General features: G+C 73.1%; 50 protein-coding genes, 1 pseudogene and 1 riboswitch (2 of these 52 cut by a window edge). Of the genes and pseudogenes, 28 read left to right on the forward strand and 23 right to left on the reverse strand.

What is annotated here, in order from left to right:
- From IQ210_RS07430 to mug, 8 genes are all read left to right on the forward strand, one after another.
- On the forward strand, positions 1-2282 hold the 3' portion of the coding sequence (locus IQ210_RS07430) for an ABC transporter permease (RefSeq protein ID WP_194078028.1). It extends 286 nt beyond the left edge of the window; only the last 2282 of its 2568 coding nucleotides appear in the window; its start codon lies off the left edge, out of view; the stop codon is at positions 2280-2282.
- 44 nt (positions 2283-2326) lie between these two features.
- Positions 2327-3184 carry a TIGR03621 family F420-dependent LLM class oxidoreductase gene (locus IQ210_RS07435; protein ID WP_194078029.1) on the forward strand — a complete coding sequence of 286 codons (858 nt, stop codon included), beginning with the start codon at positions 2327-2329 and terminating at the stop codon, positions 3182-3184.
- 74 nt (positions 3185-3258) lie between these two features.
- On the forward strand, positions 3259-3684 hold the full coding sequence (locus IQ210_RS07440) for a GNAT family N-acetyltransferase (protein ID WP_194078030.1): 426 nt from the start codon (positions 3259-3261) through the stop codon (positions 3682-3684).
- Positions 3685-3831: 147 nt separating this feature from the next.
- Positions 3832-5166: a hemolysin family protein gene (locus IQ210_RS07445; protein WP_194078031.1), complete on the forward strand. Its 1335-nt coding sequence runs from the start codon at positions 3832-3834 to the stop codon at positions 5164-5166.
- Positions 5163-6176, forward strand: a complete 1014-nt coding sequence (locus IQ210_RS07450) for a hemolysin family protein (protein ID WP_194078032.1) — start codon at positions 5163-5165, stop codon at positions 6174-6176. Before IQ210_RS07445 ends, IQ210_RS07450 begins: the two co-directional genes overlap by 4 nt.
- A gap of 101 nt (positions 6177-6277) precedes the next feature.
- Entirely contained in the window at positions 6278-7060 is a 783-nt protein-coding gene (locus IQ210_RS07455; RefSeq protein WP_194078033.1) for an SGNH/GDSL hydrolase family protein, read from the forward strand.
- 83 nt (positions 7061-7143) lie between these two features.
- The gene (purB, locus tag IQ210_RS07460; protein WP_194078034.1) at positions 7144-8586 is read left to right on the forward strand and encodes an adenylosuccinate lyase; all 1443 of its coding nucleotides are present in this window, start codon (positions 7144-7146) and stop codon (positions 8584-8586) included.
- The gene (gene mug / locus IQ210_RS07465) at positions 8583-9128 is read left to right on the forward strand and encodes a G/U mismatch-specific DNA glycosylase (RefSeq protein ID WP_194078221.1); all 546 of its coding nucleotides are present in this window, start codon (positions 8583-8585) and stop codon (positions 9126-9128) included. The genes purB and mug overlap by 4 nt, the downstream gene beginning before the upstream one ends.
- Positions 9129-9132: 4 nt before the next feature.
- Here the strand turns inward: mug and IQ210_RS07470 are convergent, their stop codons facing one another.
- Genes IQ210_RS07470 through IQ210_RS07480 form a run of 3 tightly spaced genes read right to left on the reverse strand, consistent with a single transcriptional unit; the run spans position 9133 to position 11208 of the window.
- Positions 9133-9519: a hypothetical protein gene (locus tag IQ210_RS07470; protein ID WP_194078035.1), complete on the reverse strand. Its 387-nt coding sequence runs from the start codon at positions 9517-9519 to the stop codon at positions 9133-9135.
- A 41-nt stretch (positions 9520-9560) separates the two neighbouring features.
- Positions 9561-10286, reverse strand: a complete 726-nt coding sequence (locus tag IQ210_RS07475) for an ABC transporter permease (protein ID WP_194078036.1) — start codon at positions 10284-10286, stop codon at positions 9561-9563.
- A 1-nt stretch (position 10287) separates the two neighbouring features.
- On the reverse strand, positions 10288-11208 hold the full coding sequence (locus IQ210_RS07480) for an ABC transporter ATP-binding protein (protein WP_194078037.1): 921 nt from the start codon (positions 11206-11208) through the stop codon (positions 10288-10290).
- 108 nt (positions 11209-11316) lie between these two features.
- Here IQ210_RS07480 and IQ210_RS07485 point away from each other — a divergent pair, with 108 nt between their 5' ends.
- From IQ210_RS07485 to IQ210_RS07495, 3 genes are all read left to right on the forward strand, one after another.
- Entirely contained in the window at positions 11317-12486 is a 1170-nt protein-coding gene (locus IQ210_RS07485; RefSeq protein WP_194078038.1) for a sensor histidine kinase, read from the forward strand.
- A 14-nt stretch (positions 12487-12500) separates the two neighbouring features.
- Positions 12501-13163, forward strand: coding sequence for a response regulator (locus IQ210_RS07490; RefSeq protein ID WP_194078039.1), 663 nt, complete (start codon positions 12501-12503; stop codon positions 13161-13163).
- A 118-nt stretch (positions 13164-13281) separates the two neighbouring features.
- Positions 13282-14439, forward strand: coding sequence for an ROK family protein (locus tag IQ210_RS07495; RefSeq protein WP_194078040.1), 1158 nt, complete (start codon positions 13282-13284; stop codon positions 14437-14439).
- A 351-nt stretch (positions 14440-14790) separates the two neighbouring features.
- On the opposite strand, the gene IQ210_RS07500 is transcribed toward IQ210_RS07495, so the two are convergent.
- Both IQ210_RS07500 and IQ210_RS07505 read right to left on the reverse strand, forming a co-directional pair.
- Positions 14791-15552, reverse strand: coding sequence for a GntR family transcriptional regulator (locus IQ210_RS07500; protein ID WP_194078041.1), 762 nt, complete (start codon positions 15550-15552; stop codon positions 14791-14793).
- A 242-nt stretch (positions 15553-15794) separates the two neighbouring features.
- Positions 15795-16676, reverse strand: a complete 882-nt coding sequence (locus IQ210_RS07505) for an RNA polymerase sigma-70 factor (protein ID WP_194078042.1) — start codon at positions 16674-16676, stop codon at positions 15795-15797.
- Positions 16677-16817: 141 nt separating this feature from the next.
- Here IQ210_RS07505 and IQ210_RS07510 point away from each other — a divergent pair, with 141 nt between their 5' ends.
- Entirely contained in the window at positions 16818-17648 is an 831-nt protein-coding gene (locus IQ210_RS07510; RefSeq protein ID WP_194078043.1) for an alpha/beta fold hydrolase, read from the forward strand.
- A gap of 477 nt (positions 17649-18125) precedes the next feature.
- Here the strand turns inward: IQ210_RS07510 and IQ210_RS48625 are convergent.
- Positions 18126-18530: pseudogene (locus IQ210_RS48625) on the reverse strand (EamA family transporter); the annotation flags it as partial.
- A 92-nt stretch (positions 18531-18622) separates the two neighbouring features.
- On the opposite strand from IQ210_RS48625, the gene pdxR reads away from it, so the two are divergent.
- The 5 genes from pdxR (at position 18623) to IQ210_RS07540 (ending at position 27508) form a co-directional block, all read left to right on the forward strand.
- Positions 18623-20062, forward strand: coding sequence for a MocR-like pyridoxine biosynthesis transcription factor PdxR (gene pdxR, locus IQ210_RS07520; RefSeq protein ID WP_322656323.1), 1440 nt, complete (start codon positions 18623-18625; stop codon positions 20060-20062).
- 161 nt (positions 20063-20223) lie between these two features.
- Positions 20224-21810 (forward strand): alkaline phosphatase D family protein, encoded by a 1587-nt coding sequence (locus tag IQ210_RS07525; protein ID WP_194078044.1) that lies wholly within the window; start codon positions 20224-20226, stop codon positions 21808-21810.
- 140 nt (positions 21811-21950) lie between these two features.
- Entirely contained in the window at positions 21951-23348 is a 1398-nt protein-coding gene (locus IQ210_RS07530) for an SWIM zinc finger family protein (protein WP_194078045.1), read from the forward strand.
- On the forward strand, positions 23345-25987 hold the full coding sequence (locus IQ210_RS07535) for a DUF7824 domain-containing protein (RefSeq protein ID WP_194078046.1): 2643 nt from the start codon (positions 23345-23347) through the stop codon (positions 25985-25987). Before IQ210_RS07530 ends, IQ210_RS07535 begins: the two co-directional genes overlap by 4 nt.
- Positions 25988-26149: 162 nt before the next feature.
- A complete protein-coding gene (locus IQ210_RS07540) occupies positions 26150-27508 on the forward strand; it encodes a GNAT family N-acetyltransferase (RefSeq protein ID WP_194078223.1) in 1359 nt (452 codons plus the stop codon).
- On the opposite strand, the gene IQ210_RS07545 is transcribed toward IQ210_RS07540, so the two are convergent.
- Positions 27505-28725: a trans-sulfuration enzyme family protein gene (locus IQ210_RS07545; RefSeq protein WP_194078047.1), complete on the reverse strand. Its 1221-nt coding sequence runs from the start codon at positions 28723-28725 to the stop codon at positions 27505-27507. The genes IQ210_RS07540 and IQ210_RS07545 overlap by 4 nt on opposite strands.
- A gap of 42 nt (positions 28726-28767) precedes the next feature.
- On the opposite strand from IQ210_RS07545, the gene IQ210_RS07550 reads away from it, so the two are divergent.
- Together IQ210_RS07550 and IQ210_RS07555 are read left to right on the forward strand one after the other, a co-directional pair.
- Positions 28768-29259, forward strand: coding sequence for an Lrp/AsnC family transcriptional regulator (locus IQ210_RS07550; RefSeq protein ID WP_194078048.1), 492 nt, complete (start codon positions 28768-28770; stop codon positions 29257-29259).
- Between the two features lie 33 nt (positions 29260-29292).
- Entirely contained in the window at positions 29293-30978 is a 1686-nt protein-coding gene (locus IQ210_RS07555) for a DUF885 domain-containing protein (protein ID WP_194078049.1), read from the forward strand.
- A gap of 55 nt (positions 30979-31033) precedes the next feature.
- On the opposite strand, the gene IQ210_RS07560 is transcribed toward IQ210_RS07555, so the two are convergent.
- From IQ210_RS07560 to IQ210_RS07570, 3 genes are all read right to left on the reverse strand, one after another.
- The gene (locus IQ210_RS07560) at positions 31034-31867 is read right to left on the reverse strand and encodes an SDR family oxidoreductase (RefSeq protein ID WP_194078050.1); all 834 of its coding nucleotides are present in this window, start codon (positions 31865-31867) and stop codon (positions 31034-31036) included.
- Between the two features lie 97 nt (positions 31868-31964).
- Positions 31965-32483: an immunity 21 family protein gene (locus tag IQ210_RS07565; RefSeq protein ID WP_194078051.1), complete on the reverse strand. Its 519-nt coding sequence runs from the start codon at positions 32481-32483 to the stop codon at positions 31965-31967.
- Between the two features lie 89 nt (positions 32484-32572).
- A complete protein-coding gene (locus IQ210_RS07570) occupies positions 32573-33058 on the reverse strand; it encodes a rhodanese-like domain-containing protein (RefSeq protein ID WP_194078052.1) in 486 nt (161 codons plus the stop codon).
- A gap of 156 nt (positions 33059-33214) precedes the next feature.
- Here IQ210_RS07570 and IQ210_RS07575 point away from each other — a divergent pair, with 156 nt between their 5' ends.
- On the forward strand, positions 33215-33661 hold the full coding sequence (locus tag IQ210_RS07575; RefSeq protein WP_194078053.1) for an Lrp/AsnC family transcriptional regulator: 447 nt from the start codon (positions 33215-33217) through the stop codon (positions 33659-33661).
- Here the strand turns inward: IQ210_RS07575 and IQ210_RS07580 are convergent.
- From IQ210_RS07580 to IQ210_RS07620, 9 genes are all read right to left on the reverse strand, one after another.
- Positions 33629-36643 carry an AAA family ATPase gene (locus tag IQ210_RS07580; protein WP_194078054.1) on the reverse strand — a complete coding sequence of 1005 codons (3015 nt, stop codon included), beginning with the start codon at positions 36641-36643 and terminating at the stop codon, positions 33629-33631. The genes IQ210_RS07575 and IQ210_RS07580 overlap by 33 nt on opposite strands.
- 115 nt (positions 36644-36758) lie before the next feature.
- A complete protein-coding gene (locus IQ210_RS07585) occupies positions 36759-37922 on the reverse strand; it encodes an exonuclease SbcCD subunit D (protein ID WP_194078055.1) in 1164 nt (387 codons plus the stop codon).
- A gap of 51 nt (positions 37923-37973) precedes the next feature.
- Positions 37974-38600 carry a YigZ family protein gene (locus IQ210_RS07590; RefSeq protein WP_194078056.1) on the reverse strand — a complete coding sequence of 209 codons (627 nt, stop codon included), beginning with the start codon at positions 38598-38600 and terminating at the stop codon, positions 37974-37976.
- 42 nt (positions 38601-38642) lie between these two features.
- Positions 38643-39074: a DUF6210 family protein gene (locus IQ210_RS07595; RefSeq protein ID WP_194078057.1), complete on the reverse strand. Its 432-nt coding sequence runs from the start codon at positions 39072-39074 to the stop codon at positions 38643-38645.
- Positions 39071-39616: a SixA phosphatase family protein gene (locus IQ210_RS07600; RefSeq protein ID WP_194078058.1), complete on the reverse strand. Its 546-nt coding sequence runs from the start codon at positions 39614-39616 to the stop codon at positions 39071-39073. Before IQ210_RS07600 ends, IQ210_RS07595 begins: the two co-directional genes overlap by 4 nt.
- Positions 39613-40317: a hypothetical protein gene (locus IQ210_RS07605; protein WP_194078059.1), complete on the reverse strand. Its 705-nt coding sequence runs from the start codon at positions 40315-40317 to the stop codon at positions 39613-39615. Before IQ210_RS07605 ends, IQ210_RS07600 begins: the two co-directional genes overlap by 4 nt.
- A 195-nt stretch (positions 40318-40512) precedes the next feature.
- Positions 40513-41283: an ABC transporter ATP-binding protein gene (locus IQ210_RS07610; RefSeq protein ID WP_194078060.1), complete on the reverse strand. Its 771-nt coding sequence runs from the start codon at positions 41281-41283 to the stop codon at positions 40513-40515.
- 40 nt (positions 41284-41323) lie between these two features.
- Entirely contained in the window at positions 41324-42337 is a 1014-nt protein-coding gene (locus tag IQ210_RS07615) for a FecCD family ABC transporter permease (protein ID WP_194078061.1), read from the reverse strand.
- Positions 42334-43350 carry an ABC transporter substrate-binding protein gene (locus IQ210_RS07620; protein WP_194078062.1) on the reverse strand — a complete coding sequence of 339 codons (1017 nt, stop codon included), beginning with the start codon at positions 43348-43350 and terminating at the stop codon, positions 42334-42336. Before IQ210_RS07620 ends, IQ210_RS07615 begins: the two co-directional genes overlap by 4 nt.
- 71 nt (positions 43351-43421) lie before the next feature.
- Positions 43422-43620: riboswitch (cobalamin riboswitch) on the reverse strand.
- A 75-nt stretch (positions 43621-43695) separates the two neighbouring features.
- Here IQ210_RS07620 and IQ210_RS07625 point away from each other — a divergent pair.
- On the forward strand, positions 43696-44103 hold the full coding sequence (locus IQ210_RS07625; RefSeq protein WP_194078063.1) for a CoA-binding protein: 408 nt from the start codon (positions 43696-43698) through the stop codon (positions 44101-44103).
- A gap of 13 nt (positions 44104-44116) precedes the next feature.
- On the opposite strand, the gene IQ210_RS07630 is transcribed toward IQ210_RS07625, so the two are convergent.
- From IQ210_RS07630 to IQ210_RS07645, 4 genes are read right to left on the reverse strand one after another with little or no spacing between them, the layout of a single operon-like run.
- Complete coding sequence (locus IQ210_RS07630) at positions 44117-44695, reverse strand: hypothetical protein (protein ID WP_194078064.1); 579 nt, start codon at positions 44693-44695, stop codon at positions 44117-44119.
- Positions 44692-45966: a hypothetical protein gene (locus tag IQ210_RS07635; RefSeq protein ID WP_194078065.1), complete on the reverse strand. Its 1275-nt coding sequence runs from the start codon at positions 45964-45966 to the stop codon at positions 44692-44694. The genes IQ210_RS07630 and IQ210_RS07635 overlap by 4 nt, the downstream gene beginning before the upstream one ends.
- A 10-nt stretch (positions 45967-45976) precedes the next feature.
- Positions 45977-47812, reverse strand: coding sequence for a hypothetical protein (locus IQ210_RS07640; RefSeq protein WP_194078066.1), 1836 nt, complete (start codon positions 47810-47812; stop codon positions 45977-45979).
- Positions 47809-49935 carry a serine/threonine-protein kinase gene (locus tag IQ210_RS07645; RefSeq protein WP_194078067.1) on the reverse strand — a complete coding sequence of 709 codons (2127 nt, stop codon included), beginning with the start codon at positions 49933-49935 and terminating at the stop codon, positions 47809-47811. The genes IQ210_RS07640 and IQ210_RS07645 overlap by 4 nt, the downstream gene beginning before the upstream one ends.
- A gap of 208 nt (positions 49936-50143) precedes the next feature.
- Here IQ210_RS07645 and IQ210_RS07650 point away from each other — a divergent pair, with 208 nt between their 5' ends.
- The 7 genes from IQ210_RS07650 to IQ210_RS07680 form a co-directional block, all read left to right on the forward strand.
- Positions 50144-51019 carry an effector-associated domain EAD1-containing protein gene (locus IQ210_RS07650; protein WP_194078068.1) on the forward strand — a complete coding sequence of 292 codons (876 nt, stop codon included), beginning with the start codon at positions 50144-50146 and terminating at the stop codon, positions 51017-51019.
- A 266-nt stretch (positions 51020-51285) separates the two neighbouring features.
- Positions 51286-52035, forward strand: coding sequence for a hypothetical protein (locus tag IQ210_RS07655; protein WP_194078069.1), 750 nt, complete (start codon positions 51286-51288; stop codon positions 52033-52035).
- Complete coding sequence (locus tag IQ210_RS07660) at positions 52032-53123, forward strand: HesA/MoeB/ThiF family protein (protein ID WP_194078070.1); 1092 nt, start codon at positions 52032-52034, stop codon at positions 53121-53123. The genes IQ210_RS07655 and IQ210_RS07660 overlap by 4 nt, the downstream gene beginning before the upstream one ends.
- Complete coding sequence (locus IQ210_RS07665; RefSeq protein WP_194078071.1) at positions 53120-54595, forward strand: ubiquitin-conjugating enzyme E2; 1476 nt, start codon at positions 53120-53122, stop codon at positions 54593-54595. The genes IQ210_RS07660 and IQ210_RS07665 overlap by 4 nt, the downstream gene beginning before the upstream one ends.
- Complete coding sequence (locus tag IQ210_RS07670; protein ID WP_194078072.1) at positions 54585-55652, forward strand: JAB N-terminal domain-containing protein; 1068 nt, start codon at positions 54585-54587, stop codon at positions 55650-55652. The genes IQ210_RS07665 and IQ210_RS07670 overlap by 11 nt, the downstream gene beginning before the upstream one ends.
- A complete protein-coding gene (locus tag IQ210_RS07675) occupies positions 55600-56502 on the forward strand; it encodes a hypothetical protein (protein ID WP_194078073.1) in 903 nt (300 codons plus the stop codon). The genes IQ210_RS07670 and IQ210_RS07675 overlap by 53 nt, the downstream gene beginning before the upstream one ends.
- Positions 56499-56650: the 5' portion of an ATP-binding protein gene (locus IQ210_RS07680; protein ID WP_194078074.1), read on the forward strand. Its footprint extends 1714 nt past the window's final position; only the first 152 of its 1866 coding nucleotides appear in the window; the start codon lies at positions 56499-56501; its stop codon lies off the right edge, out of view. The genes IQ210_RS07675 and IQ210_RS07680 overlap by 4 nt, the downstream gene beginning before the upstream one ends.

Below are 56650 nucleotides of genomic sequence, written 5' to 3' on the forward strand. Positions count from 1 at the left end.
TGGGCGTCGAGAACATCACGGTCGTCGACAGCGACAACGAGTCGGTCGGTCCGACGACCGGCGCCCCCACCATCGCCGCCGACTGGTACGTCACCGACCGCAGCCCCGTGAAGCTCACCTCCGGCCATGCCCCACGCGGCGCCGCCGAGGCACTGCTGGACGCGGACACCGCCGACAAGAAGCACGTGAAGATCGGCGACACGCTGACGGTGCTGGCCCAGCCGGGCACGTTCAAGGTCCGGATCGTCGGCATCGCCACCTTCACCACGACCAACCCGGGCGCGGCCCTCGTCTTCCTCGACCCGGCCACCGCCCCGGACCAGCTGCTCGGCTCGCCGGACAAGGCGACGAGCATCTCGGTGGACGCGGCCCCCGGCGTGAGCGACGCGCAGCTCAAGAGGCGGATCGCGGCCACGCTCGACACCGGCGCCTACGACGTGAAGACCGCCGACGAGCAGGCCGACTCCGCCGCGGAGGATCTCGGCGGGTTCCTGGACGTCATCAAGTACGTGATGCTCGGCTTCGCCGGGATCGCGGTGCTGGTCGGCGTGTTCCTGATCGTCAACACGTTCTCCATGCTGATCGCCCAGCGCACCCGGGAGTTGGGGCTGCTCAGGGCGCTCGGCGCGGACCGCCGGCAGGTGCGGCGCTCGGTACTGACGGAGGCGATCCTGCTCGGTCTGGTCGGCTCGACGCTGGGCCTGGCGGCGGGCATCGGGCTCGCGGCGGGCCTGATCAAGCTGATGGGTGTCTTCGGGATGAACCTCAAGACCACGGAGATGGTGGTCGGTTGGGGAACTCCCGTGGCGGCGTACGTCGTCGGTGTCGGCGTCACCTTCGTGGCGGCTTATCTGCCGGCGCGGCGGGCGGCGGGCGTCTCGCCGATGGCCGCGCTCGCGGACGCCGAGATCGCGGGCATCGGAAAGCCGCTCAGGACGCGGGCGATCGTGGGCTCGATCGTCGGGGCGCTCGGCGCGGCGGCGCTGGTGGGCTGTGCGACGGCGACCAAGACGTCCTCGTCCGCGTCCCTGCTGGGGCTCGGCGTCGTCCTCACCCTCATCGCGACCGTGATCGCGGGACCGCTGCTGGTCCGCCCGGTGATCCGGGTCCTCGGCGCGGCCTTCCCGGCCCTGTTCGGCTCGATCGGCCGCATGAGCCAGCGCAACGCCCTGCGCAATCCCCGTCGTACGGGCGCCACGGCGGCGGCCCTGATGGTGGGCCTCGCGCTGGTCGGTGGCATGTCGGTGGCGAGCGCGTCGATGTCGAAGTCCTTCGACCAGCAGATCGACAAGACGCTGGGCGCGGACTTCGTCGTCCAGAACAGCAACTTCGTGCCGTTCTCGCAGACCGTCACCGACGCGGTGCGTGACACCGAGGGCGTCGGGCTCGTCGTACGGCAGCGGTTCGCGCCGCTCGCGGTGCGGTTGCCGGACGGCAAGCGCGTCGAGACGACCGCCGCGGGTTACGACGACAAGGTGGACGACGTCGCCCATGTGACGTACGCGGACGGGGACTCGGCGGCGGCGCTGGCGCCCGGCAGCATGGGCATGGACGTCGACTTCGCCAAGGACCACGACGTACGGATCGGGGACACGCTCCCCGTGGAGTTCCCCGGCGGGCAGCGCACCGAGATGAAGGTCGCCGCCTTCACCGACCAGGACGGCTCCGACGGGTTCGGCATGCAGGGCGGGCTGTTCTTCGGCATCGCCACGGTCGAGAAGTACGTGCCGGGCGGCCAGGACTCCGCGCTGTACGTCAACGCGGCCTCCGGCACGAGCGCCGACCAGCTGCGGGCCCGGCTGGACAAGTCCCTCGACCCGTATCCGCAGGTCCAGGTCCGTGACCTGGCCGACTACAAGAAGCTGGTGCACGACCAGATCGCCGTCCTGCTCTACCTCGTGTACGCGCTGCTCGGCCTCGCGATCGTCATCGCGGTGCTCGGCGTGGTCAACACCCTTGCCCTGTCGGTGGTGGAGCGCACCCGGGAGATCGGGCTGCTGCGCGCCATCGGGCTCGCCCGGCGCCAGCTGCGCCGGATGATCCGCCTCGAGTCGGTGGTGATCGCCGTGTTCGGCGCGGTCCTGGGGCTGGCGCTCGGGCTGGTGTGGGGGGTGTGCGTGCAGCAGGTGCTGGCGTTGCAGGGCATGAACGCGCTCGCGATCCCGTGGACGACGATCGTCGCGGTGGTGGTCGGCTCGGCGGTCGTCGGCATCGTGGCGGCCCTGCTCCCGGCGTTGCGTGCATCGCGCATGAATGTGCTGGCGGCCATCGCGCACGAGTGATGGAATCGGCGTGACCTCAAGTCGTAGGCGATCGAGGAGAGTTCATGCCGCGTCCGTTCCGCTTCGGCGTCAGCCTGATCGACCCCGCGCCCGCCGGGGAGTGGCGCGCCAAGTGTCGCCGGGCCGAGGAGATCGGGTACGACGTGATCCTCGTCCCGGACCATCTGGGCATGCCCGCGCCCTTCCCGGCGCTGGTCGCGGCGGCCGCGGCCACCGAACGGCCCCGGCTCGGCACGTTCGTGCTCAACGCGGGTTTCTGGAACCCGGCGTTGCTCGCCCGCGAGGTGGCGACGACGGAGGCGCTGACGGACGGGCGTCTCGAACTGGGCCTGGGCACCGGGTACGTACAGGCGGAGCACGACCGGGCCGGGCTGCCCTTCGGGACGCCCCGCGCGCGTGTGGACCATCTCCGGCACACGGTCGAGGAGTTGGGGCGGCTCCTCGATGCGAAGGTGCCGCTGCTGCTCGGCGGAAACGGCGAGCGGATGCTGCGGCTCACCGCCGAGCACGCGGACATCGCCGCGTTCACGGGCGCGTATCTGGTGCCGGGGAACACCGAGGGCAAGCTGGTGCCGACGACCCTCGCGGAGTTCGACGCGCGGTTCGCCCGGTACCGGGAGCTGGCGGCCGGGCGCGCGGAACCGGCCGAACTCAACCTGCTCATCCAGATGGTGGTCGTCACAGACGACCCGGAGGCCGCCGTACGACCGCTCGTCGACCGGGTCCCGGGCTTCACCGTCGAACAGGCGCTGGAGCTGCCCATCCTGCTGGTCGGCAGCCAGGCGGAGGTCACCGCGAAGGTGCGCGCGCTGCGCGAGACGTACGGGTTCAGCTATCTGACCGTGCTGGAGCCGCACATGGAGGCGTTCGCGCCGGTCGTCGCGGAGCTGGGCGGCAAGTGACCGGCCGGCGTCCGGATGCCGTCCGGATGCTGGAATTCCGGGTCTCGCCGCCGAGTGCGTGATGGGATCGTCGTATGACTGAACTGCACATCAGGGCCGCCGCCCCCGAGGACCTCGACGCCGTGCTGGCCTTCTGGAAGACGGCCGCCGAGGGCACGAGCATCAGCGACGACCGGGACGGCGTCGAGCGGCTCGTCGCCCGGGACCCCGAGGCGCTGATCCTGGCCGAACGGGACGGCGAACTGGTCGGCACGGTGATCGCGGGCTTCGACGGCTGGCGCTGCCATCTGTACCGGCTCGCGGTGCATCCGGAGCGTCGCCGCCAGGGCATCGGCTCGGCGCTGCTCGCCGCCGCGGAGGAACGGTTCGTGGCGCTCGGCGGGCGCCGCGGGGACGCGATGGTGCTGGTGCGCAACGAGACGGGACAGGCGGCATGGCGGGCGGCCGGGTACGCGCCGGAGGAGAAGTGGCGGCGCTGGGTGAAGCACCTCACGGTCTGAGCGGCTCACGGGTATGGGTCTGAAGGTTTAAGTGGTCTGAAGGTTTAAGTGGTTTTACTTTTCCTTTGCCATGGGTAGGTCACCCGACCTCCCGGCGAAAGGTGTGGGCTGCCACGCCCTGTCCGATCATGGGACGGAGGTGACCCGATGACCGAAGTGCTCCTGCTGCTCGTGGCGATCCTGCTCTCCGTGGCCTGTGGCGCCTTCGTGGCCGCGGAGTTCTCGCTGACCACGGTCGAGCGCGGCGCCCTGGAGCGGGCCGTGGAGCGCGGCGAGCGGGGCGCGTCGGGCGCCCTGAAGGCCGTACGGAATCTGACCTTCCAGCTCTCCGGGGCGCAGCTCGGCATCACCGTCACCAACCTGGTCGTCGGCATGCTGGCCGAGCCGTCGATCGCCAAGCTGATCGCCGGCCCGCTGGAGTCGCTCGGCATCTCCGCGTCGACGGCCTCCTCACTCGCGCTGGTGCTGGGTACGGCGCTGTCGACGGTGTTCCTGATGGTCGTCGGCGAGCTGGTCCCGAAGAACTGGGCGATCTCCTCGCCGCTGGCCGTGGCCAAACGGGTCGGCAACGCGCAGCGCTGGTTCAGCGCCGCGTTCCGGCCCTTCATCACGCATCTCAACAACACCGCCAACCGTGTCGTACGGCGTCTCGGCGTGGAGCCCACCGAGGAGCTGGCCGCCGCGCGCGGACCGCAGGAGCTGGCGGCGCTGGCCCGCTACTCCGCCAAGGAGGGCGCGCTGGAGGCCGACACCGCCGAACTCTTCGTACGCACCCTGAACCTCGCGGACCTCACCGCGGAGAACGTGATGACGCCGCGCGTGCAGGTCATCGCGCTGGACGCGCAGGCGACCTGCGAGGACGTCGCCAACGCCACGCGCGCGACCGGGCTGTCCCGCTTCCCGGTCTACCGCGGCAACCTCGACTCGGTCGTGGGCACCGCGCACATCAAGGACGTCCTGACCGTCCCCGCCGAGCGTCGGCCCAGGGTGCCCGTCTCCGAACTGATGCGCGAGCCGCTGCTCGTACCGGAGTCCCTCACCGTGGACCGGCTCCTGGACCGGCTGTCCGGGAAGCGCACGATGGCCGTGGTCATCGACGAGTACGGCGGCACGGCCGGGGTGGCGACGCTGGAGGACATCGTCGAGGAGGTCGTCGGCGAGGTCCGCGACGAGCACGACCCGCACGAGACGCCCGACCTCGCCGCCGCCGGGAACGACGACGAGGGCCGCGCGCTGTACTCGGCCGACGGCTCGGCCCGCGTCGACCAGCTCGCGCGCGTGGGGCTGCGGGCGCCCGAGGGGCCGTACGAGACGCTGGCGGGGCTCGTGGCGACCGAGCTGGGCCGTATCCCTGTCGTCGGCGACACGGTCGAGGTCACCGGGTGGCGGCTGGACGTCGTGGACGCCTCGGGGCGCCGGGCCGCGCGGGTGCTGCTGCACGCGCCGCTCGACGATCCTCAGGACGGGGAGGTCGGGCCGTGACCGCCGTCCAGCTGCTGATCGGTTTCGCGACCCTCGTGGTCAACGCGTTCTTCGTGGGAGCCGAGTTCGCGCTGATCTCCGTGCGCCGCAGCCAGATCGAGCCGTATGCCGAGGACGGCGACCGGCGCGCCGACAGTGTGCTGTGGGGGCTGCGGCACGTGTCGGCGCTGATGGCGGCCGCGCAGCTCGGCATCACGCTGTGCACCCTGGTCCTGGGTGTCGTCGCCGAACCGGCGATCGCGCATCTGCTGGAGCCGGTGTTCCACGCGCTGGGCGTGCCGAAGGGCGCGGGGCACGCGGTGTCGTTCGTGATCGCGCTGACCTTGGCGACCTATCTGCACATGCTGCTCGGCGAGATGGTGCCGAAGAACATCGCGCTGGCGGAGCCGGTGCGCAGCGCGCTGATGCTCGGCCCGCCCCTGGTCACCCTGGCCCGGGGGCTGCGCCCGGTGATCTTCGCGATCAACGCCTTCGCGAACGCCCTGCTGCGGCTGCTGAGGATCGAGACCAAGGACGAGGTCACGGCGACCTTCTCGGACGCCGAGCTGGCCCGCCTGGTGAAAGACTCCGACGAGGCGGGGCTGATCGACGACCGCACCCGGGAGCGGCTGCACGACGCGCTGGAGCTGGGCCGCCGCCCGGTGGGCGACGTGGTGCTCCCGCTGGAACGCGTCGTCTACGCGCGCGTGGGCGTCACTCCCGAGGAGCTGGAGCGGCTGTCGGCCGAGTCCGGGTTCTCCCGGTTCCCGGTCGTGGACGAGACCCGCAGGATCGTCGGTTATCTGCATGTGAAGGACGCGTTGGACGCCTCGCCGCGGGACGTGCCGTTCCGGGTGCGCGAGATGCGGCCCATCGCGCGCGTGCGGGAGAGCACACCGCTGGACGACGTGCTGACCGCGATGCGGGGCAGCCGGACGCATCTGGCGGCGGCGGTCGGGGACGACGGGCGGCTGGCGGGGCTGGTGACGATGGAGGACGTGCTGCGCAGGCTGTTCGGGCAGCGGGCCTGAGCGCTGCGAGGCCCCCGGGGGCCGGCCGCCGCGCCTGAGTCCGGGGTCACGCGGAGGGGACCGACCACCGGGTATGTGCACGGGATACCATTTCTGTCGCCATGCAGAAGAACCCCACACACACCAGCCTCGTCGCGGTCGGCGACTCCTTCACCGAGGGCATGTCGGACCTGCTGCCGGACGGCACCTACCGCGGTTGGGCCGATGTCCTGGCCGGCCGGATGGCCGCCCGCACGCCCGGTTTCCGCTACGCGAACCTCGCGGTGCGCGGCAAGCTGATCCAGCAGATCGTCGACGAGCAGGTCGACGTCGCGGCGGCCATGCAGCCGGACGTGATCACGCTGGTCGGCGGGCTGAACGACACCCTGCGCCCCAAGTGCGACATGGTCCGCGTACGGGATCTGCTGACCGAGGCCGTGGAGCGGCTCGCCCCCTCCTGCAAGCAACTGGTCCTCATGCGCAGCCCCGGCCGCGAGGGCCCCGTCCAGCAGCGCTTCCGGCCGCGCATGGAGGAGTTGTTCGCCTGCGTCGACGAGCTGGCCGAGCGGCACGGCGCCCTGGTCGTCGACCTGTACGGGGCGCCGTCGCTGAGCGACCCGCGCATGTGGGACGTGGACCGGCTGCACCTCACCCCCGAGGGGCACCGCCGGGTCGCGGAGGCCGTGTGGCAGACGCTCGGCTACGACCCCGAGGACACCGAGTGGCGTACGCCGATGCCGGCGACGGTGCCGCCGCACTGGCTCGCGCGGCGCATCGCCGACGCCCGCTTCGCCAAGCAGCACCTGCTGCCCTGGATCGGTCGGCGCCTGACGGGCCGGTCGTCCGGGGACGGACTGCCGCCGAAGCGGCCGGAACTGCTGCCGTACCAGGACCCGACGGCCTGACCTGGCGTGACGCAGGTCTCGTAGGTTCCGCCGAAGCCACCCATGGCGCTGGCCTGCACGATTCGCCAGTAGAATCCGTACACGTGACTTCTGCGCCCGCCAAGCCCCGCATCCCGAACGTCCTCGCCGGACGCTACGCCTCCGCCGAGCTCGCCACGCTCTGGTCGCCCGAGCAGAAGGTGAAGCTCGAGCGGCAGCTCTGGCTCGCCGTGCTGAAGGCCCAGAAGGACCTCGGCATCGAGGTCCCGGACGCGGCGATCGCCGACTACGAGCGTGTCCTCGACACCGTCGACCTGGCCTCCATCGCCGAGCGCGAGAAGGTCACCCGGCACGACGTGAAGGCACGGATCGAGGAGTTCAACGACCTCGCCGGGCACGAGCACGTTCACAAGGGCATGACCTCGCGCGACCTCACCGAGAACGTCGAGCAGCTCCAGATCCGGCTGTCCCTGGAGCTGATGCGCGACCGTACGGTGGCCGTGCTGGCCCGTCTCGGCAAGCTGGCCGGCGAGTACGCCGAGCTGGTCATGGCCGGCCGCTCCCACAACGTGGCCGCGCAGGCCACGACGCTGGGCAAGCGGTTCGCGACCGCCGCCGACGAGCTGCTCGTCGCGTACGGCCGCGTCGAGGAGCTGCTCGGCCGCTACCCGCTGCGCGGCATCAAGGGCCCGGTCGGCACCGCGCAGGACATGCTGGACCTGCTGGGCGGGGACGCCGGCAAGCTGGCCGACCTGGAGGACCGGATCGCGCAGCACCTGGGCTTCTCGCAGGCGTTCACGTCGGTCGGCCAGGTCTACCCGCGCTCGCTGGACTACGAGGTCGTCACCGCGCTGGTGCAGCTGGCGGCGGCGCCTTCGTCCCTCGCCAAGACGATCCGTCTGATGGCCGGGCACGAGCTGGTGACCGAGGGCTTCAAGCCGGGCCAGGTGGGCTCCTCGGCGATGCCGCACAAGATGAACACGCGGTCCTGCGAGCGCGTCAACGGCCTGATGGTCATCCTGCGCGGCTACGCGTCGATGACCGGCGAGCTGGCGGGCGACCAGTGGAACGAGGGCGACGTGTCCTGCTCGGTGGTGCGCCGGGTCGCGCTGCCGGACGCGTTCTTCGCGCTGGACGGTCTGCTGGAGACGTTCCTGACCGTGCTCGACGAGTTCGGCGCCTTCCCGGCGGTCGTGGCCCGGGAGCTGGACCGCTACCTGCCGTTCCTCGCCACCACCAAGGTGCTGATGGGCGCGGTCCGCGCGGGCGTCGGCCGTGAGGTCGCGCACGAGGCGATCAAGGAGAACGCCGTGGCGTCGGCGCTGGCGATGCGCGAGCAGGGTGCCGAGCGCAACGAGCTCCTCGACAAGCTGGCCGCCGACGAGCGCATCCCGCTCGACCGGGCCCAGCTGGACGCGCTGATGGCCGACAAGCTGTCCTTCACGGGCGCCGCGGCCGACCAGGTCGGCGTGGTCGTCGGCCGGATCGAGGAGATCGCGAAGCAGCACCCGGAGGCCGCCGGTTACACCCCCGGAGCCATCCTCTGACGCGCTTCACCGCCGCCGAGCTGGAGGCCGCCCGCGACCGTCTGGTACCGGACGTCGTCGCGGACGGTCTCCGCGTGCTGTTCTGCGGGATCAACCCCGGTCTGATGACGGCGGCGACGGGCCATCACTTCGCCCGTCCGGGCAACCGCTTCTGGCCGGTGCTGCATCTGTCGGGCTTCACGCCTCGGCTGCTGAAGCCGGCGGAGCAGCAGGAGTTGCTGTCGTACGGGCTCGGTATCACGAACGTCGTGGCGCGGGCGACCGCGCGGGCGGACGAGCTGAGCGCGGAGGAGTATCGCGAGGGCGGGCGGCGACTGGCGCTGAAGGTGGCGCGGTTGCGGCCGCGCTGGCTGGCGGTCGTCGGGGTGACCGCGTACCGGGCGGCGTTCGACGACAAGAAGGCCCAGGTGGGTCCGCAGGGGCGGACGATCGGGGACACGCGCGTGTGGGTGCTGCCGAATCCGAGCGGGCTGAACGCGCACTGGACGGCGGCGACGATGGCCGAGGAGTTCGCGCGGCTGCGGCTGGCGGCGGAGGCCTGACCGGTCACGGTGGGGCCGTCTCCGTGACGGCGGCCCATATCCGTGGCCGGTTCTCGTCCTCCCGGTCGGCCACCGCCAGGGTGACCCGGCGGATGCTGTCGGACACCTCCCACGTCCGCACGTCGATGGCCAAGTCGGTGAGCAACGCCCAGGGTTCGGGTATCTCCTCACCTCGCGCGATGCGCTCCTCCAGGGTCACGGTCCCCCAGCGTGCCGCCTCCCCCCATCTCTGTGTGAACCGTTCGACGAGCGCCGCCTCGTACGCGTAGCAGTCGCTCACGTCCGGCCAGTCCCCCGGCCCTAACCACGCGATGTGGTAGCGCTCGTGCTCCGAGGGAAAGTCCCGGGCGCACAGTTGGTCGATCAGGGCGAGGTCCTTCGCGATGTCCATGTGATCCAGTAAACCGGGCCCCACTGACAACTGGTGTGCCGTCAGGCATCCCTGCGCCGCACGCTCCACGCAGCCGCGGTGATCGCCGCCGCGGTCCACAGCGCGGTCACCGCCAGCCCGGACCACGGCCCCAACCGCCCGTCGTACGTCTCGTACAGCACGATCTGGCCCGCCCGGTCGGGCATGAAGTCGGTGACGCCGCCGGGTACGTCCCCGACGACGAACGAGACGACGAGGATGAACGGGATCAGCAGCGACAGGGCTCCCACGCCGCTGCGCAGCAACGCCGCCAGGCCCGCCGCGAACAGCGCCATCAGCATGATGTAGACGCCGCAGCCCACGACGCCGCGCGCCTGTTCGCCGACGCTGAGGCCGCTCGCCGCGTCGCCGAGGCCCGCGCGGGCGACGGCAAGAGCGGCGAAGGCGGTGACGAGGCCCACCAGCAGGGCCGGTACGACGATGGCGGTGAGCTTGGCCGTGAACCACCGCCCGCGCTGCGGCACCGCGGCGAGCGAGAGCCGGAGTCCACCCCCGTGGAACTCCGAGGAGACCGCCATGGCACCGAAGGAGATCGCGGCGATCTGGCCGGGCATGACGCCGGACAGTGCCATGAACAGCGGGTCGAACTCCGGGTCGGAGGTCTCGGAGACGCCGGCGATCGCGGAGAACGCCGTGGTCGCCGCGAACAGCGCCAGCAGCGCCCCGAGCAGGGAGCGGAGCGTGCGGATCTTCAGCCACTCCGCTTGAAGGACGGGAACGAACAGCATCTCAGGCCTCCTGCGGCTGTGCGGTGAACTCGGTCTCGGTGGCGGTGAGGTCCAGATACGCCTGCTCCAACGTGGCCTCCTCAGCGGCCAGTTCGAGAAGGGGGACGCCGGCGGCGGAGGCGAGGCGTCCGATGTCGTCCACGCGTGCGTGCCGCACGCTCCAGTGCCCGTCCTCGTGTTCGGCGGCGTCGTGACCGTGCTCGGCGAGGACCGCCTTGAGGGCGGTGGGGTCCGTGGTGCGGACGCGTACGCTCGGCTGCACGCGCGCGTGGATGAACTCCCGCATCGGGGTGTCCGCGAGGAGCCGGCCGCGGCCCAGCACCACGAGGTGGTCGGCGAAAGACGCGGTCTCGTTCATCAGGTGGCTGGAGACCAGGACCGTGCGCCCCTCCCCCGCGAGCCGGCGCAGCAACTCCCGGATCCAGATGATGCCTTCGGGGTCGAGCCCGTTGGAGGGCTCGTCGAGCATCACCACCTCGGGGTCGCCGAGCAGGGCGGCCGCGATGCCGAGGCGCTGGCGCATGCCCAGGGAGTACGTCTTCACCCGGCGCCGGGCCGCCGGAGCGAGGCCGGTCTCCTCCAGCAGTTCGTCCACGCGGCGGCCCGGGATGCGGTTGCTCGCGGCCAGCGTGCGCAGATGGTCGCGGCCGGTGCGCGAGCCGTGCGCGGCCTGCGCGTCGAGCAGGGCGCCCACGTGGCGCAGCGGCTCCTGGAGCGTGGGGTAGGCGCGGCCGCCGACCGTGGCGGTGCCGGACGTCGGCCGGTCGAGGCCGAGGACGAGCCGCAGGGTGGTGGACTTTCCGGCGCCGTTGGGGCCGAGGAATCCGGTGACACGGCCGGGGAGGACGGTGAAGGTGAGCTCGTCCACGGCTCGCCGGGTGCCGAACTCCTTGGTGAGGGCCTGGACTTCGATGCTGGTCATGGCAGCAGCCTCGCCGCCGGGGGCGGGTCGGGGCCTCCCCCGCGGGTGGAGATCGTCTCCCCCGTGCGGGGGAGGCTCGCTGTCAGTGGCGGCTGGCACGATGACGCAATGGCCCGCTTGCTGCGCCCGTTCGGTCGGGCGGTGACGTACACACGATTGCTGCATCTGTACATCGCGATCGTGTGGCCGTCCATGTGGCTGTTCATCGAGGAGGCCTGGTGGACCTGGGTGGTGGCGGGTGTGGTGCTCGCCCCGGCCGGGCTGGTGCCGGCGATGCGGACCGTGGAGGGGTTGCAGGCAAGGCTGCTGCTGACCGGTCACCGGCACGACAGCGAGAGCACCGAGATCGTCGTCGCACCCTCCGCGTCCTGGAGCGACCGGGGGCGGGTGGTCCTCTGGCTGGAGGCGCGGCTCCTGCTGGGCTGCGCGACCTCGATGTTCACCTTCCAACTCCTTCTGGCGACCGTGGACCTGACGCTGTCCCCGTTCGGCGCCGACGCCGACGAGGGCGTGCTGTTCCTGCTCGACGGCCACCATTGGTGGCACTTGCTGCTGGCGCCTGTGACGCTCGCGGTCCTGGCGGCGTCCGTGGTGGGCTCGGGGCACTTCATCACCGCACTCGCCCGCCGTCTCCTCGGCCCTTCCCCGGCCGACCGGCTCGCCGCCATGGAGGAGCGCACCGAGCAACTCCTGGAGCGCACCCGCATCGCCCGTGAGCTGCACGACTCCATCGGCCACGCCCTCACCGTGGCCGTCGTCCAGGCAGGAGCGGCCCGGGCGGCCGACGATCCGGCGTTCACCGACCGGGCCCTGGACGCCATCGAGGAGACCGGCCGGGCCGCCCTGGAGGACCTGGAACGCGTCCTCGGCATCCTGCGCGAGTCCGAGCGGCCGGTCAGCAGCCGCCCGACGCTGGCGGACGCCGACCGGTTGCTGGAGTCCGCGCGGGCGTCGGGCGCGAAGGTCGAGGTCGACATGACCGGCCCCCTCGACACCGTCCCCGGGCCGGTCTCCCGCGAGGGGTACCGCATCCTCCAGGAGTCGCTGACCAATGTGCTGCGGCACGCGGGCGCCGTCCCCGTCCGGGTCCGGGTCACGGTGGCCGGCGGCGCGCTCGTGCTGGAGGTCCGCAATCCGCTCACCGCCGACATAGCCGGGCCCGGCAGAGGCAGCGGGCTGCGCGGGATACGCGAGCGCGCGGCACTGCTGGGCGGGCGGGCCCACACCGGGCCGGACCAGGGTGACTGGCAGGTGCATGTAGAGCTGCCGGCGCGCTGATCTACGCTGGCCGGATGCCGGTCACCGTTCTCCTCGTCGACGACGAACCCCTCGTACGCGCGGGTCTGCGGGCCGTGTTGGAGGCGCAGCCCGACATCGAGGTGGTCGGGGAGGCGGCGGACGGGGCGGCGGTCATTCCGCTGGTACGGCAGCTGCGGCCGGACGTGGTGGCCATGGACGTACGGATGCCGCTGCTGGACGGGATCGAGGCCACGCGCGCGGTGCTGCGGACGGTGGCCGAGCCACCGAAGATCCTCGTGGTGACCACGTTCGAGAACGACGAGTACGTGTACGAGGCGCTGCGGGCCGGGGCCGACGGGTTCCTGCTGAAGCGGGCGCGGCCGGCCGAGATCGTGCACGCGGTGCGGCTGGTCGCCGAGGGCGAGTCACTGCTGTTCCCGGCGTCGGTGCGGCGGCTCGCCGCGGAGTACGGGGAGGGCGACGGGAACCGCGCGGCCCGCGCGGTGATGGAACGGGCGCAGTTGACCGAGCGGGAGGCCGAGGTGCTGCGGCTGATGGCGCGGGGGCTGTCGAACGCGGAGATCGCCGAGCGGCTGGTGGTGGGGACGGAGACGGTGAAGTCCCATGTGAGCGCCGTCCTGGCCAAGCTGGGGGCGCGGGATCGCACGCAGGCGGTGATCGCGGCGTACGAGTCGGGGTTCGTGGCGCCCGGCTGACCGGAGCGACGAACGGCGCCCTCGGGGCAGCAAGCGATCTCTGCGTCCCCGCACTCGCCGGGGTCCGCCGTGCCGAGTACGATCCGGCCAACACGCGCACTAGCTGGGAGGACGGACGGTGGGGCGGCTGACCGGCGGGGATCCCTCGCTGCTGCGGAGGATCAACTCCGCGGTGGTGCTGCACGCGCTGCGCGCCACGGACTGCGCGACGCTCACCGAGATCACCCGCGTGACGGGCCTGTCCCGGCCGACGGTCGAAGGTGTGGTCGAGGGACTGATCGAGGCCGGGTACGTCGTCGAGAAGGCCGCGGACGAGAGCGTCGTACGGCGTCAGGGGCGGCCCGCGCGGCGGTTCCGGTTCCGGGCCGAGGCCGGTCATCTGCTGGGCCTCGACATCGGCTCGCACCGGGTGGCCGCGCTTCTGTCCGACCTCGACGGCCGGGTGCTCGGCGCGGTCGCGAAGGACGTGTCCGAGTCTGCCCCCGCCGACGAGCGGTTGGAGCGGCTGCGGACCGCGGTGGCGGAGCTGCTGCGCCGGGCCGGGGTGTCACGGGACTCGCTGCGGGCCGTGGGGGTGGCCTCGCCGGGGATCGTGGAGGCGGACGGCACGGTGCGGCTGTGTGCCGCGCTGCCCGAGTGGACGGGGCTGCGGCTCGGCGAGCGGCTGAGCCGGTCCTTCAAGTGCCCGGTGCTGGTGGAGAACGACGCCAACGCCGCGGCGGTCGCCGAGCACTGGAAGGGTGCGGCCACCGAGTCGGACGACGTGGTGTTCGTGCTGGCCGGGTTGAGTCCGGGGGCCGGGTCGCTGATCGGGGGGCGGCTGCACCGGGGGTTCGGCGGGGCGGCGGGTGAGATCGGCGCGCTGCATCTGCTGGGCCGTGAGGTGACGCCGGAGACGCTGCTGTCCACCACGGACGAGCCGTTGCACCCGCTCGACGAGCAGGCGGTCGCCGAGGTCTTCGCGCAGGCCCGCGAGGGCGATCAGCGGGCCCGCGCGGCCGTCGAACGCTTCATCCAGCGACTCGTCCACGACGTGGCCGCGCTCGCCCTCGCCCTCGACCCGGAGCTGGTGGTGATCGGCGGCTGGGCGGCCGGTCTGGACGGCGTACTGGAGCCGCTGCGACGGGAGTTGGCGCGCTACTGTCTCCGGCCGCCGAAGGTCACCCTGTCGCTCCTCGGCGAGGCGGCGGTGGCGACGGGCGCGCTGCGGCTGGCCCTGGACCACGTGGAGGAGCAGCTCTTCGCGGTGGAGGGCACGGTGACGGCGCGGCGGTGAGCGCTGCACGGGCAGTGCCGGACAGATCGTGGTCCGGCTGTGCGCCCGTAACGTGGCCGCTGATCGCGCGGCTGGGCGCTGTGGCTCGGCCGCTGATCGCGCGGCTGGGCACTGTAGCTCGGCCGCTGGTCGCGCGGCTGGGCACTGCGGCTCGGCCGCTGGTCGCGCGGCTGGGCACTGGACGCATCGGGGGCGACGGGCTTGGCGGCAAGTACCCGGCGAGCTGCCGTCGGCGTGCCCCGGCCGCACGTGGACGCGGCCCCGCGCCCCTTCCAGGCGCGTCGGGGAGCCACCCGGATCGACCCGCGCCCGGGACGTCGTCCAGGCGCGGGTCGTGGCGTGCTGCGGTGTTCAGGACGCCTGGCGTTCCGGATGCTGGTGGATCTCCACGCCGCCGGAGTCGCCGAAGGTCAGCCGGCAGGTGTCGGCGCGGTACGTGGCGACGGAGAGCGCCGCGGTGCGGCCCCCGGCGAAGAAGCGGGTGGTGACGACGAGGACGGGGGCGCCCGGCAGCCGGTCCAGCTGCTTGGCGTCGTCCGCGCGGGCCGAGCCGAGCTCGACCGCGCTGTCCTGCCCCTCCAGCTCCAGCCGCTGCAACTCACGCAGCACGGCACGCGCGCGTGCCGTCCCGGAGGGGGCGTCGATGGCCGACAGGTCGGGCACCGACGACTGCGGGACGTAGAGCAGTTCCGCGGCGACGGGCTGGCCGTGGGTCATCCGGGAGCGGCGCACGATGTGCACGGTGTCCTCGGGGCCGGTCTCCAGCGCGACGGCGACGGCGGCCGGCGGGAGCTCCAGCGCGCTGTCGGCGAGCTGCCAGGCGTCGGTGGCCGTGCCCGGCCAGGCGTGCTGCTCGGTGCCGACCGCGACCCCCACGCGCGGCGGCGCGACCGTCGTACCGACTCCGCGACGGCGCTGGAGGCGGCCTTCCAGTTCGAGCTGTTCGAGGGCCTGGCGGAGCGTGGCGCGGGCGACGCCGAAGCGGGCGGCGAGGTCTCGCTCGTTGGGCAGGATCTCGCCCACGGAGAACTCGGAGTCCAAGGCCTCACTGAGCACCGTCTTGAGATGCCAGTACTTCGGTTCCGGCACCGATTCCAGTTGCGTGGTCCCCACCCTGTCCTCCGCAATCGCCGTGGTCCGGCGGCGTTTTAGCGCCCTTGTTTATTAAAGGTTGTTGCACTTCTCTGCGACCATAGGGCGGCCCCCACCCTTGGTCAAGACCAATCCTCGATCCCTCGCGGCACTCACAGGGACGGCGCCGCGGAGCGTTCACGAAGCGTTCGTACCGGGCGGTGTTCGTGACATGACGGCAAAGCCCCCGTCGTAGGGGACGGGGGCTTCGAGCGCGGGCGCCGCTAGGCAGAAAGCGATTGCAGCTTGTCGGGGTTGCGCACGATGTAGACGGACTGGATGCGGCCGTCGGCGATGTCCACCTGGAAGACCGAGTCGGGCTTGCCACCGGACAGGACCAGCACCGCGGGGCCGCCGTTCACCTCGACGAAGCGCCAGGTCATGTCCTCGACACCCTTGCGGGCGGCACCGACGACGAAACGGCCCACGTGATCCGCCGTCTCGAGGACCCGCAGCGGTGCCCTCGACTTGCCGCCGCTGTCGCCGACGAGGCGGACGTCCGGCGCCAGCATCGACATGAGCCCCTCCAGGTCGCCCTCCGCGGCGGCGGCGAGGAAGCGTTCGGTGAGGTCCCGGCGCTGCACGGGGTCGACCTCGTAGCGGGGCCGGCGTTCCTCGACGTGCTTGCGGGCCCGTCCGGCGAGCTGGCGTACCGCGGGCTCCTCGCGCTCCAGCATGGCGGCGATGTCCGCGTACGGGTACGCGAAGGCCTCCCGGAGCACGAACACCGCGCGTTCCAGGGGCGAGAGCGACTCCAGGACGACGAGGACGGCGAGTGAGACGGAGTCGGCGAGCACGGCCTGCTCCGCGGTGTCCGGGACGACGTCCCCGAAGTCGGTGACGTACGGCTCCGGCAGCCACGGGCCGACGTAGGCCTCGTGGCGCGCCTTGATCTGGCGGAGCCGGTCGATGGCGAGGCGGGTCGTGATCCGCACGAGGTAGCCGCGCGGCTCGCGCACGTCGTCCCGGTCGGCTCCCGACCAGCGCAACCAGGCTTCCTGGACGACGTCTTCCGCGTCGGCCACCCGCCCCAGCATGCGGTAGGCCACTCCCAGCAGGACGGGGCGGTGCTCTTCGAATACGTCGGTCACGGTGTCGGTACTCACGACTCCATCCCATCCGACGCACCCCGTGCTGTCCAGGCGGAATCAGGGGTCCGACCCACAAGGGCTACCCGCCGGTAGTAATTGCTGACAAGCTGTCTACGCAGCGTCCGTCAGCGAGCCCCAGACGAGGAGCACACCCCCATGGCCGCCACCGTCTCGTTCAAGGTCCCTTCCCCGCACGGCCCGCGGTCGGTGACCGTCGACTACGCGCGCGTGGGCAGCGGTGAGCCGCTGCTCCTGCTGCACGGCATCGGTCACCACCGGCAGGCCTGGGACCCGGTCGTGGACATCCTGGCCACCGAACGCGACGTGATCGCCGTGGACCTGCCCGGCTTCGGTGCCTCCCCGGGGCTGCCCGACGGACTCTCGTACGACCTGGCCAGCACGACCGCCGTGTTCGGCGCGCTCTGCGAGGAGCTGGAGCTGGACCGGCCGCATGTGGCGGGCAACTCGCTCGGCGGTCTGCTCGCCCTGGAACTCGGCCGGGAGAAGCTCGTACGGTCCGTCACCGCGCTGTCTCCCGCGGGCTTCTGGTCGGAGGCCGAGCGGCGCTACGCCTTCTCCGTGCTGCTCGCGATGCGGGGCATCGCCCAGCGGATGCCGCTGCCCCTGGTCGAGCGGCTGTCGCGGTCGGCGGCCGGCCGGACCGCGCTGACGAGCACCATCTACGCCCGCCCGGGCCGCCGTTCACCCGAGGCCGTCGTCGCCGAGACGCTCGCGCTGGTGAACGCCACGGGCTTCGCCGACACCCTCCGCGCGGGCGGTTCGGTGCGGTTCACGGACGACATCCCCGGCATCCCCGTCACCGTGGCCTGGGGCAGCAAGGACCGGCTCCTGCTGCGTCGCCAGGGAGTCCGCGCCAAGCAGATCATCCCCAAGGCCCGCCTCGTGCGGCTGCCCGGCTGCGGCCACTGCCCGATGAACGACGACCCGGCGCTCGTCGCGCGCGTGATCCTGGACGGCAGCCGCTGACGTCGTCCTGTTCCTGATGAACGCCCCTGATCCCAGGGCGACTCCGGCGCCGACGAGGCCGCTGCCGACTGCCTGGGCGGCGCCGTAGGCGCCCGTGCCGACGAGCGGGGCGGTGCAGGCCGCGGCGACCGGGATGAGGCCGGAGAACAGCGTGGCGCGCTCCGCGCCGATCCGCTGCATGCCCATGTACCAGTACACGAAGCCGACGACCGTGACGACCGCCGCCTGCCACAGCAGCGCGGCGGCCTCGGTGCCGTCGGGCCTGCGCAGCCATGCCGTGCCGTCCATGGCCAACCCCGCCGCCAGGGACTCGGCCGCGGCGACGCCGCACACCGTGGCGGACAGCAGCCGCGGGCCCAAGGGACGCAGCACGGGCACGGCGAGGACCGCGAAGCCGACCTCACCGGCCAGGGCGCAGACGGAGTAGGCGATCCCGGCCGCGTCCGTGCGCCCCCAGCCCTGGACCGTGAAGGCCCCGACGGCCACGAGCAACGCCCCGTACAGGACGACGCGTTGCGGCCGACGCCCGTCGAGCGCCGGGACGACGACGGCGACCACGACCGGCGCGCAGCCCACGAAGACGCCCGGGACGGCCGGTTCCGCGGTCCGTTCGGCGGCGATGACGGCCATGTTGAACGCGACCATGCCGACGGCCGAGAGGAGTGCCAGGCGGCCCCATGAGCGCGGTCCCAGCGCCCGCAGCCGGGCGGGGGCGCCCCGCCCGGCGAGGGGCAGGAGCAGCAGGCAGGCCAGGCCGTAGCGGAGGAACTGGCCGCCCGCGTACGGGTAGTCGCCGAGCTTGCTGTTGGCCGTGAAGGACGCGCCGACGAGGACGCACGCGAACCCGGCGAGCAGCGCTCCGCGGGTGGTGGTGGCGTTCATGGGAGCGACGCTAGGCAGCGGGGCGGTCCGGTTTAAGGTCCATTTGTGGGACGTGATCGGGGACCAATCGGGACGGGTGCGGGGAGCGTGGCGTGGACGTAGGAGAGGCGGAGTCGGCGCCGGTGGTGCGGCAGGGCTCGGTCGCCTGGGAAGTGCTGCTTCCGGCGGCTTCCGCCCCCGCACGCGCGCGTGGGCGGTCGTTGCAGGCCGCCTTGCGGGAGGCGGTGCGGTCGGGTCGGCTCGCGCCGGGCACACGGTTGCCGTCGAGCCGGGATCTGGCGGCGGACCTCGGGGTGTCGCGGGGGCTGATCACGGAGGCGTACGAGCAGTTGGCGGCTGAGGGGTATCTGCGCAGCGGCCGGGGCGCGGGGACCTGGGTGGGCGGTGCCGTACGGGCCGCATCGGCACGCGCGCGTGACCTCGCGCCGCGTCCGCCGGGCGCCCGGGCCGACTTCGTGCCGGGGACGCCGGACCTGTCGCTGTTTCCGCGGACCGCCTGGGCGGCGGCCCAGCGCGCGGTGCTGGCGGAGCTGCCGCACCACGAGCTCGGCTATCCCGACCCGCGCGGGCTGCCCCGGCTGCGGACCGCGCTGGCCGAACTCCTCGCGCGCCGCCGGGGCGTGGTCGCCGATCCGGAGCGGATCGTGGTGGTCTCCGGGGTGGCCCAGGCGACGACACTGCTCGGCTTCGCACTCCACGCGCGCGGGCTGCGCACGGTGGGCGTCGAGGATCCCGGCAGCCCGCAGCACGACGACCTCTACGCGGCGGCGGGCGTCACCCCGGTGCCCGTCCCGCTGGACGACGAGGGGCTCGCCCTGGGGCCGCTGCGGGCGTCGGGCGTACGGGCGGTCGTGACGACGCCCGCCCATCAGTACCCGACCGGCATTGCCTGCTCCGCGCGGCGCCGGGCCGAACTCCTCGACTGGGCGCGCTCGGTGGACGGGTTCCTCCTGGAGGACGACTACGACGGCGACTTCCGCTACGACCGCGCCCCCGTCGGCGCGCTCCAGGGCCTCGACCCCGAGCGGGTGGCGTACGCGGGCTCGGTCAGCAAGTCCCTCGCCCCGGGGCTGCGGCTGGGCTGGCTGCTCGTACCGGAGGCGCTCGCCGACGAGGTGATCGAGCGCAAGCGGACCATGGACCTCGGTCATCCCACCCTCGACCAGGCGGCGTTCACCCGGTTTGTGGAGCGCGGCGACTACGACCGTCAGCTGCGCCGCTGCCAGCACGCCTACCGCGAGCGGCGCGACGCGCTCGTGGCCGCGCTGGAGGAGCACTTCCCCGGTGCGCGGGTGTCCGGGATCGCCGCCGGACTGCATGTCATCGCCACGCTGCCGCGGCGGTACGGGCCCGAGGCACGCTTCCTCACCCGGGTGGCCGCGGCCGGAGTGGCCGTACGTCCGCTGTCGGCGTGCACGCACGCGCGTACCGGTGACTCGGCGGAGGTGCGGCTCGTGGTCGGCTACGCGCACCTCTCGCCCGCGCGCATCCGTGAGGGCATACGGCTGATGGCCGAGGCAGGCTCTCAATGACCGCCCGACGCTGAAGGCCTCGCACGCGCGGGCTCTGTCTCGAAACGCCGGTTCCTTTGCGAATGCGGTCAGTTGTTCACTTGTGGTTTCCGTGTGCGCTGCGGCGCACCAGTAGTCATGGCATCGCACACTGGCCGGATCCCGTCCCTGGAGGCGCATCCATGTCCCAACGTCCGTTCCCCGGCCGCCGCAGCGTGCTGCGCGGCTCCCTGGTCGCGTCGGCGGCCCTGACCCTGCCCGCCGCGGCCGGCGCGGCACCGGCGTTCGCCCTCTCGGGGCGTCCCGAGGCGGGGTGGGGTGTGCAGACCGGAGACGTGAGCGCGCACTCCGGGCTGGTGTGGGTGAGATCCGACCGTCCCGCGCGGATGATCGTCGAGACGTCCGCGACCGAGTCGTTCCGCAACGCGCACCACTGGCACGGCCCGCTGCTCGGCGCCGGCACGGACTTCACCGGCACCACCCGGCTGCACGGCCTCCCTGCGGGCGAGCAGATCCACTACCGGGTGCTGCTCGCCGACCCGGACGACCCGCGCCGTACCGGCGAGCCGGTCACCGGCACCTTCCGCACCGCGCCGGCCGGGCGCCGCGACGGTGTGCGCTTCCTGTGGTCCGGCGACCTCGCGGGCCAGGGCTGGGGCATCAACCCGGACTTCGGCGGCTACACGATCTACCGGGCGATGGCCGCGCTCGACCCGGACTTCTTCCTGTGCAGCGGCGACAACATCTACGCCGACGGCCCCATCTCGGCGACGGCCGCCCTGCCCGACGGGAGCGTCTGGCGGAACGTCACCACCGAGGAGAAGGCGAAGGTCGCCGAGACGCTGGCCGAGTTCCGCGGCAACTTCCGCTACAACCTGCTCGACGAGAACCTGCGGCGGTTCAACGCCCAGGTGCCGTCGATCATCCAGTGGGACGACCACGAGGTGCGCAACAACTGGTACCCGGGCGAGGTCATCGCGAACACCGACACCCGCTACACCGAGAAGAGCGTCGACGTGCTCGCGGCGCGGGCCCGGCGGGCGTTCGGCGAGTACTTCCCGATCTCCACCCTGCCGACGGGGAAGCGGGAGGGCCGGGTCTACCGGGTGCTGCGGCAGGGGCCGTTGCTGGACGTGTTCGTGCTGGACATGCGGACGTACCGCAACGCCAACTCGGCCGGCGACCAGACCGTGGACCCGCAGGGCATCCTCGGGCGCGAGCAGCTGGAGTGGCTCAAGCGGGAACTGTCGCGGTCGCGTGCGGTGTGGAAGGTGATCGCCGCCGACATGCCGCTCGGCCTGGTCGTGCCGGACACCACCGAGGGCAAGGCGAACATCGAGGCGGTGGCTCAGGGCGACCCCGGCGCGCCGCTCGGGCGTGAGCTGCAGATCGCCGAGCTGCTGCGGCACATCAAGCACCGGCGGATCACCGGCACGGTGTGGCTGACGGCCGACGTGCACCACACCTCAGCGCAGCACTACCAGCCGTCGCGGGCCGCGTTCACGGACTTCGAGCCGTTCTGGGAGTTCGTCTCGGGTCCGCTGAACGCCGGCGCCTTCCCGGCGAACGCCCTCGACAACACCTTCGGCCCGGAGCGGGTGTTCGTGAAGGCGCCGACCGCGTCGAACGTCTCCCCTGCCGGCGGCTACCAGTTCTTCGGCGAGGTCGACATCGACGGCGACAGCGGCGAACTGACGGTCCGACTCCGTGAGCAGGACGGCACCGTGCTGTTCACCCAGACGCTCCAGCCGGGCCGCGTGGGTCAGTAACCCCTCACCGGCTCCCGTACTCTCGACGGCGGGCCGCGTACCGGCGTCATCCCCCGGTACGCGGCCGTCGAACTCCCTCTCCCGCAGGGCGTTTTCGCAGGTCAGGGCCGATTGTCAGTGGTCGCCTCTACGGTTTTTCCATGACGCGATCTTTGCAGGCCGTGGCCTATCGCCGACCCTCCGCGCTGGAGTCCGCGGCGGGTGCACAGCGCCTGGGACTGGAGACCTCGCGGGGTGCGACCCCATCGGGCATGGCGGACCATCCGCGGTTCTTCACCGGCTTCCTGACGTCTCCTCAGGTGGCGTCCGCAGGTCTGCTCGCGGTCGCCGACGTGGCGGCGGCCCGCTACTACCAGCGGCAGCTGCGCGCCTCGCTCGACCCGGTGGTGACGGGCAACGGCGACCGGCTGCGCTTCGAGTCCTTCTCCGGCTGCGGCGGGGTGTACGCCCGCCTGGACGTCCTGGAGCCGGGCCTCGACGGCGGCGAGGTGGGGCACGGCACGACGAACGTCGACGTGAACAACCCCCTGCGTGAGGCGCTTTCACGGATCGGCGCGGACGATCCGCTCCATCTGCGGGTCGGGCCCGAGGAGTTGGCCGTGACCACGCTGGACGGTCCGGTCGTGGAGAAGAAGGTGCCGCTCCCCGACCGCTGGCTGCGGGGCTTCGCGGAGGCCCAGGTGATCGCGGCGGGCTTCGATCTGCGGGCCGAGCTGTCTGCGGCCGAGGCGGTGCGGTTCCTGCGCTCGCTGCCGCGCGGTGCGGCGCGGGGCGGCCCGCGCTGGGTGGTGCCGGCGGGCGGCGCGCTGCGTCCGACGACGCGTGCGGTGCCGGGTGCGGTCTGTCTGCCGGGCCCGGAGCGGCTGATCGCCCTGCAGCGGGTGCTCCGGCACGCGACCGCGCTGCGGGTGTACGGCCCCACGGTGGCGGCGGGAGCTGACGCGACGGCCAGTGCCTGGGAGGCCGTCCTGCCGGGCATGCGGCTCACCCTCACCCTGTCCCCCGACGCCTCGCGCGGTTTCTCCGGCGAGGGCGGCGTCCTGGACGCGCTCGCCACCGACGAGGCCGCCGAGGACGCGGAGCTGATCTCGGTACTGCTGGCCTGGGAGCCCCGCGTCGACGTGACCGACCTCGCCGCGGCGGCGGGCCTCACGGCCGAGCGGGTCCGGGCGGCCCTGATACGCCTCGGCACCTCGGGCCGCGTCGGGTACGACACGGCGGAGGCGGCCTACTTCCATCGCGAGCTGCCGTACGACGCCGAGCGCGTCGAGCGGCACAACCCCCGGCTGCGTTCGGCCCGGGCCCTGGTGGCGGCGGACGCGGTCGCGCTGGACGGCGCGGGGGGCACGGTGACGGCGGAGGACGGCCATGTGCACCGGGTGCGGGACACGGCCGGGGTGCTCACGTGCAGTTGTGTGTGGTGGGCGAAGTACCGGGGCGGGCGCGGCCCGTGCAAGCACGCGCTGGCGGTGCGGATGGTGCGGCGAGGTGCCGCGGTGGGGCGGGAGACGGTGCGGATCGACGGGGGTGTGCGATGAGCGCGTTGATGGAGGCGGTGCGGGCGGGGCGGACGGGTGAGCTGCCGGGCCTGCTGGACGGGATGACGGACGCCGAACGGCGGGCGTTCCTACCGGAGTTGAAGGAGCTGCGCAAGGAGCTGCGGGCGGACCGGTGGGGGGCGCAGGCCCGGCGTGCCTCCCCGGCGCTCCAGGTGGCCGGGGCGGCCTGCCAGACCGGTGCGGCCGCCGTGGCGAACTGGCTGGCGTCCGCCGACATGCGCTGGTGGCAGGCGCCCCCGGCGGTGCTGATCGACGTCCTGGCCGACCGCGAGTCCGACTGGCTCGCCGATGTGGTGCACCGGCTCGCCCAGCGCCCGCCGAGCGCGGAGGTGCCGTACGAGCTGCTGGCGGGCCTGGTCCGGCTCTCGGCCTGCCGGGTCCCGACGACACAGGCCTACGTCGAGGGCTGGGTGCGGCACATCGGCAGCGTCTGGCAGCGCGGGGACACCGTGCTCGCCCGGCTCCGCAAGGACCCGCACCTCCCGCAGCTCGTGGCCGCGCTGTTCGAGACGGACGACATCGGCGGCACCCTGCAGTGGCCGGCCGAGGAGGGCCCGAACAGCTGGACCGGCGCGCTGGCCCAGCTCACCGCCGAGGGCGCGCTGGAGCGCGGGGCGATGGTCCACGCGTGTGTGTCCCGGCTGCTGCGGGGCGGATCCGCCGCCGATCACCGGGGGTTCCTGCGACTCCTCAAGACCCTCGCCCTCACCCGCGACGAGGAGCGGGAGCGCACGCCGGAGTGGCTGGCCCTGGCCGCGGACGCCCCCTCGGTGGTGGCCGGGTACGCGCAGTCGGTGCTGGGCGGCCTCGCTCTGGAGGGCCGGTTGTCGGGGCGCCAGCTGGCCGAGATGTCGGGCGGGGTGCTGTTCCGCACCGAGAAGAAACTCGTCCGCGCCCAACTGGTCCTGCTGGGCAAGGTCATGGCACGCGACGCCGCCACGGCCGACGAGTTGCTGCCCGCCGCCGCGCAGGCCTTCGGGCACGAGGACTCGGACGTCCAGGAGCGGGCGCTGAAGCTGGTGGAGCGGCACCTCAAGAAGGCCGGCCCCGAGACGCGGGACGAACTCGCGGTGTCGGCCGAGCAGTTGATCCCGACGCTGCGCGCCCGGGCGGTCGCCTCGCTCGGCGCGGCCCCGGCGGCCATGGGGCCGGTGGTGTACGAGGAGGTGCTGCCGCCGGTACCGGAGCCCGTGCGGCTGGCGCCCGCCCCGGAGTCGGTGGCCGAACTCGCCGAGGAGGTCGGCGCGTTGTTGGTGACCGGCGATGACGTGGCGGCGTTCGAGCGCACCCTGGACGGGCTGGTGCGTCACGCCCACGACGACCGGGACGCCCTGGTCGAGGCGCTCGGCCCGGTCGTGGCGCGGCTGTGGTGGGTCACCACCGATGACGAACGCGTCCGGGAGAGTGCGTACTTCGCCAACTTCACCCACCTCCATCTCGTGCTCGCCTCGCTGTTGGGCAAGGTGCGGACGGCGGCGCTCCACGCGGCCGTCACCCAGGGGACGACGGGGCAGACCTGTGTGCACAGCGCCCTGGACCGCGCCTTCCAGGCACGGATCGCCGAGGTGGCGTTCCGGATGCGGACCGACCCGCTGCCGTTCCTGCTGTCCACGCCGACCTGGAGCACGGGCCTCCTGGAACCCGAGGACCTGGTGGAGCGCCTGATCGAGTACCGGCGGCTGGGCGCCCGGCCCTCGGACGCCGACTTCGCGCAGGCGCTGCTGCGAGTGCGGCGCGGGGACCGGGCGACGGCAGCATCGGCGGCGGAGCGCGCGGCGGCCCTCGGCACCGCGGAAGGCACCCGGCTGGCCCAGTGGCTCACCTCCGGCGGACCGCAGCTCCCGGTCGGATGGCGTCGCACGACCCACGCCCGCGTTCTGGTCGAGTTCGATCAACTCGAGGAACTGCAGGACGACTTCCCGCGCGAGTTCCGGCCTCTGGGGCAGCCGGTGAGTGTCTACCGGGAGCGCTGGTACTGCCACCACTGGGACGACTCGATACGTCCGCACTGGCTCGCCCTGCTCCCCGAGCGCCGCGAGCTCGTCGCCGCCCGGATGCTCCGCGACCTCTCCACGGTCGCCGTCGAGGACACTCGTGGTGCCGCGGCCGTGCTCCCCCTGCTCGCCGAGTCCGGCGGCGAGGCGGGCGACGCCGTCCACCTGTGCGTGGCCTACGGGCTCGGTGCCCGCCACGAGGAGGACCGGCTCGCCGCGGTGGACGCACTGCTGGTGCTCGCGGCGCGGGGGCAGCTCGACGCGACGCTGCTGGGCACGGATCTCGGGCAGTTGGTGCGGGACGGGGTGGTGAAGCCGCTGCGCCTGGCCGACTCTCTGCGCACGGCGGCCTCGACGGGGGCGAACGCCACGATCTGGGGGGTGCTGCGCCACACCCTGCCGCTGCTGCTCGGCGACCTCGCCGTCGGCGGTCCGGAGGGACAGGCCGCGAGGAGCCGGGGGCTCGGGGAGCTGCTGGCGGTGGCCGCGGAGTGCGCCGAGCGGTCCGGAGCGCGGGGTGAGCTGCCGCATCTCGCCGGGGCGGCGGCCCGGCGCGGGTCGTCGCGGCTGGCGACGCAGGCCCGGCGGTTGCAGGGGGCGTTGGTCGAGGAGGTCGCGGCGTGACGGGAGGGGCGTGACAGGACCGCAAAGAAACAGACAAAAACCCCAGATCCAGTCTTTACCGCCCGGTCACAAACCGTTCGTGATCACGCAACACCGTTCCTTCACAGTGGCTGCATGAGTCGAGAAATGTCTGATGTGACGCGTGCGAAGCACGGACGTCCGGTGCACCACTGGCGCCGGGACGTCATCGAACTGGCCGCGCTGTTCACGGCGGTCGCGGTGGCGGACGCCGTCGCCAATGTGATCGGGCACGGGCCCGACGGGCCCGAGCTGCTGCTGGTCTCGGCGGTCGTGCTGGTCGCCACGGCGGCGTTCCACACATGGTGGGCACGCCGCCACGGTCACGCGCCGCCGGTGAGCGATACCGGTGCCCGGCCGCCCTCCGCGGAGGCGCAGGCCGGGCCGTCCGCCGACACCGGGGAGAGCGTGCTGTGGCGGATGCGGACGACCGTGAAGGACGAACCGGGGTCGCTGGCCGCGCTGTGCACGGCCCTCGCCGACCACCGGGTCGACATCCTCAGCCTCCAGACGCACCCGCTGGCCGAGGGCACGGTGGACGAGTTCCTGCTGCGGGCGCCCGGTGAGCTGTCGGCGGCAGAGATCACGCGTGCCGTCGCGCTGGCCGGCGGTGCCGGTACCTGGATCGAGCGGGCCGACGCCCACGACCTGGTCGACGCGCCGACGCGGGTGCTCGGGCTGGCGACCCGTACCGCGCTGGACGCGGCGGAACTCCCCCTGGCGCTGCGGCAGTTGCTGGGCCGGTGCACCATCAGGTCGCTGCCCGGCACACCGGCCGGAGGGGGCCGTGGTCCGGAGGGCGTGCCCGTGGAAGGGGTGCTCGAGGACACCGCGATGAGGCTGCGGGCACCGGAAGGCGGAGTGATCACCGTGGAGCGGCCGTATCTGCCGTTCACCCCGACCGAGTTCGCCCGGGCGCGGGCGCTGGTGGAGCTGGACACGGTCCTCGGACCGCGCGTGCCGCACAGCCAGGACGTGCTGACGCTGCCCGAGGGCAACGACATCACGGTGCGGCGGGCGGACATCGGAGACCTGGAAGCGGCGAAGGCGATGCACGAGCGGTGCAGCCCTCGGACGCTGTCGTTGCGCTATCACGGGCCGGTGGGTGACGCGGACCGGTACTTGAACCATCTGCTCAGTCCGCGGTTCGGGCGGACGCTGGCCGTTCAGACCGCGTCGGGGCGGCTGGTCGGGCTCGGGCATCTGCTGTGGGACGGGGACGAGACCGAGGTGGCGCTGCTCGTCGAGGACGAGTGGCAGCGGCGTGGGATCGGGGGCGAGTTGCTGCGCCGACTGGTGGGGATGGCTGGTGAGGCCGGGTGCGAGAGTGTGTACGCGGTGACTCAGTCGTCCAACACCGGGATGGTTGCGGCGATGCGGGATCTGGGGCTCCCCCTCGACTATCAGATCGAGGAGGGGACCCTGGTGATCACTGCGCGGTTGGATGCGCAGGGAGTTGCTGAGCAAGTGGGTTCAGGGACGCCTGAGCGCCGTAGGGGCTAGTGATGGCCGGCGGGTGCGGGTTCGTTGTGGCTGGTCGCGCAGTTCCCCGCGCCCCTGAGGGACGTCGCCCCCAGGGCGTTGTTCAGATCCGTCCAGAGATCTTCCACGTCCTCCAGGCCTACCGACATCCTTAGCAAGCCCTCGCTCACCCCGGCGTTCCGTCGGTCGCCCTCGTCGACTATGCGGTGGCTGATGGACGCCGGGTGCTGGATCAGGGTGTCCACGCTGCCCAGGCTCACCGCGGGGGTGATCAGGCGGACGTTCGCTATCACCTCGTGCGGGTCGCCGTGGACCTCGAAGGCGATCATCGCGCCGCCGATGCGTGGGTAGTGGACGCGGGCGACGCGCGGGTCGGCGGTGAGGCGGCGGGCCAGTTCCGCGGCGGTCGCGGAGGCGGCGTGGACGCGGACCGGGAGCGTCGACAGGCCGCGCAGGAGGAGATAGCCGGCCAGCGGGTGCAGGACGCCGCCGGTGGCGAAGCGGACCTGGCGGAGGCGGCCGGCGAACTCCTCGTCGCAGGCCACCACGCCGGCCATCACGTCACCGTGACCGCCGAGGTACTTGGTGGCGCTGTGCAGCACCAGGCGGGCGCCCTGTTCCGCCGGGCGCTGGAGCACGGGCGTGGCGAAGGTGTTGTCGGCGAGGAGCGGGATCGTGCCACAGGCGTGGGCGACCGCGCGCAGGTCCACCTCGGCGAGCGTCGGGTTGGCCGGGGACTCCACCATGACCAGGCCGGTGTCGGGGCGCAGGGCATCGGCGATGCCGGCCGGGTCCGTCCAGGTCACCTCGGAGCCGAGCAGGCCGGCGGTGAGGAGGTGGTCGCTACAGCCGTACAGGGGGCGGACGGCGACCACATGGCGCAGGCCCATCGAGCCCCGTACCAGAAGGACCGCACTCAGCGCGGCCATGCCGCTGGCGAAGGCGACCGCGGACTCGGTGCCCTCCAGGCGGGCCAGAGCGGTCTCGAAGCGGGCGACGGTCGGGTTGCCGAGGCGGCCGTAGACGGGCGGGCCGTCCGGGTCGGCGCCGGTGGCGGCGAAGGCGTCGATGCGGGCGGCCTCGGCGCGGCTGTCGTACGAGGGGTAGGTGGTCGACAGGTCGATGGGCGGGGCGTGCAGTCCCTGCCGGGCGAGGTCGTCGCGGCCGGCATGGACGGCCTCGGTGGCCAGGGCTCTGGTGGGCACAGGCGTCGTCTCCATGCGGGACAGGGTGAACATCGGCCGGGGTGGTGGCGGCGAAGACCGTGCTACGTTCGGCGCATGGCCGAATCTGTCGCACTGGATCCGGTGGACCTTCATCTTCTGCGGCTGTTGCAGAACGACGCCCGGACCACCTACCGCGACCTCGCCGCCCAGGTGGGGGTGGCGGCGTCGACCTGTCTGGACCGGGTGACCCGGCTGCGCCGGGCCGGGGTGATCCTCGGCCATCAGCTGCGGCTGGACCCGGCGAAGCTGGGGCGGGGGCTGGAAGCGCTGCTGTCCGTACAGGTGCGGCCGCATCGGCGGGAGTTGGTGGGGCCGTTCGTGGAGCGGATCAGGGCGCTGCCCGAGTCGCGGACCGTCTTCCATCTGACCGGGCCCGACGACTACCTCGTCCATGTCGCCGTCGCGGACATGACGGATCTGCAGCGGCTCGTCCTAGACGAGTTCACGGCCCATCGCGAAGTGGCCCGGGTGGAGACCCGGTTGATCTTCCAGCAGTGGGACTGCGGGCCGCTGCTCCCGCCTACGCCCTCGGCTCAATCCGGGTGACGTGCGGCGTCCCCTCGTACGAGGATGGACCGCATGTCACAGACCAACAGCCTGCCCCGTGAGGTGGCCGACGCCTACGTCGACGCCCTCATCGCCCTCGACCCGGTCACCGGCACCTACCTCGGCGTGAAGGAGAGTTCGAACCGCCTTCCCGACACCTCGCCCGCGGGCCAGGAGAAGCTCGCCGAGCTCCAACGGGCCACGCTCGCCCGCCTCGACGAGGCCGAGCGGCAGCCCGGCGCGGACAGTGACATCGAGCGGCGCTGCGCCCGGCTGCTGCGCGAGCGGCTCACCGCGGAACTCGCCGTGCACGAGGCGGACGAAGGGCTGCGCTCGGTCGGCAACATGGCGACGGCCGCGCACTCGGTGCGCGAGGTGTTCACGGTGACGCCGAGCCAGACCGACGAGGACTGGGCGGCGATCGCCGAGCGGCTGCGGGCCGTACCGGCCGCGTTCGCCGGGTACCGCGAGTCCCTCGCGCTCGGTCTGGAGCGGAAGCTGTACGCGGCGCCGCGGCCGACGGCCACGTTCGTGGAGCAGTTGACGGAGTGGGCGGACACCGGGGAGGGGCGCGGCTGGTTCGAGGACTTCGCGGCGGACGGCCCCGAGGCGCTGCGTGCCGAGCTGGACGAGGCCGCGCGCGCCGCGACCGCCTCGGTCGTGGAGCTGCGGGACTGGATGCGGGACGTGTACGCGCCGACGATCGAGGGCGCGTCGAACACCGTCGGCCGGGACCGGTACGCCCGTTGGGCGCGCTACTTCAACGGCACGGACCTGGATCTGGACGAGGCGTACGCGTACGGCTGGTCGGAGTTCCACCGGCTGCTCGGCGAGATGAAGCGGGAGGCGGAGAAGATCCTGCCGGGTGCCGAGACGCCGTGGGTGGCGCTCAAGCACCTCGACGAGCACGGCACCCGCATCGAGGGCGTCGACGAGGTCCGTGAATGGCTGCAGGGTCTGATGGACCAGGCGATCGAGTCGCTGGACGGCACGCACTTCGAACTGGCCGAGCGGGTACGGCGGGTGGAGGCGCGGATCGCCCCGCCCGGCGGTGCGGCGGCGCCGTACTACACGGCCCCCTCGGAGGACTTCTCCCGGCCGGGCCGCACCTGGCTGCCGACGATGGGCCAGACCAGCTTCCCCGCCTACGACCTGGTCTCCACCTGGTACCACGAGGGTGTGCCGGGCCATCACCTCCAGCTGGCGCAGTGGGTGCACATCGCCGACAGCCTCTCCCGCTACCAGGCCACGGTCGGCATCGTCAGCGCCAACGCCGAGGGCTGGGCGCTGTACGCGGAGCGGCTCATGGACGAGCTCGGGTTCCTCACGGACGCGGAGCAGCGGCTCGGTTACCTCGACGCGCAGATGATGCGGGCGGCGCGGGTGATCGTGGACATCGGCATGCACCTGGAGCTGGAGATCCCGGCCGACTCGCCGTTCCACCCGGGCGAGCGCTGGACGCCGGAGCTGGCCCAGGAGTTCTTCGGCGCGCACAGCAGCCGGCCGGCGGACTTCGTGGAGAGCGAGCTGACCCGCTATCTGACGATCCCGGGCCAGGCCATCGGCTACAAGCTGGGCGAGCGTGCCTGGCTGCTGGGCCGCGAGAAGGCCCGGCAGCGGCACGGCGAGGCGTTCGACCTCAAGGCCTGGCACATGGCGGCGCTGTCGCAGGGTTCGCTGGGGCTCGACGACCTGGTCGACGAGCTGGCGCAGCTGTAAGGGCTGAGCCGGCGGAGCTGTAAGGGCTGCGCCGGCGGAGCTGTAAGGGCTGGGCTCAGCGCCGGAACCCGCCCTCCGAGTCGATCACCTGCCCCGTGATCCAGCCCGCCTCGTCCGTCGCGAGCCATGCGAGGAGGCGGGCCGGGTCGTCGGGCATCCCCCAGCGTCCGGCGGGGAAGCGGGCGGCGACGGCCTCGTAGACCTCGCCGGTCAGGTAATCGGTGTCCACCGGGCCAGGGTTGACGGTGTTCACGGTGATGCCCTGCTCGGCGAGCGTCGTCGACAGCGAGCGGGTGATGGAGGCGAGGGCGCCCTTCTGGAGCGCGTAGGCGATCTCGCCCGGCATGCCTCCGGCGATGTCCTGGCCGGAGGTCATCATCATGATCCGGCCTCCCGAGAGGCCCGCCCGGTGCCGCGCAAACGCCTGCACCAGCAGCAGCACCGAGCGGGTGTCGACCGCCCAGTGCGCGTCCAGCATGGCCGCGTCGATCTGGTCGAGGGTGCCGTCGCTGCCGCTCAGGGCGTGGTTGGCGACCAGGATGTCGAGCCGGCCGCCGAGTGCGCCGACGGCGGTGGCGATCAGTTCGGCCGGGGCGGCGGGGTCCGTGAGGTCACCGGGTCCGGCCACGACCCGCGCCTCGGGGTCGCCGAGCGCGCCGCGCACGGAGGCGAGCACGTCCTCGGGGCGGTCCGCTCCCCAGGGCTGGGCGGCGTCGTGCGGCACATGGTGGTGCAGATAGACGCTCGCCCCGTAGGCGGCCAGCCGCCGGGCCACGGCGTGCCCGATGCCGCCGCGTCTGCTGGCTCCGGTGACGAGGGCGATGCGGCCCCGCAGCGGCAGGGGGTCGCGGCGGAGTTCCTCGGGGGTGGGGTGGGGAAGTCGGGGCATGGACGACCATGATGGGGAAGCGATGCGTGCGGCGCACGGGAATTTCCCGGCCGTCCATGCACCGGGCGCCCAACTCGCCGGCCGCGCGCCACGGCCGCTATCCGTGCGCCAGCGGCCTCAGTTGGACGAGTCCCAGCCACGTCTCCGGCCCGGGCCGCACGTGCGCCGCGCGCACCGCGTAGCGGCCGGGGTCGAGGGCGATCCAGACGTGGTCGGTGCGCAGGGAGTCGGTCCCCGGCCAGGCGGCGTCGAACAGCAGCACCGGGCCGGGTACGTTCCAGGCGACCTCCGGCCCCCACACCGCCGCGTCGAGTGCGGCCGGCACCTCGGCGAGCAGCTGTTCCTCGGACTCCGCCGCCGACCACCGTACGAAGACGCCGCGGTCCGGCAGATACGTGGTGGAGGCGGGCTCGTCGCCGAACACCAGCGCCGCGCTGTCGCCGACGGGCAGCAGGCCGACGTAGCCGTCGACCTCGCAGGCCCGGTCGTAGTCCGAGGCCGTCTCGTCCCCGTCGGCGCCCGCCCAGAACGGCAGCACGGTCTCCGGGACCGCTATGAGCGGCCCACCGCCCGACTCCACCCACTCCGCCGCGCCCGGCTCCGCGTATCGCACCATGGCGCGGAATCTACCTGGTACATGACAGTGCGCGTCGCCGTTCACAGGAAGATCCGGAATCCATCATTCAGCAGCGGCCACGGCCCGGCTCAGCAGCCGCAGTTCTCCGCGTCCACCGGCGCCGTCAGCGGGTCGGCGTCGCGGCGCTGCCTGCCCTCCCAGGTCTCGTACTCGAAGCCCTCGCGCGCCCAGTACTCGAAGCCGCCGAGCATCTCCTTGACCTGGTAGCCGAGTTCGGCGAGGGCGAGCGCGGAGCGGGTGGCGCCGTTGCAGCCCGGTCCCCAGCAGTACGTCACGACCGGCACGGACTTGTCGAGGAGCTGCTCGGCCTGCTCGGGGACGAGGGCGGTCGGCAGGTGGACGGCGCCGGGGATGTGGCCCTGGTCCCAGGCCTCGGTGGAGCGGGAGTCCAGGACGACGAAACCGGGGTCGCCCTCGGCCGAGAGCGCGGCGGCGACGTCGGAGACGTCGGCGTGGAAGACGAGGCTCGCACGGAAGTAGGCGGCAGCCTCGGCCGGGGCCGCGGGGGCGACCCGCAGGACCGGGTTGACGGTGTTCGTGCTGACGCTGCTCATGCTCTGGCCTTTCCCTGACATGCCTCGCGGGGTTTCTCGTCGGGCCTCGTCGCCCTCCCCGCACCCAGAAATCTACGTCGGACGATCACTTCCCTGAAGTGGCGATCCCCGGCGTTCCGCTTGATCCGCCGGTGATTCCCCTGGTATCTCTCCGGCATGACCGAGTTTTCCCCGGACGCCACCGACTGGCGCATCCTCGACGTCCTCCAGCGGGAGGGCCGCGCCAGCTTCGCCGAGCTCGCGCGTGCCGTCTCCATGTCCCCGAGCGCGGTCACGGAACGGGTGCGCCGGCTGGAGGAGGCGGGCGTGATCCAGGGGTACGCGGCGGTCGTCGACCCGGACCGGCTGGGGCTGCCGATCCTGGCGTTCGTGCGGCTGCGTTATCCGAACGGCAACTACAAGCCGTTCCACGACCTGGTCGAGGCGACGCCGGAGATCCTGGAGGCGCACCACGTCACGGGCGACGACTGCTTCGTCATCAAGGTCGCCGCGCGGTCGATGCGGCACCTGGAGGAGGTGTCCGGCAAGATCGGCTCGCTCGGCGCGGTGACGACGAGCGTCGTCTACTCCTCACCCCTGCCGCGCCGCCCGCTGGGCCGCTGAGCGCACCTTCAGGGCCGATCCGGCTCTGCCCTTCACGACCTCCAACTGGGCGTGGATGCGCCGCCGCAGATCGGCGACATGGCTCACGATGCCGACGCTGCGGTCCCGTTCGCGCAGCGAGTCGAGCACGTCGAGGACCTCGTCGAGGGTCTGGTCGTCGAGGCTGCCGAACCCTTCGTCGATGAAGAGCGTGTCGAGCCGGACCCCGCCCGCCTCGTCGGTGACGACGTCCGCGAGGCCGAGGGCGAGGGCGAGCGAGGCGAAGAACGTCTCGCCGCCGGACAGTGTGGCCGTGTCCCGTTCCCGTCCGGTCCAGGCGTCGACGACATGCAGCCCGAGCCCGCTGCGGCCGCGTCCGGCCCGGTCGTCGGAGTGGACGAGGGTGTAGCGGCCTGAGGACATCCGCAGCAGCCGTACGGTCGCTGCGGCGGCCACCTGTTCCAGGCGCGCGGCCAGCACGTAGGACTCCAGGCGCATCTTGCGTTCGTTGTCCGCCGAGGTGCCCGCGGTGAGGGAGGCGAGGCGGGCGACCCGGTCGTACTCCTCGCGCAGCGGGGCGAGGCGGCGTACGGAGACGGCCGCGCGCGCGGAGAGCCGGTCGAGGTCGGCGCAGCGCCGGGCGGCGGCGTCGCGCGCGGAGGCGGCGTCGCGGACCCGCTGGGCGGCGAGGGCGGCGGCCTGCTCGGCCGAGGCGAGGTCGGCGGGCGGCTGCTGGGCGGCGGCCGCGGTGTCGGGCTCGGCGAGGACGGCCCGTACGGCGGCCTCCTGCGACTGCCAGTCGTCGAGCCGCCGTTGGAGGTCGCGGTGGGCCGCGTCGTCGAGGAGGGCCTCCGCCGCGGCCTGCGGGGTGTCGAAGCCGGCCCGGAACGCGGCGTCGGCCAGCCGGGCGTCGGCGTCCTTGAGCCGTTGCGCGGTGTCCTCGGCGACGCGGGCCGCGTCGGCGGCGTCGGTGAGCAGTCTGACCTGCCGCTCCAGTTGGTCGGCGCGCGCGGCGACGCTGTCGAGGGCGCCGCGCGCCTGCGCCAACTCCTCCTCCAGCACGGCCCGTTCACGGTCGAGGCGGTCCCGGTGCCCGACGCGGGAGGCGGCCCGTACGGCGGCCTGCTGGCGTACGGCAGTGCGTCGCTCGTGCTCCTGCTCGGCCCGGCGCAGCTCCTCGTGCGCGGGGTGCAGCACCGAGGCGGCGTGCCGGGCCTGCGCGTAGAGCCGCTCCAACTCATCGGCAGCTGCCGCGAGTTGCTCGGTGGACGCGTCACCGGCCTCCGCCGTGGCGGCGGCAAGTGCCTCGCGTACGACGCCCAGTCGCTGTTCCTGCTCGCTGTGCCGTTCCTCCGCCTGCTGGTAGGCGGCCAGGGCCCGCTCCTCCGCTTCCCGGCCGACGTGCCCGGCGTCCTTGCGGGCCGGGGCCGGGTGTTCGGTCGCCCCGCAGACCGCGCAGGGCTCCCCGTCGGTCAGTTGCGCGGCAAGCTCGGCGGCGATGCCGTTCAGCCGCTGCTCCTTGACGTCCAGCCAACGCGCCTTGAGCGCCAGCGCGTCCGCCTGGGCGAGACGGACCTGTTCGGCGGCCGTGTCGGTGTCGCCGGCCAACTGGTCCCGCATCCGCGCGGCGCCCAGCCGCTTCTGCGCCGGCTCACGCTGTACGCCGAGCTGCTCGGCCCGGGTCGCCGCCTCCTGGGCGGAGTCGATCCGGGCCTGGAGCCCGGCGCGGGTCGCCTCCCACCCGGCGAGCCAGTCGTCCGCCTCGCGCAGTACGTCGTCGTCGGCACGCTCCTGCCGGTCCAGTCCTGCCCGCTCGGCGACCAGGTCGGCCAGCCGCTGCTCGGCACGGCGCGCCGACTCCAGCCCGCCCAGCTCCTCGGCGGCCCGGCGGGCTGCGGACGCGAGCCCGGCCGCCCCGGCGTCGGCGTAGGTGTCCGGCAGCAGGGCACGCGTGCGTGCCCGGGCCGCGTCCGCCCGGCGGTGCTCGGCGTCGGCGGCCTCTCTGAGCTCCAGCGCCGGTGCCACGGCCTCGGCCTTGCGGGCGCGTTCCATGCGGGCCAGCGCCTGCCGGTAGCCCTCGGACCGCTCCTCCATCAGTGCGGCCCGCTGCTGTGCTTCCCCGAACCGCTGCTGGAGCCGCGCCACTTCGCGTACGTCGGCCAGGGCGCGCTCGGCGGCGGCCTGGGCGGACTCAGCGGCCGTGAGCCGGCTGTGGGCGATGGTGAGCTGTTCGCGGGCGGTGCTGCGGGCGACGGCGGCGGCGCTCATGACGGCGTCGGCGAGACCGGGCTCCCCGGGGGCGGCGTCCGGCAGGGCCATCGCGTCGCCCGCCGCCTGCTGCATGCGGTGGGCGTCGGCGAGCAGCTCGGTGTCCCCGTCGCGGACCTGTGCCTCGGTGGCGCGGCGGCGCTCGGCGAGGCGTTTCTCGACCTCGGCGAAGCGGTGGGTGTCGAAGAGGCGGCCCAGCAGCCGGCCGCGCGCCTCGGCGTCCGCGCGCAGGAAGCGGGCGAAGTCGCCCTGGGGCAACAGCACGACCTGACAGAACTGCTCGCGGCTCATGCCGAGCAGCTGGGTGATCTCCTCGCCGATCTCCTGGTGGGAGCGGCTGAGGTCCTTCCAGGCGCCGGTCTGGGCGTCGTACTCGCGCAGCCAGCTCTGGGCCTTGTCGAGGGTGCTGCCCGAACCGCGCTTCTTGGGGCGCTCCCAGGGCGGCTGGCGGGTGACCTCCAACCGGCGTCCGGCGACGGTCAGTTCGAGACGGACCTCCGTGCGCGTGCCGGGCGCGGCGTGGTCGCTGCGCAGGGTGAGGCCCTGGCCGGACTGGCGGGCGCCGGGGACGGAGCCGTACAGCGCGTAGCAGACGGCGTCGAGGACGGAGGTCTTGCCCGCGCCGGTCGGTCCGTGGAGCAGGAAGAGCCCGGCGACGGAGAGCTCGTCGAAGTCGACGGACTGGGCCCCTCCGAAGGGACCGAACGCGGTGATGTCCAGTCGGTGCAGCCTCATCGGACGCCCGCCCCGTTGTTGAGCCGATGCGGCCTCATCGGACGCCCTCCCCCCATGTTCAGCCGGTGCAGCCTCATCGGACGCCCTCGCCCCATGTTCAGCCGGTGCAGCCGCCTCACCGCGCGACCTCCTTGACCGTCTCGTCCGCCCGCACCGCGTCGAACGCGTCCCGCAGCACGCCCTGTTCGTCCGTGTCGGGGCCCGCGCCCCGCACATGGGCCACGAAGTCCTCCGCGATCTCCTGGTCGCTGCGCCCCGCGAGCCGCTTGGCGTAGGACACCTCGGGGTCGTCCGGGGCGCGCTCGGGGTCGAAGACGAGGCTGAGGGTGTGCGGGAAGCGCTCGGTGAGGCGGGCCATGGGGTCGGCGGGGCGGACGGTGTCGGTGAGGGTCGCCTCGACCCACGCCTCCTCGTGCCGGACGAGGCCGGGGTCGGCGAGCAGCTCCTCCAGCGTCCCGCGCACCCGGGCCAGCGCGCGCGGCACCGGGCAGTCGACGCGCTCTGCGGTAACCGTGCCCTCGGCGTCGAGGTCGACGAGCCACATGGTCTTGCGGTGGTCGGCCTCGGAGAAGGAGTACGGCAGCGGGGAGCCGGAGTAGCGGACGCGGTCGGTGATGGTCTGGCAGCCGTGCAGATGCCCGAGCGCCGCGTAGTCGACGCCGTCGAAGACGCCGGACGGTACGGCGGCCACCCCGCCGACCGTGATGTCCCGTTCGCTGTCGCTGGCCTCGCCGCCCGTCACGAAGGCGTGCGCGAGGACGACGGAGCGGGTGCCCCGCGCGCGCGTGGCGAGATCGGCGCGGACGCGGTCCATGGCGGCGGCGAGCACGGCCTCGTGCCCGGGCTTCTCCACCCCGAACTCGTCCTTGACCAGGGCGGGTTCGAGGTACGGCAGACCATAGAAGGCCACGTCACCGAAGGCGTCCTGAAGGACCACCGGTGTCCCGCAGGCCGCCGGCTCGGTCCGCAGATGGATGCCCGCGCGGTCGATGAGGCCCGCGCCGACGCCCAGCCGGCGCGCGGAGTCGTGGTTGCCGGAGATCATCACCGTCGGCACCCCGAGGTCGGCGAGCCGGTGCAGGGCGTCGTCGAAAAGCTCGACCGCGGCCAGCGGCGGCACCGCGCGGTCGTACACGTCTCCCGACACGACCACGGCGTCCACGCCGCGCTCACGCACGGTCGCGACCAGGTGGCCGATGAACTCGGCCTGCGCGCCGAGCATGTTGACCCGGTGGAACGCCCGGCCGAGATGCCAGTCGGAAGTGTGCAGCAGTCTCATGATCCCCGAGACTAACGGCCGGGTCTGACAACACGGGTGGTTACCTGCATTTCAGGCATCTCCGTAGGCCTCTCCACCCAGTTCGAACCCGGCCGTCCCGGCGGTCGCGTCCGCGAGCCACGCCTCGAAGGCCGGTACGTCCGCGTCCGGGAGGCCGATCTCGATGGTGACGGCCTCGCCGTAGTGCACGTCGCGGACCTCGCGGCCGGTGGAGCGCAGGTCGTTCTGGAGCTTGCCCGCGCGGTGGTGGTCCACGGTCACCGTGGCGAGGCGGAAGCGGCGGCGGGTGATGCTGCCGAGGGTGTCCAGGGCCTCGCCGACCGCGCCTCCGTACGCGCGGATGAGGCCGCCGGCGCCGAGCTTGACGCCGCCGTAGTAGCGGGTGACGACGGCGACGACGTACCGCATGTCACGGCGCAGCAGCATCTGGAGCATGGGGACGCCGGCGGTGCCGCCCGGTTCGCCATCGTCGCTCGCCTTCTGGATCGCGCCGTCGGCGCCGATGACGTAGGCGAAGCAGTTGTGGGTGGCGTCGGCGTGCTCCTTGCGGACGGCCGCGACGAAGTCCTGGGCCTCCTGCTCGGTGGCCGCCGGGGCGAGGGCGCACAGGAAGCGGGAGCGGTTGACCTCGGTCTCGTGCACGCCCGCGTGGGCGACTGTGCGGTACTCGTCCTGCATCGGGCCAGCCTAGTCCGTGGCCGGGGCAGCCCTGCGCCTACCTCAGTCGGAGTTCTCCCAGGCCAGGAAGCCCGGCCCGTCCGGGGTCAGCACCGGCACCCATGCCTCGTCGGCCTCGGACAGCCTGGACTCGTCCAGGGCGAGGGCGGCGGGCCAGGTGTCGTCGCGGTTCGCGGAGCCGTAGACGCGGAACTCCGCGACCGCGTCCCGGAGCCGGTCGAGGAGCTCCGGCGGCCAGTCCAGGCCGCGTGCGCCCTGCCCCTTCAGCTCGCCCACGAAGATCGCCTTCAGGTCGTCGTCGAGATCCCGTCCGAACAGGGGGATGAGATAGCCCTCCTGCTCGTACGGGACGCAGCCGAAGCCGCCGCCCTGGGTCTGGTAGACCACGCCGGTCGGCGCCGCCACGACCACGAAGGCCCAGCCCCGTTCGGTTCCGCTGCCGTCCGGGTCCAGGAACACGTACCGCTTGCTCACTTCGCCTTCTTCCCCCGCGGCACCGTCACCGCCGTCAGCAGCGCCGTGCCCGGGGTGAGGGCCTCCCAGGCCGTGCCGCGCCAGCTCAGGACGGCGATGGCCGACGTGGGGAACTTCACCCGGACCGTGTCCAGGGTGTCGTCGAGGCCGTCGCCGGCGAGGTCGAGGACGAGGTCCTCCAGGCCGGGGTTGTGGCCGACCAGCAGCAGCGTCTCGACCTCGGCGGACACCTCGTGCACGACCTCCAGGAGTTCGGGCACGTCGGCGCCGTAGAGCCGGGCGTCGTGGCGGACCGGGGGCGGGGTGCCCCACTGGGCGGAGGCCAGGTCCCAGGTCTGCCGGGCGCGTACGGCGGTGGAGCACAGCGCGAGGTCGGGCAGGCAGTCGGCCTCGGCGAGCGCGCGGCCCGCCGCGGGAGCGTCGCGCAGACCACGCGGGGCGAGCGGGCGCTGGTGGTCGCGGACGCCTTCCGGCCAGGCGGATTTCGCGTGCCGCAGCACGACGAGGCGGCGCAGCGGTCCGGCTCCGGCGCGCGCGATCATGCGAGCGAGCCGATGTCGCGGGTGAGTTCGAGGCCGAGGAGCCGATCCGCGTAGGCGTACGTCTCGAAGCGGGCGCCGGCCGGCAGGTCGGAGGTCTCGACCCACCTCAGGACGCGCAGGACGCCGGGTACGTCGAGATCGTCCTCCCACGCCGCGCGCAGCTCTCCGCGCACCTCGTCGGGGACCGGCCGGGACGGCTCCCGCGCCCAGGTGGCGACGGCACGACGCCACCGTACGAGGGTGTCGTGGGCGTCCTGGAGGGCGGCCGCGTCGAGCCGCGCCGCCTGACCTCGACGCCGGGACAGCAGGGCGAGCCGCAGTACGTCGGGGTCGGCGCCCTCCGCCGGGTGCTCGACGGGGGCGACGGCGACCTGGACGCCGTCCGGCGTCGGGCTCCCCTCGGCCGCCACATGAATGACCTGCGTCCCCCCGAGGCCTGTGTCGTGGCTGTCCTCGAAGGGGCGGATGCCGAGCGCCGCGGCGCCCGCCCGTACCTCGGGCCGCTGCCGGGCGGCGTCGAGCCGGGCCCAGACCGGTGTGCCGGTGAGTTCGAGGGCGCGGACGAGGGTGTCGGCGACGAGCAGGACCCGCAGGGCGGTGCCGTCGAGGCCGGGCACATGGGCCTCGACGCGGGTCAGGCCACGGCGGGTGGGGGCGGCCTCGACGGGGTCGCCGGTTCGGGCGTCGATGATGCGGAGCACGGGGTGAGCGTAGGCGGGGCGGGGGCCGTCCGCAGGCAGGTGGCGCGGATTCCGGACAGGGTGGCGGGGTTCTGCGGGGCTCGCGGGCCCGCTGGTCAGGGGTGCGCTCGGGACGTCGTACTCCGGCATCGGTCACCCCCACACGGTGCGGACTGCCCGAACGCTACAGCGCCACCACCCCGGCCGAACAGACGTTCAGGCGAGGGTGCCCAGGAAGCGCACGTGCGGGCGGCCGTCCGCGCCGTCCCTGGTCACGGCGGCCCGTACGCCGTACACCTCGGCGATGAGCTCCTCCGTCAGGACGTCGCCGGGGGTGCCGCAGGCGTGGACGCGGCCGGTGTGCAGGACGGCGACGTGGTCGCAGTACATCGCCGCGAGGTTCAGGTCGTGCAGGGCGACGACCGTGGTGACGGGGAGGCCGGCCACCAGGTTCAGGAGGTCCAGCTGGTGGTGGATGTCGAGGTGGTTGGTGGGCTCGTCGAGGAGGAGTTCGCGGGGCTCCTGGGCGAGGGTGCGGGCGATCTGCACGCGCTGGCGTTCGCCGCCGGAGAGGGTGTGCCAGGGCTGGTGGGTGCGGTCGGCGAGGCCGGTGCGGGCGAGGGCGGCGCGTACGGCGTCCTCGTCCCGCGCGGTGGCCGGGGTCCAGGCGCGGCGGTGCGGGACGCGGCCGAGGCGTACGACGTCGATGACCGTCAACTCGACCTGGCTGTCGGCTTGTTGCTCGACCACGGCGAGTCTGCGGGCGACCTCGCGGCGGGGCAGGTCCGCCAGGGGGCTGCCGTCGAGGGTGACGACTCCGGCCGTGGGTGCGAGGAGCCCGGCCAGCAGGCGCAACAGGGTTGATTTCCCTGAGCCGTTGGGGCCGAGGAGACCGACGACGGAGCCGGGCTCGGGGGCGAGGGTGACGCCGTCCAGGATGAGATGACCGTCGATCGTGCGACCGACGCGGTCCGCGCGCAGGCTCATCGCGCACCCCGCGTGTGGCCGACCCGGTCGGCGTCGCGCCTCATCGCGCACCCCGCGTCCGGTACAGCACGGCCACGAACGCCGGCACCCCGATCAGCGACGTCACCACGCCCACCGGCACCTCCTGCGGGTCGAGGACGGTACGGGCCAGCGTGTCGACCCAGACCAGGAACACCGCCCCGGCCAGCGCCGACAGCGGCAGCAGCCGCGCGTGGCCGGGACCGGCGAGGGCGCGTACGGCGTGCGGCAGGACGAGGCCCACGAAGCCGATCGCGCCCGCGGAGCTGACCAGCGCTGCCGTGAGCAGGGCGGTGACGCTGAGCAGCACCAGCCGGGTGCGGGCGACGGACACCCCGAGGGCGGCTGCGGCGTCCTGACCGAAGGCGAAGGCGTCGAGGGTACGGGCGTACGACAGGCAGACCACGAGCGCCACGGCGAGGACGGCCCCGCACACCCCCACGTCGGTCCAGCCCGCGCCGCTCAGCGAGCCCAGGAGCCAGAACAGCACGCCCCGGGTGGTCTCGGCGTCGGCGGCGGTCATCACGACGAACGACGTGAGCGCGGAGAAGAGTTGCATCGCGGCGACGCCGGCCAGGACGACCCGGTCGGTGCTGCCGCCGAGGGTGTGGCTGAGCAGCAGCACCAGCGCGAAGGAGACCAGGGCGCCCAGGAAGGCGCCCGCCGGGACGGACACCAGACCGCCGCCGATGCCGAGCACCACGACCGCGACGGCGCCCGTCGACGCTCCCGAGGAGACGCCGAGGACGAACGGGTCGGCGAGCGGGTTGCGCAGCAGCGACTGCATCACCGCGCCGCAGACGGCGAGTCCGGCCCCGCACACGGCGGCGAGGAGGGTGCGGGGCAGCCGCAGCTGCCAGACGATGCCGTCCCGGATCGGCGTCAACTCCGAGGTGCCGACGCCGAGATGGGCGACGACCGTGGACCAGACGTCCTCGACCCGGATGTCGGCCGGGCCGATCGTGATGGCCAGTGCGACGGACACGGCCAGCAGGAGGGCCCCGGCCACCCCCAGGGCGAGGGGCCGCACGGTCACTTGGCGAGCCCGAACTCGCGGAGCGCGGCCGCGACCTTCTCGACTCCCTCGACCGTGCGGATGGTCGGGTTCATGGCCTGCCCGCTGAGCAGGACGTACCGCTTGTGCCGTACCGCGTCCATGTTCCTGGTGACCGGGTCGGACTCCAGGAAGGCGATCTTCTTCGCGGCCGACTCGGCGGTCTGCGACTTGCGGGTCAGGTCGCCGATGACGAGGACGTCCGGGTCGCGGTCGGCGACGCTCTCCCAGTTGATCTGCGGCCACTCCTCATGGGTGTCGTCGAAGACGTTCTTCGCGCCGAGGGCCCGGGTGATGACGCCGGGGGCGCCGCAACAGCCCGCCATGTAGGGCGAGTCGGAGTTGGCGAACCAGTAGAGGAGGGTCACGTCCGAGGCCTCGAGGCCCGAAGTGGCCTTCGTCATCCGCTGCTTGAGGGAGGCGATCAGCTTCTCGCCGCGGTCCTCCACCCCGAACACGGCTGCCAGGTCGCGGACTTCGCCGTAGACGGCGTCGATACCGAGGGCCTGCTTACGCGCCCCGTCCCCGTCACCGGAGTTGTCCTTGCCCGCGCAGTCGGACGGGGAGACGTACGTCGGGACGCCGAGCTTCTCGAACTGCTCCCGGGTGGCCACGCCGCCCTTGCCGAGGGTGGAGACGAAGGAGGCGGCGACGAAGTCGGGCTCGGTCTCCAGGACCCGTTCGTAGGAGGGGGCGTTGTCGGCGAGGCGCGTCACTTTCGCGTTCGCCTTCTCCAGCCCCTTCAGCACGGGGTCGGTCCAGGTGGCCGTGCCCACCATCCGGTCGGCGAGGCCGAGGGAGAGCATGATCTCGGTGGTGCCCTGGTTGAGGGAGACGGCCCGCTTCGGCGGGGAGTCGACGCGGACGGTGTGACCGCAGTTCTTCAGGGTGACGGCGGCCTTCGGGGTGTCGGCGGCGTCGGAGGCGTCGGTCGCGGAGCAGGCGGTCAGCAGCAGGGCGCCCGCGGTCAGCAGGGCAGCGCGTGCGTGGGGCACGGGAGTCGGTTCCTCAGTCGTCGAGGGCTCGAACGCGGAGCCCGGTCGTACGGGTCTCCCCCGCCGTCCACCGACCGCGGGGGCCGCCAGCAGGTCTTCGGACTCGGGATCCTCCGGATCGGGGCGCCTTCCCGGACGCCGTACGACTCGTACGGCCCTCCAGTGGCGAAAGGCCCCGCCCGTCACCCTCACCGCTGCGCGTCAGCTCCGGATTCGCACCGGATTCCCTGACCCACGTACATGGGTTCGACTGGCCTCGGCAAGCTATCACGGCGGGGAATCAGCGGGAGCGGCGCACTGTTGTGCGGAAAGGCCCGGCAACGCAGACCTTCAAGGAGACCCACGGTGTACGGCGACGACGCGACGGTCCGCAAGATCCTCACCGAGAGCGGTGACACCTGGGCGGTGGTCGGCCTGTCCTCCAACCGGCGGCGGGCGGCCTACGGCGTGGCCGAGGTGCTCCAGCGGTACGGCAAGCGGATCGTGCCCGTGCATCCCAAGGCGGAGACCGTGCATGGCGAGCAGGGATACCCCTCGCTGGAGGCGATCCCCTTCGAGGTCGACGTCGTGGACGTGTTCGTCAACAGCGACCTCGCCGGCCCCGTCGCCGACGAGGCGATCGCCAAGGGCGCCAAGGCGGTCTGGTTCCAGCTCGACGTGATCGACGAGGCGGCGTACGACCGGGCGCGGGCCGCCGGGCTGGACATGGTCATGGACCGGTGCCCGGCGATCGAGATCCCGCGCCTGGGCTGAGCGCCCCGGCGTCCTAGCGGCCGCCCTCGCACGCGTTGATGTAGTACAGCTCTATCTCCACCCGGTCCGCCGAACCCCCGGACCAGAACGGGCGCGTGCCGACGTTGCCGCCGCAGAAGGCTTGGGGACGGCGGGACTTGAGGGTGGCGTTGACGTCCTCGGCGAGGTCCGTCGCCGCGCCGAGCATCGCCTGCGGGGCGACGCCGAACGTGATGACCATGCCGATGCGACGGCCGTCGCCGCTCTTGCCCATCTCCTTGTCGAGGGCGGCGATGATCTTCTTCCGGTCGGCCGCGTTCAGGCCTCCGCTGCCGGCGGCGCGGCCGGTCGCGCCCGAGGACAGGGACACCGCGATGGTGTGCCGTTTCGGGTCGAGCCCCGTCGGCCCCTTCGCCGTGCGCGAGGGCGAGGGCGACGCGGAGGACGACGGGGACGCGGACGCCTTCGGGGACTTCTTCGCGCCCGTCTCGCCCGCGCCGTCGGAGGCGACCATGCCGAGCACGACGACGAACAGCACCAGGAACAGGTCCGCGAAGAGCCAGCCCGCGAGATGGCGCGGGGCGATTCCGGCGCCCGGCGGGCGTCGCCTCACCGCTGTTCCCCGCCGTACCAGTCGTCACCGGGCCGGCGCGGCGACAGCGTGCCGGGGTCGGGACTGGGCGGCGCGGGCGGCGCCGGAGCGGCGGTGGTGCCGCCGGGGGAACCAGCACCGGGATGCCCGCCGCCGTTGCCGTTGTACGGGCCGGTGAAGGCGCCGCCGGAGTTCGACATCGGCGTGAGCACGGGCCCGGAGCTGACCGGCCGGTCGTTCTGGAGCAGCGCGAGGATCCGCTCCAGCGCGTCCATGTAGGCGTACATGCGCTCGCTGTTGTCGTTGAGGACGCCCATGGCCTCGCCGACCCTGCGAGTGGTCTCGGTGACCTCGTCGGCGACGGTCGCGTGCACCCGGTTGGCCTCCTGGGAGCTGCCCGCCGCGCGGCGCAGTTCGGCGAGGAGGCGGGTGAGGGACTCCCGGGTCGCCTGTTCGTCGCCGCGCAGGTCGTCGCGCATCTTGGCGAAGTCGCGCAGGAGTTGGTGCGGCACGGTCAGCGAGCGGCCCATCTCGCCCAACTCGCCCGCGGAGCGGGTCCACTGGTCGAGGGCGGTGACGAACCTGCCTTCGGGGCCGGGCGCGAAGATCCGCTCCATGCGGTCGGCGCTGTCGGAGAGGGTGCGGGAGAGTTCGGCGGTGCTGCGGGTGATGTCCCGTGCGATGCCGACGAGTTGGCCGGCCGGTACGACCTGGGCCTCCAGGACGGCGTGCTTGGACAGCTCCATGGTGAGGACGGTCAGCTGTCCGGCGATCCGGGTGCGCAGCCGTTCGCGTGACGCCTCGTGCTGGGCGGCCCATTCGAGGCGTTGCAGCCACATCGTGGCGAGGACCACCCCGCCGATGAGCAGCACCACGAGGAGCACGGCGGTGCCGCCGAAGCCCGACGCCCACAGCCTCAGGAAGTTGGTGCCCTTCGCGGAGTCCTCGAAGTCCCCGAAGGCGAACCACAGGGACAGCCAGGTCAGCACGATCGGCAGGAAGACGGACACGTCCCGCGCGGTCGACACCACGGCGATCAGCCCGCTGTGGCGCGGCTCGTCGTCCGGCACCAGCGCGTCGGGCGGGTAGGCGTGCAGCAGATTGACACCGGACAGGGCCCGGCCGCCGGCCCGGGCGTCGTCGGCGATCCAGGTCAGCACCGAGCGCCCGGTGCTCTCCTCGGGGCACTCGCCGGCCAGCTCGGTCAGCCGGTCGGCGGCCGCCCTGAGCGCCCCAGAGGGTTCGGGCGCCGGGGGCGCGGGCTGATGTGTGGCGGGTTTCCTGCTGGACAAGACCTCTCCCTCAGTTCCGGGGACCGCGGCGGTCGGGGCCGTGGTCTCCGTCGTGCGGCCGGGCGGGCAGATGCTGCCGGAAGTACTGCTGGACGACGACGGCGTGGACGGTGTCCTGTGCCTTGCCGCGCCGGCAGCCGTCGAGCAGCGCCTGCAACAGGGCGGGCGACGGGTTACGCCCCGCCGCCTCCAGGACGTCCAGCACCTCGCGCTGGCCCAGCTGCTCCCCCGTCGTGCACAACAGGAGCAGCCGGTACAGGTGCACTGCCTGCCAGGGGTTCTGGGGCGCCATCCGGTCCACGGCCTCGGCGTGGAACTGGGTGCGGCGCAGTACGTCGAAGGGGTGGTGGCGTTCCTTGCCGGGGCGGCGCCGGGCGCAGCTCTCCAGCAGGGTGCGGGCCTGCGCCGGGGCGATCCGGCTGATCCGGTCGACCTCGCTCATCAGGAAGGCCATGGAGAAGCGGGTCACGAGCACCCGCATCATGTCGTCCAGCACGGCCTGCGAGGCGCCGATCTGCAGGGCGATCCGCAGCAGGGGCAGGACGTCGAAGTCGGCCTGCCGGCGCGCGGCGCTCTCCAGCCGTTCCTCCAGCACCCGGTACACCACCCGCCCGCCGGGCGGCGCCAGGGACAGCTCGCGCAGCAGGTCCCGGCCGCCGCCGTCGAAGGCGCGGTGCAGCGCCCAGGTGTGGATCTCCTCCCGCAGATGCCGGTAGGGCTGGAGTTCGAGCGAGTCCGGGCGCCACAGGGCCAGCAGGCGGGCCAGCTGTCCCTCGGTGGCCCGGTCGAGTTCCAGCTGTATCCGGGGGATCGCGGCGGCGCTGCGCAGGTAGGCGTCCTCGCGGTCCGACAGGTCGCCGTGCGGGGCCGCCTCCAGCAGGCTCATCACATCGCTCATCAGCCCGGGGGCGACCTGGTGTCCGGCCGCCCACTCGCGGATCTTCGAGGGGTTGGCCATGGGCTGGTCCGGCAGCAGCCGGGTGAGCGCGCCGGTGCCGCGGCGCCGCTGGAAGGCGACGAGGCGTGCGGCCTGGTCGCGCAGGGGGCCGGGCGGGCCGGGGTCGGCCTTGGCGTCGACGCGGCGCCGGGTGGAGTGGCGGGTTCCGGTGCCGTCGCCCCGTACGAACACGAACTGCGGCAGGTCCTTCGCCGCGTCGTTCTCCTCCCGGGTGGCGAAGCCCCAGCTGCCCAGCACGACCCGGCCCAGCAGCCCGGCCAGCGCGTGCACGACGACCTCGCCGTCCACCGGCGAACCCACCACCGTGAGCGGTGCCCCGGGCTGCTCCATGAGCGCCTCGGCGAGGCGCACGAGCAGGTCGTCGGGCACGTCCTCGGCCGCCGTGTCGAGGGCGCCGAGGAGTCGCTGCTCCTCGACCAGCAACTGCCGTACGAGGTCCAGCGGGACCCGCTCCAGGCGCTCGGCGCCGCTGCCCCGGGCCGCCTGGCCGTCGAGGAGGGCGCTCTGCCGGACGGGCGGCGGCAGCCAGTCGTCCCAGTCGCTGCGGCAGGCGGCGAGCGCGAGGTGCAGGTCGATGCCGCCGGCCGGGCCGGTCAGAACGTGGGTGAGGGTGGAACCGGCGCGGCCGTTGGGGTCGCGGACCGGGAGTTTGCGCAGGACGGCGGCCTCGTTCTCGTGGCGGAAGTAGACGAAGCCGGGGGTGGTGTCGCCGGGGTGTTCCTGGCTGGCCCACACCAGGTGTTCGATACGGCTGTTCCAGCGCAGCAGCGCCTCGCGGTCGAGGGAGGTGGCGACCGGGCCGACGTCACCGCGGCCGGTGAGGGAGCGCTCGGACCACTGGTAGACGGTGATGTCGGCGCGCAGGCCGCCGCGCGCGGGCAGGCTCATGTGCCGGGCCCCCGTCCCAGCAGCAGGGCGTCGGCGGCCGGTCCCGTCATGACGCCCTTCATGGCGAGCAGCGCCAACAGCGGTCGCAGTACCCGGTGTTGGCGGAAGAGGGCCTCGTCGAAGCGGCGGGCCGCGGCCTGGTCGGTCTGGGCTCGGGGGCCGGTCCCGGTGGCGGAGGCGAGATGCAGGGTGGAGCCCTGGCACTCGCCGGCGAGTTGCAGCCAATCGCCGCCGCCGCGGGCGCCGAGGAAGGCGTAGACGTCCTCGCTCTCCCGCTCGACGGTGCTCAAGTCGGCTTCGGCGTCCGGCTTTTCGTGCAGCCAGCCGTCGATCTCGCGGTAGCCGCGGAAGCGCAGCAGGTCGCTCTTGGTGACGACGAGGGCGCACGGGACCGGCAGGAACGGCAGGGCCGGGTTGGCCTGTTGCTGGCGCAGCCGCTGGCGGACGTGCTCGAACGCCGGGTCGCGTCCGGTCGTACCGCCCTGGGACGTCAGGCCGTACACCCGCGTCGGGTCGACGACGCAGAGCAGGGCGCTGAGCCGGTTGAGGAAGTCGGACTCGCGGCCGGGGCGTTCCAGGCGGCCGCCGGCCACGTCGAAGAAGACGACGCTGTGCGAGCGGCCGGAGTGCTCGTCGGTGACGACGAGGCCGGTGGAGTAGCGCAGTTCGGGGCGGTCGGCGGTGGCGACGAGTTCCTGGCGGCCGTCGATGAAGGGGGCGACGACCTCGTTGAGGTAGAGGTGGTAACGCTGCGGGTCCAGGGCCTCGACACGCAGGCCGTAGCGGGCCATGACGGTGGACTTGCGGGCCTGGTCGATCATCGCGGCCAGCAGGTGGGACTTGCCGGTGCTGGACGCGCCGACCAGCCCGATGCGGACCGGTTCGGTGCCGAACAGGGGGTAGCGGTACGGCAGTTCGTGCTGGGGCACGTCGTCGTTGCCGGGGCAGACCACGTAGGTGCGGGCGAGCTGGGCGTCCCGCTCGGCGTCGGAGTGGGTGGGCAGGTCTGCCTCGGGGAGCATGCCGCCGGAGGCGTCGAGGACGACCCGCTCGGCGGTGTCCCAGTTCAGCGCCCGCAGACACATGGGGCACTCGACGGGGCCGAGGGCGGGCAGCGGCCGGTCGGTGACGATCCGCAGCCGGCGACCCATCCGGCGCCACCAGCCGGGCGGTTGGACCGCGGGCGGGGCGTAGCCGTTGGCGCGCAGGCTGCCGGCGCCGGTGCGCTGGCGGGCGCGCAGGGCGCGGAACTCCTCGCGGGCGAGGGTCTCGCGGCGCTTGGCCTGTTCCGCGAGGGGCCGCTCGAACAGGCCGTTCGGCGCGGCGCCGTCGACGAGGCGGCGGACCAGTTCGCGGGCGGGCGGGGAGACGGCGGAACCCAACGGGAAGGCGGCGCGCAGGAGTTCCTGGAGCCATTCCTCGTGACCCTGGTCGAGGACGGCGTGGAGGTGTTCGCGGGAGGAGCCGCGCGGCAGGGTCTCGCCGGTGGCCATCCAGAACGCCACGAGGGCGGCGCTGAGCACGTCCTGGTCGGCCGAGGCCGGCAGCCCGGGGCGGAAGCCGGGCGCGTCCCACTCGGTCGCCGGGCGGTCGGGCAGCGGCTCGGTGGCGTACACGGCTCCGTCCAGACCGGCGAGTTGGAGCCCCTCCGCCTCGTCCCACCACAGGTGCTCGGGGCTGATCCGGCCGTGCACCAGGCGGGGTTCGTGCAGCCCGGCGACGGCCTCGAACAGGTCCTGCACGACACCGCGCAGCCGCGGCCCGTGCAGCACGTCGGGGGTCTCGAAGCCGGACAGGGGGACGCCCCGGCAGTCCAGCAGCAGCCGGTGCGGGCGCTCGGAGTCGTCGTAGGCGAGGACGTGGGCGAGCTGACGCGGCAGATGCGGGCCGTGGAAGTCGGCGAGGCTGCCGAAGAGTTCGAAGTGGCGGCGCATCCGCCGCTCGGCCTCCGGCCCGACCGCCTCCTGCACCATGACCGGGTGCCGGCCGGGCAGCCTGCGGTAGCGGCGTACCCGGAAGGGCGGCAGCTCCAGGCGGGCCTGCTCCCCCATGTCCTCCTCGAGGCTGAAGACCGCCTCTTCCCCGTCCCCCGAACCGGGCCGTCGGCCCCGGAACTCCACCACCCCCGCGTCTCCTCCCCGTAGCCCTCCCGAACACCAACTATCACAGAACGTTGCCCAGCCGACGGGTGCTTCAGGCAGAGCATCAAAATGAGTGCACCTGGCGTTCACCAGTTCCTGACGACTGATCAACTCCGGTTGGCGAAAGCCCAGTCGGGGGTATGACCGGGGCCGGTACAGTCGGAGCACCTGAGGCTGGGGGGAGCGGCACATGGCGGCACTGACGGCGGGGCAGTTGCAGCGGGACGGGGTGCTGCGGGTGCTCGCGGAGCTGTACGCCGACCCGCTGAGCGCCGAGCTGCTGCTGCGCGGGCTGGGTGCCGATCTGACCCGGTTGCCGCCCTTCGGGGGTTCCCAGGCACCGCTCGGTCACTGGTTCCGGATCTGTCTGACGATCGAGCACGGGGCGTTCGGCTTCACGTTGGAGGACCTCCTCCGGGCGGCGCACCGGGACTTCCCGACCAACGACGTGCTGGGCCGGTTCGCGAAGCCGCAGACGCCGGACGGATCGCCGGACGGCCGGCTGACCGTGCTGTGCCTGCTCGCGGGCCCCCGGGAGGCGTCCCAGCTCCAGCTGCGGCACGAGTACCGCACCATCGAGGAGGCCGCCCGGCGCGGCCGTCGCCGCGTCCTCGACATCCGGCTGTCGGCCGCGACCCGGCGCCGCGACCTGATCCCGGCGCTCACCGAGCACAAGCCGGACGTCCTCCACTACGGCGGGCACGGCTCCGCCGACGGCGCTCTGCTGCTGGAGGGGGACGACGGCTCGGTCGCGCCGGTGCGCGCGGAGGCGCTCGGCGCGGTCCTGGAGGCGGTGGGCGGGGTCCCGGTCGCCGTCCTCAACGCCTGCCATCTGGGCCGGTACCTGGACGTCGTCAGACCCTACGTAGGCGAGGTCATCGGCTCCCCCGCGAAGCTGGACGACGACGACGCGCTCACGTTCTGCCAGGACTACTACGCGGCCCTCGCCCTCGGCGAGTCCTGGGAGGGCGCCTTCAAACAGGCCCGAGCAGGCGTGAGCCTCGGCCGCCCCGGACGACCGGACCTGCGACGCGAGGTGGGGTTCCGGGAGGGCGGGGCGGTATGACGGGGCGGGGCGCGGAAGGCGGGGTTTCGGGAGGGCGACGCGGCGTGGCGGGGCAGCGCGCGGAACTTGGGGGGCCGGTCGGGCGACGCGGTGTAACGGGACAGCACGCGCGAGGACATCACCGTACGACCGGGCCGTTCGCCCGGACGGGCGGCGACGCAGGAGCGAGCAACGGTCCCCGAGCGGGCGGCCCCTCCAGAAGGGCGGCCGCGCATGAGTGAGCAGCGGTCCCCGACCCGGCGGTCCCTCCGGAAGGGCGGCGCCGTATGAGTGAGCAGCGGCCCCGTACCGTGAGTGTCCATGTGCCCGCCGGGGTGAACGTCGCCGAGCGGCGGCGGCGTAGTCAGGAGCGGGAGCGGGCGGAGGCCGGGGTGCGGGACGCGGCCGAGGGTGGGCCGAGTCCGGCGGCGTACGACTTCCTGCTCGGGCAGGCCGGCGGGCGCCGCGAGGCGGTCGACGTGCCGCAGCCGGACGGCGAGCCCGGCGAGGAGGTCACCGTCGTCACCTCCCAGTTGCTGCGCAAGCTCGGCTCGGCCGGGACCACCTGCCCGGTCTGCCACCACTCCTTCCGGCTGGGCGAGCAGATCTCCATCGAGCGCGCCGACGCGGGCCCCGGTGTCGTCCTCAAGCACCGCAGCCGCCGCCTGGACTGCCTCAACCCCGAGGCGGGCGAGCAGTCCTCCGCGTCGGCCGAGCTGTTCCACCAGGGCCTCGACGAGGCCAATCCCCCGCCGCCGGAGCTGAACACCGTCCGGCTGCGTCGTGGACATCCCCTGCTCCGACTCCACCCGGGCCCGGGCGACGGGGCGCCGACCCGGCACCGCTGCTGGGTGTGCGGGCACACCTTCCGGCCGGACGAGATGGTCATCCACTGCACCTGCGCACCCGACGCACCGAACTGCGCGAGCGCCGTCCACCGCGACCCCGACCACGGGCTGGTCTGCTACGACGACTGGAAGGCCCAGCATCCCGGAGTGCCGTGCCTCATGCTCAACTCCCCGCGGGACACCCGGTGACCGGCGACCGGTTCGCGCGGCACGCGCTGATCCCCGGCTGGGACCAGAAGCGGCTGGCCGACGCCACGGTCGTCCTCGCGGGCGCCGGGGCACTCGGCAACACCGTCGCCCAGACGCTGGCGTTGGCGGGCCTCGGCCGGCTGGTGGTGTGCGATCCGGACACGGTCGCGGTGAGCAACCTCAGCCGCTGCCCGCTGTTCCGCGCGGCGGACGTGGGCCGGCCGAAGGCGCAGGTGCTGGCCGGGGCGCTGGCGGACCTCGCGCCCGGCACGATCGTGGACGCCCGTGAGGCGCCGCATGTCTCCGGGACGGGGCTCGCCGAACTGCGGGACGCCGACCTGGTGGTGAGCGCACTGGACAGCCGGGCCGCCCGGATCTCCCTGGCCGGGCGGTGCACGCTCGCCGGGACCGGCATGCTCGACGGCGGCACGCACGCGTGGGGCGGCGAGGTCTCCTGGTACCCGCCCGGCGGACGCTGCCGGGCCTGCGGTCTCGGCCCGGCGGAGCGCGCGGTGCAGGACGACCCGTGGTCGTGCGCCGCGCCCGATCCGGCCGCCGAGGTGGGTGCCTCGGCTCCGGTGTCGGCGCTGGTCGGCGCGTGGCTCGCCGACTTCGCCGTACGACTGCTGCTGGGACTGTCCGTGCCGGACGCGCCGTTGCGCGTCGACGCCGCCGGGTTCGCCGTACCGCTGTCCGGCGCCCCGTCGCCCGAGCTGCCCGACCCGGACTGCCCGCTGCACGAACGGCTCCCCGCGGCCGTCCCGGTGCTGCCGCTGGACCACGAGGCCACGGTGGCCGACCTGTTGGACCACGTCGACGTGCACGAAGAGCCGCTCGCCTGGGCAGGATTCAGCAGGCCGGTGCGGCGGCGGGCGGCGGTGCGCGCCGTCACCACCCGGCTGCGGTCCGCGCCCGCCTCGGCGCGGCTGAGCGCACTGGGGGTGGCGCCGCGTGAAGTACTGCCCGTGGCCCGACGGGACGGGTCGGGGCTGCGGTACGTCGAGTTGGCCGCCCTCCAGGAGGAACGGCAGGGCATACCGGGCGACTTGACCGAGGCACGGCGCGCGACGACGGAGGGTGTCCTGTGAGGGACGAGCTGTACAACGAGCTGGAGCGGGTGATCAACCCGCGCGAGGGCGAGATCATCCTGCGGACCATCGGCTTCCCGGAGAGCCGGCTGCCGTCCGTGGACGCGACCGCCCGGGTCTACTGGTCCGAGGCGCGTCGGCTGATCGACGCGGGCGTACTCGTGGACGGCGAGGCCCAGTTGGCGCGCGCCGTGCACAACGAGTACCCGGGCAACGCGCTCTTCCGCGCCTCCGTCGAAGCGCTGGAACCGGTCACCGAGCCCCCGCAGCCGCCGCGCGCCGAGCAGCACCGCGTCCCGCCGCCCGCCGGTCCGACGCCCACCGCCGCTCCGCAGGCCGAACCGGAGCCGGACACCTACCCGACGCTGGTCTTCGTGTGCAGCACGCACCACGCGTCGTTCATCGAGGAGGTGCGCCGCCTCGACGCCCGCGCCGAGCTGTTCTTCGTCAGCCAGGGCGAGGAGGCCCAGGTCGGGCAGATCGCGATGTCGCTGACCCGCGAACTGACCTTGGGTCAGATCGAGGGTGTGCGCGGCGAGTTGATCGCGGCGGGCGCCCCGGCGGACCTGGAGATCCTCCAGGAGGTCTACGACCACCGGCCCTATCTGCTGGAGGCGCTCCGGGTCAACGGCCCCGACCAGCAGCCCTACGACCTGGCGGGCGTGCCGTCGATCACTCCGGTGCGGGACATCGCCGCCGCCGTGCTGGCGCACTACGAGGGCCGGATGGGGCGCCGCCCGCGCACCGTCGTCGACCATCAGCAGCCGGACGGCAGCTTCCGCCGTCTCGACCCCGCGCAGTCCCTGCACGAGGCGGGGGTGCGGGAGGGCGACACGCTCAACGTGTATCCCGAAGCGACCGCCGGGCACGCCGAGTTGCGGATGCAGGCGATCATCCGGGTCCGTGAGGAGATGCACCGCTACGCGGACCAGCACGAGGACTTCGAGATCGTCGACACCGACGACCCCGAGTTCCCCACCGACTACGAGATCCGCTTCAAGGGGCCGGGGCTGCGGCTCCCGGAACAGCAGAGCGAGAGCGCGCTGCCGCGTCCGGAGACGCAGGACAAGCACAACCTGCTGATCCTGCTGGGCCCGGACTTCCCGCTGGTCGCCCCGGCCGTCTTCTGGCTGAGCCCGATCTTCCACCCGAACATCAAGGGACCCGACCCGCAGTACCCCGAGGCCGAAGGGGCGGTGTGCCTGGGCGTGCTGGCGCACTCCTGGCGCCCCGCCCTCGACTTCGGCCAACTGTGCCAGATGCTCGTGGACATGGCTGGGTATCGTAATTACGAGATCTCGGACAGTTTCAACCCAATCGCGGCATTGTGGGCCACGACGGAGGACGGTGCGGCCATGATCGAGGCCATCGGGGGCAAGCCGCCGGTGCCTGCCCCGCCGCCGGACGACGGCGCGCTCCGCGTCGGCGCGCTGCGGATACGGCGGACGGACGGGGCGGCCGATGGCACTTGACATCGAGCTCTTCCAGGGCGAGTCACGCCAACTGGTGCGCACCGAACCGCTGATCGCGCTGCTGAAGCCGGCCTTCGCGGCGGAGACGGCCCCCTTCAAGGGCCGGCCCCGCTTCGTGCTGATGCTGCGCAACGACCCCGGACCCGACACCTACGAGCCCGAGAGCTCCGAGACCCCTGGGGCCGACACGTACGAGGGAGATCTCCACCTCACCAATCTCCGCGCCGACTTCGGGTACATCCATGTCGCGATCCATATGGAGGGACGCGTGGTCTACCAGAAGCCCTACTCCGTCAACTCGCTCGTCGGCCCGGTGCTCGCCCGGCTGGCCCGGGAGATCTCCCCCGAGGAGCGCCAGTGGGCGTTCCGGATCGCCGGGCTGCCCTCGCCCGAGGACGGGGAGTCGGCGCAGCGGCTGCCCCCGGTGGTGGACGGCACGGACGACATCGACGTCTCCCGCTCCACCCGGCTGCCGTTCGGCATCCGCCCGGCGGCCGAGCCCGAGATCCCGCTGCTCGACCTGGCCGAGTACGGGGTGACGCTCAGCGACACCGGGGCGCCGGTGACCGTGCTGCTCGGCACCGGGGTGCAGCGCAGCATGATGGAGATGGAGCTGTCGACCGAGATCGAGGAGGGCGGCTTCCTGGTCGGCCGGGCCTTCCGGCGGGCCGACGACCCCGCGCTGCACGCGGTGATCGTCGACGAGGTGCTGCCCGCCGAGCACTCGGGGGCCTCGCTGATGCACTTCACGTTCACCGGGGACTCGTTCCGCGCGATGAGCCGGACGCTCGGCGACCGCCAGCTCGTCGGCTGGTACCACACCCATCTGTTCCAGACCGAGCGCACCATCGGCCTGTCCCGCACCGACATCGACCTGCACCGCGACACCTTCCGACGCCCCTGGCAGGTGGCCGCCCTGATCAACCTGACCTCGCGCCGACGGGTACTGACCTGCTACGCCTCCTCCGACGACTGGATGGCACCCTGTCCGATCCGGAACCTCGATGACGACCCTGACAGCCACCGCAGTACGCATCCTTCACTGGGCCATCACTGAACCGGCGCCCGACGGCACCCTGGTGCCGCCTCCGACCACCTCGGCGCGGCCGCCCGAGACCGACGACGACCCGGTCGTCCTCCTCGAACGGCTGGCCCGGGTCACCGCGGCCCGGCTGCACCTGTCCGACCCGCCCCTCGGCGACCGCGGGCCGACGGGCCTGGAGCCGCTGATGGTCGCGGCCGCCCTGGCGCTACGGGACGATCCGCCGACGGCCCTGCTGGTGGCCGAGGGCGTGGGCGGCTCGGGCACCGTACGTGATCTGATGGCCCGTCACGGTCTCGTGGGGCGCGCCCTGTCGGCGACCCCGGTCAACGCCGAGCTGCGCACGGAACTGCTGCGCGCCTCGCCGCTGACGGCTCTCTTCGACCACCCTCCGCCGGGCACGGAGGAGCGCTGCGGGCAGCTCCTCGACCGGTTCCTCGACCACACCGAGGGCAGACGCGCGGCGGTGGCGGGCCTCGCCGCACCGCCGTCCTCGCCCGCCACCGCCCGTCACCGCGCGGCGCTGCTGCGCCGGTTCCGCTTCACCCCGGGGGAGAGAACAGTCGTGTACGAGGTGTACGAGACGGCGCTGCTGCACCACGGCGGCCACTACCGCCGACTCACCGACGACGTACGGAAGTTGGCGCGCGACAGCGCGGCCCGGCTGCTCGCGGACGACGCCCGCGGCCAGTGGGCGCGGGCCACGCTCGACTGGTGGCAGCCCCTGGCCGTGCTGGCCCGGCGCCATCCCGACGAGCTGCGCCGCCGCCCGCTGCTGAGCGGCTACCGCATCGGCACGGAACTGCACCGCATCTACGGCCGGGTAAGGGAGTTCGAGGCGCTGCGCGAGGTGCTGGACCGATGACCAGAGCGCTGCGCCTGGCCACCGCGGACCACGGCGACCGGATGGACCTGCTCGGCACCGCGGGCGACCGTCCGCTGCGGGAGGTGCTGGCCTCCTGCGAGGTATGGCTGCTCGACCCGCTGGACGAGGAGTTGCTGGACCGGCCCTG

It is taken from the genome of Streptomyces justiciae (genome assembly GCF_015163075.1).
Lineage (GTDB): Bacteria > Actinomycetota > Actinomycetes > Streptomycetales > Streptomycetaceae > Streptomyces > Streptomyces justiciae.

What these genes read in the sequence shown, in the direction of transcription:
- IQ210_RS07640 (WP_194078066.1), bottom strand. Translation starts at nt 47,812, where the DNA reads ATGAGCCTGCCCGCGCGCGGCGGCCTGCGCGCCGACATCACCGTCTAC.
- IQ210_RS07545 (WP_194078047.1), bottom strand. Translation starts at nt 28,725, where the DNA reads ATGTTCACCCTGTCCCGCATGGAGACGACGCCTGTGCCCACCAGAGCC.
- IQ210_RS07670 (WP_194078072.1), top strand. Translation starts at nt 54,585, where the DNA reads ATGGCACTTGACATCGAGCTCTTCCAGGGCGAGTCACGCCAACTGGTG.
- IQ210_RS07475 (WP_194078036.1), bottom strand. Translation starts at nt 10,286, where the DNA reads ATGCTGTTCGTTCCCGTCCTTCAAGCGGAGTGGCTGAAGATCCGCACG.
- IQ210_RS07480 (WP_194078037.1), bottom strand. Translation starts at nt 11,208, where the DNA reads ATGACCAGCATCGAAGTCCAGGCCCTCACCAAGGAGTTCGGCACCCGG.
- IQ210_RS07590 (WP_194078056.1), bottom strand. Translation starts at nt 38,600, where the DNA reads ATGCAGGACGAGTACCGCACAGTCGCCCACGCGGGCGTGCACGAGACC.
- IQ210_RS07550 (WP_194078048.1), top strand. Translation starts at nt 28,768, where the DNA reads ATGGCCGAATCTGTCGCACTGGATCCGGTGGACCTTCATCTTCTGCGG.
- IQ210_RS07485 (WP_194078038.1), top strand. Translation starts at nt 11,317, where the DNA reads ATGGCCCGCTTGCTGCGCCCGTTCGGTCGGGCGGTGACGTACACACGA.
- IQ210_RS07560 (WP_194078050.1), bottom strand. Translation starts at nt 31,867, where the DNA reads ATGCCCCGACTTCCCCACCCCACCCCCGAGGAACTCCGCCGCGACCCC.
- IQ210_RS07440 (WP_194078030.1), top strand. Translation starts at nt 3,259, where the DNA reads ATGACTGAACTGCACATCAGGGCCGCCGCCCCCGAGGACCTCGACGCC.
- IQ210_RS07525 (WP_194078044.1), top strand. Translation starts at nt 20,224, where the DNA reads ATGTCCCAACGTCCGTTCCCCGGCCGCCGCAGCGTGCTGCGCGGCTCC.
- IQ210_RS07510 (WP_194078043.1), top strand. Translation starts at nt 16,818, where the DNA reads ATGGCCGCCACCGTCTCGTTCAAGGTCCCTTCCCCGCACGGCCCGCGG.
- IQ210_RS07435 (WP_194078029.1), top strand. Translation starts at nt 2,327, where the DNA reads ATGCCGCGTCCGTTCCGCTTCGGCGTCAGCCTGATCGACCCCGCGCCC.
- IQ210_RS07455 (WP_194078033.1), top strand. Translation starts at nt 6,278, where the DNA reads ATGCAGAAGAACCCCACACACACCAGCCTCGTCGCGGTCGGCGACTCC.
- IQ210_RS07580 (WP_194078054.1), bottom strand. Translation starts at nt 36,643, where the DNA reads ATGAGGCTGCACCGACTGGACATCACCGCGTTCGGTCCCTTCGGAGGG.
- IQ210_RS07565 (WP_194078051.1), bottom strand. Translation starts at nt 32,483, where the DNA reads ATGGTGCGATACGCGGAGCCGGGCGCGGCGGAGTGGGTGGAGTCGGGC.
- IQ210_RS07600 (WP_194078058.1), bottom strand. Translation starts at nt 39,616, where the DNA reads ATGATCGCGCGCGCCGGAGCCGGACCGCTGCGCCGCCTCGTCGTGCTG.
- IQ210_RS07535 (WP_194078046.1), top strand. Translation starts at nt 23,345, where the DNA reads ATGAGCGCGTTGATGGAGGCGGTGCGGGCGGGGCGGACGGGTGAGCTG.
- IQ210_RS07445 (WP_194078031.1), top strand. Translation starts at nt 3,832, where the DNA reads ATGACCGAAGTGCTCCTGCTGCTCGTGGCGATCCTGCTCTCCGTGGCC.
- IQ210_RS07655 (WP_194078069.1), top strand. Translation starts at nt 51,286, where the DNA reads ATGAGTGAGCAGCGGCCCCGTACCGTGAGTGTCCATGTGCCCGCCGGG.
- IQ210_RS07585 (WP_194078055.1), bottom strand. Translation starts at nt 37,922, where the DNA reads ATGAGACTGCTGCACACTTCCGACTGGCATCTCGGCCGGGCGTTCCAC.
- IQ210_RS07575 (WP_194078053.1), top strand. Translation starts at nt 33,215, where the DNA reads ATGACCGAGTTTTCCCCGGACGCCACCGACTGGCGCATCCTCGACGTC.
- IQ210_RS07530 (WP_194078045.1), top strand. Translation starts at nt 21,951, where the DNA reads ATGACGCGATCTTTGCAGGCCGTGGCCTATCGCCGACCCTCCGCGCTG.
- IQ210_RS07570 (WP_194078052.1), bottom strand. Translation starts at nt 33,058, where the DNA reads ATGAGCAGCGTCAGCACGAACACCGTCAACCCGGTCCTGCGGGTCGCC.
- IQ210_RS07650 (WP_194078068.1), top strand. Translation starts at nt 50,144, where the DNA reads ATGGCGGCACTGACGGCGGGGCAGTTGCAGCGGGACGGGGTGCTGCGG.
- IQ210_RS07490 (WP_194078039.1), top strand. Translation starts at nt 12,501, where the DNA reads ATGCCGGTCACCGTTCTCCTCGTCGACGACGAACCCCTCGTACGCGCG.
- IQ210_RS07610 (WP_194078060.1), bottom strand. Translation starts at nt 41,283, where the DNA reads ATGAGCCTGCGCGCGGACCGCGTCGGTCGCACGATCGACGGTCATCTC.
- IQ210_RS07675 (WP_194078073.1), top strand. Translation starts at nt 55,600, where the DNA reads ATGACGACCCTGACAGCCACCGCAGTACGCATCCTTCACTGGGCCATC.
- IQ210_RS07555 (WP_194078049.1), top strand. Translation starts at nt 29,293, where the DNA reads ATGTCACAGACCAACAGCCTGCCCCGTGAGGTGGCCGACGCCTACGTC.
- IQ210_RS07470 (WP_194078035.1), bottom strand. Translation starts at nt 9,519, where the DNA reads ATGGACATCGCGAAGGACCTCGCCCTGATCGACCAACTGTGCGCCCGG.